The following is a 57,671-nucleotide window of genomic DNA, read 5'->3' as shown; positions in this document are numbered from 1 at the left end:
GTGTTCACGGTCCAGATCTCTCTGTTTTTCAAATGAAAAATCAGCACAGGAAACTTCGGAAACAGCCACTTCCGAATGGATGGGCCGCTATAGCTGATACCTGCAATCTCCGTCCAGGCTACAGTCCGCGTATTGTCAGAAACGGAACGTTGATCGTATGTTAGCAGCTGCGTGTCTGATCTAAGCGCCTTTGGCAAGCTGACTACAAAATATCCTCCAAAGAACGGAATCCCTATTATGGCTGATGTGATACAAAAAAACTTGCGAATAAAGGAAGTATCCATAAAAAAAGCGGCATACAGCAGGAATAGACAGGTCAGTACAAACAGTAAACTGCCTAGTGCTTTGCCCCATGCCACGGATTTCCGATAAGATATCGAGTTCATGATCTAGCGCCTTTCTGAGTTTATTTGAACAGTTCACTAATCCAGCGAACTCCCTTTTTGGTCACTTTAGCTCCGCCATCACCGATAAAGGCTCCAACCGTACAACGACGCGATGAATGTACAAAGAAACCGTCTCGTTTTGGTTTATGATTGGGTGATACCTCCATTTTATCAAAAAGCGGTTTCTTTATGTTTGACTAAATGAAAAAAGGGGCCGTGTCTCAGTCATCTACGATGACTTTTGGGACAGCCCCTTTTAGTATGTATGAAGGCGAAGCGTGGCTGCTCGAAACTACAATTCGCCGGTTCGCGTTGGTCAGGATGTTTTCTATAAACTTACGGAGAGAGTATTCATTTTTGACCTGTGAGTTCCTGAATCGGCTTAATGTTTTGAGTGAATTCCAGCGTGCCTAAATAGTTCCCTTCTTCATCCCTTACGGCAAAATAACGAATGTAGACGAATTTATCTTTAACCGGGATCCAGAAATCTTCTGCATCTTTGACACCTGCTTTGAAATCAGCAAGCAGCTGATTGACGACGTGAACGCTTTGCGGAGGATGGCAGTTCTGAACACTTCGGCCGATCACCGCTTTGGTACGAACGAAGATTCGTTCTTTTCCCTGGGAAAAATATCGAACGATATCATTTTCATCGATAAAGGTTAGGTCGACCGGTAAATGATTCAAAATGGATTCCATCTGTTTGACCGATAAAATGCCTGTACTCATTCGGATATATCCCTCTTGCAGCGGAGAAGACGCCATTCCCTGATCTGCGCCAGGCTCAGCTGCTCTTTCAGGATTCCATTGTTGATCGGGCGCAATTAAGCAATAACCGACCTCTTCGCTTTGGGCAGCAATTTGAAGCCATTCATCCTCCGTCAACTTTTCCAGAGCCATAGGTAATAAGATATGTTCCTCTTTATAGATCATTTCTGTAACTTCGTTTAAGACGCGTCTGGCCAGATCCACTACGATCTCGGCTTGGCCCTCAAAATGAGTAAGTTTGGATTTCACTTCTTTTATGCCCATTCGGATACCGTCATCTACTGCCCACATCACCTTGGTCGGTCCAAAAATTCCGTATTTTTCGAGAAAAGGAAACAGCAAATTTTCTTTCCAGCTGTAGTGTTTATCTACATCATAGAGGAGACTGAAATCCTCCAGCAATTTGAGGCGATTTGCCTCTCCTTGATCCTTAAGAAACTGATCCAGATGCAGTGCGATTTTGAAGTTTGCCAGTCGATCGATTTCCTGGTTCTCCATCTTAAAGGTAAACAGAGGATGTCCAGGCTGCTCTTCAGGTTTATGTGCTCTGTGAATGTCTTGGATGGAACCTTTGAATACCGCAGCATGCACGCTGCACAGTCGCTGTACTTCGGTTACCGGTATTCCTTCCTCCTGCATCAGCACTTGCTCCAGCTCCGAAATTTCATCAACCGATATTTCGCCTACGGCTTAGTTGAATTTTGACTTTACTTCCACCACGCTTTTTCCATGGTGCAGCTCTTTAATGATTTCCTTGAGCAAATGTAGACGGGCAGTTCGATGAGCAGAAATTCCTTCCTCACGGTTATAATTAATTCACTCATGTTCATCACCTCTGTTTTGTTTGAATATATAAAGATTAAGCTCTATCTTGTTTACATCTCTAAACTAGCATCCTCATGCTCCACGGATTGTGATTAAAAGCACAGGGTAATGAAGATTCATTGAACAAAGAAAGGTGATCTATCTTCTTCGAAAAATCTTTGCCCGCTTGACGAAATAGCCGCACGACTGAACGAAGCCCGCTCAGCCATATATACGTAACAACCCTTGTTTCCGAATTGCATCGGGCTGGTACACAAAAAGCGACCGATCACGGTCGCTTCTTTATTGAATGTATGGAGGGTAGTCAAACCCCTATAGTGAAAAATCCGTAACACCTTTTTACCAAGGCTCCACCAACCCGAACACAGGCTGATGACGATTACATAGATTTTCGACAATTCGTACTTCTGAATCAGCAAATACTCTTTGAATTTCTTCGTCTGAATCAACAAGGAAACCTACAAACGAGCTTTAAGGAGATGCAAAAAAGCAGTCCGCCTCAAACACACTACAAAAATACGGAGCCGCCCAGGTTTATACCGGAGCGGCTAGCCCGCGTCTCTTCACACAATCGCCCCTTGGGCGTACAGCATCTCCCTGAGCTGCGATGCATCGACTTCCGCCGCGGTGATTCCCGCCTTGCAGGCCAGGGCCGCCGCCGTGCCCGCCGCTTCTCCCGTAGCCATGCAGCTTGGCGTCAAGCGCTGGTCGCCAGTGCTTCATGCGTGGTGGAAATGCAGCGCCCCGCCGCGAGCAGATTTACTGGCCCTCGGGCCACCAGGCAGCGGTAAGGAATGCTGTAGGAACCGTCATTCTCGATGGTAGCCTCCAGGATCCCTTTGCCTGACGGATCATGCAAGTCAACCGGATAACCGCTCCTCGCAATGCCGTCTTCAAAATGTCGTCCCGTCACCACGTCCTTCATCGTTAACCGATACAGACCGTCGATTCGGCGCGACTCCCTAATTCCGATCTGGGGGGCAACCGAGGAAATGGAGGCCTCGGCAAATCCGGGCACCCTCGATTTCAAAAATTCCGCCATCATCAGCACCTGCTTGCGCCCTTCCTCCTCCGCCAAAGTGAGTTCCTCGACATCGGTCGCGCTAAAGCCTTGTACCCGCGTACAGTTAATAAGCACCTCATCCTTCTCCGGTCCGATAAACAACAGAACCTGATCGCGGTTGATCGGGACCTCGGCAGCCTTCCACTCCTTATAAAAGCCGGAAACCCCCGTGAGCGGAATACGCTCCATCTCTAGTTCGGCAAACGGCGTCTTGTGATAAAAATTGTCGGGATCAGCAAGCATCGCCTTCCGAATCGCCTCCACGTCAACACCCCGCATCCGGAATTTCATCGTCATCGGCTGCGACAGCCCGTCGCTTTCGCGCCCCTGAAGCGTCGGCGCTCCCGCCAGATAAGCGACGTCCGCATCCCCGGACGCGTCGACGAACATCTTCCCGTCCACCTTAATTCGCCCCGATTTTCCAGTAAGGGTCACGGACTGGATGTATTCGCCTTCACGTCCGACTTCGTCAACGAAGCTGTGTGAGATGAGCTTCACCCCCGCTTCGCGCAGCATATCGACGGCAAGTACCTTATATATCTCTGGATGGTACGGCGTCAGCGTATGCACGAAACCGACGGTATCGCGAAGATGGCCAGGCGAGCCACCGCGCTCCATCAGGCGCTCCACAATTTCCTGTGCAATGCCACCGATGACCCGTTCCCCTCGCTGTGTATGAAACGTCATCCAAGGATAAACCCCGGCAGCCGTAGACATCCCGCCGACAAATCCGTACCGTTCAATCAAGATGACGCTTGCCCCCTGCCTGCCGGCGGCAATGGCGGCGGCAATGCCCGCCGGCCCCGCACCTATAACTACCACGTCCGCCTCCATGATCCGTGTCCTGCTGTCCATCTCTTTTTACTCCTCCTTTTAAGCGTTATTTCCCCTATTCCTTGAGACCCGTCATGGATACCCCTTCGACAAACTGCTTCTGCACAAAGAAAAACACAATGAGCAGTGGTAACGTCGCCATAACCGAAGCGCTCATCAGAAGATGCCACGATGTCCCCGACTCGTCGGTAAACAGCGATAATCCCAGCGGCAAAGTCATCAGCTTACGGTCATTAATAAAGATCAGCGGATCAAAAAAATCGTTCCAGCTCGTCAAAAACGTGAAAATGATCAGCGTGGCGATCGCGGGTTTTGCTAACGGCAACATGATTGTGGAATAAATCCGCAGCCGCGAGCAGCCGTCGATCATCGCTGCCTCCTCCAGCTCCTTCGGAATCCCCAGGAAAAATTGCCTCATCACAAACACCCCGAACACACCGCCCGCGCCGAATATAGGCAAAATAATCAGCGGTAAATGCGTATTGATCCAACCTAGCTCACGCATAAACAGAAACATCGGAATGGCAATGACCTCATTCGGAATCATCATTGTGCTCAGCAGCAGCAGAAACACCAGGCTTCTCCCCCAAAAAGGAATTCGCGCGAAAGAATACCCCGCCATGGAGGAAAAAAGCACAGTGCCCACAGTAACCAGAAGGGCGATATATACGCTATTGCCATAAAATAGATGGAACGGGATCGTCTCCAGCACTTCCGCATAATTCGCCCATCGTATCGGCGACGGAATCAGCTGCGGCGGAAAAACAAACACATCAGCCGGCTGTTTGAGCGAAGTAGAGACCATCCACACGAACGGGGTCATCATGACCACCGAAACGGCAAGCAGCAGCAGATAATGGAACAGGTTCCCGCCTGCCGGGTTGCCCCTTTTAGCAAATAAACTAGCTTTCATTCAGAACCCACCTTTTTCTCATCTGCCATTGTGCCAGCGTAAGCAGCAGGGTGATGACAAACAGCACATAAGCCAGCGCAGAAGCATATCCGAACTCGAACAGCTTAAAGGCTCGTTCCCAAATGTTGTAGACGAGCACCTTGGTGCTTCCAGAAGGCCCCCCTTGTGTCATCACGTAAATTTGTCCGAACACCTTCAGCGAACCGATAATGGTCATCATCAGGGTCAAAAAAATCGTCGGCGTGATCATGGGTACGGTAATTCGGAAAAAAATCCGCATTCTCCCTGCGCCATCGATCCTGGCCGCCTCGTAGAGCTGCGCCGGAACCTGCTGCAGCGCCGCAATGAACAAAACCATATTCAAACCGACATTTTTCAGGAGACTGGTCACGATAACAACGGGCATGGCAAGCCGGGTATCGTACAGCCAGGCCGGTCCGGTAATGCCGATCATACGCAGCAGCTGGTTAATGAACCCGGAATCCGTGGCAAACATATACTTCCAGACAATCGACCAGACCACCAGCGAGGTCATAACCGGGATAAAGATCAATGTCCGGAAAAAGCCGGCTCCGCGAATATTTTTTGACAACGGGATTGCAAGCAGCAATGCCAAAATAATGTTCAGCGGGACAAGTCCGACGGCAAAATAAAGCGTATTGCCCAGCACGCTCCAAAATTCTGCGTCCCCCGCAATCGTGCGGTAATTCTCAAATCCGATGAGCTTGGCCTCACCCAGCAGCGGCCAATCAGTAAAACTCATATAAAGCGCCATAATGAGCGGGACAAGCAGCAGCAGAACAAACCCCAGCACCATCGGCAGCACAAACAGCCAACCCGCCAAATGGTCTCCGCGGTTTAAAGACCTGGTCTTCCTTGCCTTCCTTCGGAATGGACGGCCGGGCCCTTCAGATTTTATCGTTTCAAGTGTGGTCATGTCGCTTTCCTCCTTGTGGGGCACCTCTACAGACGATCGATTGCATTCCGTAAAGCGGCAACCTCCTTGAGGATGCCTTCCGCTTCATTGCCCGTGACCACCGCTCCGACCAACAGCACCTTGACGCCGCTATCGGCCAAGGCCGGGATATCCTCCGGGCCGATTTTACGCTGCGTTGGCACAATGACCGGCAAACCGCCGTGTGCCGCCAGCCAGCGGTAATGAAGCAGATCGGCAAGGGTAAGCCTGGTACCATATTCATTGCCGGGAACGATGGAAGCCTCAAGCGCGCTGATGCCAAAGGTCCGGCCTCCTTCCACGACGCCCCGGTCGAACTCGCTATCGATCGCAAACGTTCTTGCCAATCCCGGGGCCTGCAGCAGAAAAGCAGGATGATGAAAGGCATAAATCGAGTAGAAATCGACGCCAAGCTCAGGGAGCCGGGTTATTTCCTCCGCGTTTACCTCTTCCACCGAACCTCCGGGCACAATTCCAAGGGGGCCGCTAAAGCGGGAGCGAATGTCCTTGAAAATGTCGGCATAGCTGTCCAGCGAGCCGAAGCGATTGCCGCTGGCCCGGTGCCCTACGTTAATATGGACTTTCAAACCGTCGGCGCCCGAAGCCAAGGCTGCCTCTGCAAGCTTGATGTCATTGGCCGGGAGGCTGACGAACAGCTGCAGCCCCGGCGCTTCGTTTAATGCTTTATCCAAACGATTCATGCCCGTTCCTCCTAACGTAACTGCCTCTATTTGCTCAGCAGAGCATCCACCTTGCTTTTTACCTCATCCTGAATTTGCTGCGGTTCGCCCCGCCCGGCAAATAACTCGTCAAAGCCTGTCAAAATCTCCGTGTCGATGTTTTGCCAGCGGATATGTCCCGGCTGCACGACCGCTTTAGGCATTTCGTCGATGACCGCCTGCTTGATGTGCCCGGCATCCGGATTGCCCTCCACGCTCAGGAACTCATCCGAGTTCAACACCGATTGGCGCGGCGGCACAAAGAAGGCCGAAGTTTTCTGTACACCCTCTTTGCCGGCAAGGAATTTCAACAGTTCCTTGGCTTCCTCCGGATGTTTTCCCTCTTTAAATAGCACGTAACCCGCCTGACCCATCATCGGAACGCTGCCTTTCGAGCCCGATGGCATTGGCGCAATGCTCCATTTGAAATTTTGGATCTCCCTGGCTTTGGATACAAAACTATAGTTGTCGAAAATCATGCCGATTTGCCCGGATTCAAAATTAACCTGCTCTCCCGCCTTCGGGTGCGAGCCTTCCGTAAACATCATGCGCTTCAGCATGTCCAAGGTTTCAACCCCGTATTGATCATTCCAAGTGTATTCCGTCATCTCTGGATTAAATGGTCCGCTTCCGTTTGACCAAGAATACGAAGCGAGAATAATCCATGTCTTCCAGTCGCGGAAAAAGTTAGCCCCGTAAACGTTCGATGAAGCAGCGCTCGTCTTGATCGTTTTTGCGGCTTCTTCGAACGTTTCCCACGTCCATTCGCCTTTTTCCGCAAGCTCGTTCGGCGTACTTAAGCCCGCTTGCTTGAATAAATCTTCGTTGTAGAACACCACGCTGGGCGGAGTGGAAAACGGCAGTCCGTATAGCTTTTCGTCCTGGCGAAACAGTTCAAGCGTCGAAGGTATAATGTCAGCGATGTCAAAAGCGTCATCCTGAACGATATCCGTGACATCGGCCAGAATGTCGTTGGCCATAAATTGCGGTACCATCCGCTCGGATACCCAGGCAATGTCGGGCAGCTCCTGGCCTGCCGCCAGTACGGACATTTTTTGCTGATAGTCCGCAAACGGGATCGTGTCAATTTGCACCTCAATATTCGGATGCTCCTGCGTGAAAGCGTCGGTTAGCCCTTTGTACAGCTCAAGCTGCGCCGGATTTCCCCATGTCGCGAATTTGAGCAGTACCTTCTCGCCACTGGCTTCGCCTGGCGTATGATTCGGCTGTTCTTTTCCGGCGCAGCCAATGAGCCCCACACCAAGTGTTAATGCCAACAAACCGGTCAACCATTTTTTCATATACCGCTTCCCCCTCTACATTGTTCAAGTTAAGGTTGTAATGAGGTTAATTATATTTACATGTGGTCATATAAAAAATCACTAAACGTTCAGAAAAGGTACGATTTTTTTAGAACATTTCCGTTTTCGCCCATAAAAAAAACTACATAACATAATTTGTTATGTAGTATTACACACTGTATTGCTCCCGATAGGTTCCCGGCGTCATTCCGGTATGCTGTTTAAATACCAGCATAAAATGCTTCGGACTTTGATATCCTGATAAACGGGCGATGTCGTAAACCTTCAGGTTCGTCGTCTCCAGCAGCTTGCAGGCTCGCCGGATGCGCGTTTCGGCGATATAATCGGACAAATTGCCGCCCCCTTCCTGCTTAAAGAGCTGGCTTAGATAGGAAGGATTTAAATGCACCATCTCCGCTAACGTCTGCAGACGCAAATCACCGTCGGGGTTTTCAGCGATATACGCCTTCAGCTTCCGGATTATCCTGTGCCCCTCGCTGGAGGGCGGCTCCCCGTCCGCCTCGCTTTGCGGCTCAGCCCCACCCACATATCGATTTGAAGAATTCAAGGTCAGCCGAATCTTGTCCAAAGCAACCGTAAAATCCTTACGGTCTATGGGCTTCAGCAGGTAATCGGCGATCCCGAATTGCAGCGCTTTTTTAGCATATACAAAATCTCCATAGCCGCTGATAATGACAATCGGCATCCCATGGCCCGCGGTCCGCAGCTTTTCCACCATCCGAAGCCCGTCCATCTCTCGCATTCGAATATCCGTAATGAGCACATCCACCACATTGCGTTCCAGATAAGTCAGCGCTTCCTTGCCGTGAGCGGCTTCGTATACGACCTCAAAATCAGGAGCCACACGGCCGATCAAATCGCGGATGCCTTTACGGATAATGTCCTCGTCCTCCACCAACATGAGCTTGATCATGGATGACCTCCTACTTTTCTTGTTTCGCGAACGGCAGCGTCACGGTAAAAGCCGCACCTTGTCCCAAGCTTCCATCGATTTCGAAGTCGCAGTCCCGGCCGTAAATCAACCACAACCGCTGTTTAATATTTTTCAGCGCCACTCCATGACCGCGTAATGGCATCGCCGGAGTTTTTGCTGCCACATCATCCCCGGCGTCTTCCAATGAAGCTTGCAAAGCCGCCAATTCATCCTCCGACAAACCCCGCCCGTCATCCCGAATCGTCAACAGCACCTCATCCTCAAATCGCGCCACAGTAACATATACCGTTCCCCCTTGCTCACGGTCTCCAATCCCGTGCATGATCGCATTCTCAATGAGCGGCTGGAGCAGCAGCTTCGGGACCAAACAATCTTCCAACCCTTCTTCAATATCGAACATAGCCTGCAGCCTGGAACCATGGCGCATTTTTTGGATGCGAATATAGGACTCCGCCGTCTCAAGCTCCTCGCCAAGCCGGATGAGGCTTCGGTCCTGCTCCACTGCGCTGCGAATCAGTCGTCCCAAAGCCGTGGCCATTTCCGAGACGTCCTCATTATTGCGCTGCCGGGCAAGCATGCTGATCGACTCCAGTGTATTATATATAAAATGGGGTTGGATCTGGCTTTGTAATGCGGCTAGCTCCGCCTCTCTTTCCCTCATGCCGAGCACGTATACTTCATGGACGAGCCGGTCGATTTCCTCTACCATCCGGTTGAAGCCGGAACCGAGCCGACCGATTTCATCCTCAGTTACCGGTACGCTCTGTTTGAAATCGCCGAGCTCCACAAGTCGCATTTTTCGTACCAGCGTCCCGAGAGGTTGGGTCAGCCGATAAGAGAAGTAGATGGCTAAGGCCCCGGCCATAACGAGACATACCAGGCCGGCTAGAAGCGTAAAGTTGCGAAGTTCCTTGGTCTCCACAAGCAGGGACGCCACCGGAATATAGCTGACGATATTGATATCGGAATATCGGGAATAGTTGGAGACAACCAAATACTCGCTGCCCTCCATATGCAGAATCTGGCTGGCCGTTTCCGAACGCCCTGAAAGCTCGAGGATCCGGTCCGGAAGAAGCTTGGACGCCTCCGTATTCCCATCTGCCGTCGCCGTGTAGAAAAGTTCTTCCCGGCTATTTTGCACGACGATGCCGCCGTTCTCTTCCAGCCTGACATTATCGACAAGCTGCTTGAACAAGGTCTGCTTCAAATCGATCTTGACTAACCCGAGCGTCCGGTTGGTATTGGGCTCACGGATCAGCCGGGCTACGGAAAAATAGCTTTGATTGCCGTCCAGATAGTAAGAAGGCCGATGCGGCGGAAGCAGCACCCAAGCCCCTCTCGCTTCCACCACACCAGGGTACCAGGGCTGTCGCTCCACGTCCGTATATGCAGCGATCGCGCTAGGAGCCAGGCTCGAGAACGTGTAACCGCTTCCAGCAAAAATCTGGATACTGTCGATTTCCGGCCTGTCGAAAGTCATACTGGCGATATAAAGCTGCATTTTGGAGCGTTCTTCCACCGTAGGCTGCTGATGCAGACTGTCCTCCTCCCTGTACTTACGCAAGATGGACAATACCCCCGAATCGTATAAAGGCATCAACGTCAATCTCTGCATCTCCATCAGGGTCCTGTCCAAATTCCGGTTGATCTGGTCCACCAATTGAGCGGTATAATCGGAGGTTCTTCGTTCAACGGAGTTGGAAAAATCCACGTAGGTAGCCACGCCCTGCATGCTGAGCGGAATCGAAATGAGCAGCAGGAAGATCAGCAAAATTTTAGCACGAAGACTCCAGGATTTAAGCGGTTTAAACCTGAAAGACACGTTGGCCACACCCCTTCCGCCAGTCCCGTTTATTTTCACTTCATTGTACAGGAACATGGTGGGGATGACTATGGGATACGAATACAATCAGCATAGAGATTAGACCGGAAACAGGAGAAATTATAATTAAGAAGTCTATAAGAGGAAATATAAAAGCGACCGAATCACGGTCGCTCCACTTTTTAACCGAAGTCTGCTCTACTCCAACTCCATATAAAAGGAGATTCGTCGTATTCTCTTTTGTAATCGTATGCGTTCCTGGAGCAAGTGACACACTGACGATACCATTCGTCATTGGATAACTCGTTCCATCAAACTTGATCTTGGTTCCGTCTGCCGAATTCAACACTAATGTTAATGTAGCGGTTTCCGTAGAGGTAAAGGTAATGCGGGTTGAACTCTCGATTTTCAAACATCGGGTTAGCGTTAAGCCGTTATACACCGCAGTTCCCTTGGTTGTGGAGAGATTCCCTACAATATTAAAGAAATCGCTTGCCAATCCGGACGTTGTAAAGTTGTGAACTTGTTCTCCGGTGGACGGCTCTGGTTCTGGTTCTGGTTCCGGCTCCGCCCCGGTTGAATTCCCGCCTACGGATACAAGTTGAGTGGTGTAGCTGCTTATTTTAGCCATAAGAGCTGTATTGAGGGCATAGGATGTGTCGTCAACGGCATCATTGAATTCCCAGGTGAAGTCCCCGTTATTCAGGCGTCCGGCTTGTGCGGTAACGATCTGTTCCACATCGCTGACGTTATCAATGTCGGCGCTATTTACTCCCGTATCGACGGTTGTATCGAAGTTATTATAAGCCGTTCCTCCCACGATTGCTTTGTATGAGCTTGGTACGGTTTCATTTCTTGACGAAGCCAAGTATGCATCGAATGAGGTTGCATTTGCCGGAGCTGTTCCGGTATTGGAATTTGCATAAATCAGACTGTCCGCATCTACGATCCTATTGTTATAGGCCTTAATCACGCCTCCGTCTTCGCCCGAAAATGTCCCTTCCCCTAAAGCATCCGTACCCTGCAAGGAGCTTAACATCGGGTATTTGGCATGTCTAAAGTAATTGGATTCCACAAAGGCCGAAGCTCCCGTTGTAACGCCGACCCCATATTTTGAGACTCCGTCATAGAAGTTATTATAGATATGAACCGATGCCAATCGGATTCGTGGGTGGCGGGAGTCCGAGTGATCAAACCAGTTATGGTGGAAGGTGACAAAGAATTCCTCCGATTCACTCAAACCGACCAAAGCCGCTTTGCCCGAATCCCAGTAGTGATTGTAAGAGATGGTAATATAGGTCGATCCTTTTTTTCAGGTCCGTTGAACCATCGCCCTTGGCCTGGTCGGCATCTCCTCCTGCAGTTCCATAAAACAGATCGTTATTATGCACCCACACGTTGACGTTTCCTGTATCCATGGAAATCCCGTCGTCAGGGAACAACATGAGCCCCAGGTTTCTCACTTCCACATTCCCGACATATCTAAGGAGCAATCCCCACCCATAAGCATAAGCGTCGTCTCCGATCCCTTCGATCGTCATATTCATTTCCGAATAATCGTTTTTGCCTTTTACTTGAAGGTAGCCGCTGCTATTCAGTTGTCCGCTCATGTCGTCATCTGTAACTTTTCCAATAAATCGAATGGCAAGAGGGGTTGTATCATATCCTTTTTGTCTTAGCGTCAAAATCTCGCCGATCCTCACGCCCGTTTGAATTCTGCCTGAGCTATTGATTTTCACATCAAGGGTCACGGTTCGTGCCGTCTCGGAGGTCACATAAATAACTTGTGCACCATCCTTAAGTGTTCCGTCATCATTGTAGGCACCCGAGCCTGTCCCGTATGGCGAGTCTGAGGAAAAAGCAAATCCGGATCGATCATGCGGGGCTACGGATAGGTTATTCGAAACGACACTTACCGTTGAACCGTCCGTCAGCCTGGCTTCAACCTTCATTACATAATTTCCGGAAGCAAGTCCAACGGCATCCGCTCTCCAATAGGAAGGGTATGTCAGATCAGCTCATTATCCATTTGTTGATAGCTGGAATCCGGCGCATTTGCGTGTTTAACGTATACATTGTATCCCTCCGCATTACTCACGGGTGACCATTCTATATACGCCGTTTCATTCCAGCCCCCACCGCCGATGATCGATAGACCGGCAGCATGGACCGTTGTCTTATTCGCCCACCCTCCCGCTATGAAAGATAGTGCCAGAGAAATCAACAACACCATTCCGGTTACCTTTGCTGCTCTGTTCTTCATTCCATCTCCTCCTTTTTTATTCGCTTGTAATTTTGTAATCGTTTGCAATTAATTGGAGCTTTCTTATCAGCCTCCTCGCTTTATGGACCATGTCTGTCAAAACCAATGTCCTTGTTTAAAATAAACAAAATTTGGAATTCCACCCACAGCATATCAGCTGCGAAAACAGTTCCGAAACAATCATTTTCTCATAACTTGCGCATTCCGCGATATTCTGAGTTAATGATTATAGGTCAGGGAAATGACACTTACACTTGGACAACGTCCTTGCCGGCATCGTCGTGAACTGCTGAAAGCTGCAGATACAAGGCGCAGATTGGGCTATATTTGAGGCTTGTCCGGACGCAAACGAAAAAGCGACCGGTTAAGGTCGCTTTGGAGAGAGCTTCTAAAGCTCTCTATGGGCTGGCTGCATCATCCCTTGAGTAGGGTGATCCTCTTGGTACTCATAATATTGCGACTGAAAGGGTGTATCTAGTTCTGCTTCCATTGGCCGATCTGACGGCTGTTGATATGGCTCATCCACATACATGATTCTGCGCTGAATTTGCATGAGCCCATTCACGACGCGCAGCGCGATCCAGAACAGGACAAGGCCAACGCCTACGTACAGCAGGTATTGCTGATTATAAGTCCAATCTATATGAAAATAACTAAACAAGCTATTCTCTAAAATATCAAGCTGCAATTCATTCATCAATATGATATGCACGACTGGAAGAGCAATGAATCCAAGTCCTAGGGAAATCACCGTTACCATAATAACAAAGAACACAATGCCTGTTACAAATCTTTGTAATACGAGCAGCAGATTTCGAATGAATAGGCCGCCGTCAAAACCTCTCACCATTCGCTTCAACCAGTTCTCCCCGGCTTCAGATTGTTGATTGTAGGTATACGATTCAGACGGAGCAGGTAAACCTAAAATTTGTCTAATCATGCTTTGCTCAAAATTCACAATCCCATTTAACAGCTTGGCTACTCCAAAAAACAGCGGTATTCCGATAAATATGGGAGTCAAACCGATCGATAGTGTAATTCCCGTTATCGCTACTGTAAAATAAATAATCCCTAACGGGAGAGATATCAATAAGTAGAGGATCGTTGCATAGGTTTTTGGATTAAACAGCACCCAATTCACCTTGCCTGTCCGCGCCTTTGCAGTTGCTTCTGTTGCCTTCATATTCAAACACCCCTTATAGCTTCATAAATCACGCTCAAAAGTTATAAATCCATTATATCCGCCTTATTCGGCTGACATAACCGTCTTAGGGGGTATCTGAACCTAGACTTTAGACTAGGGGCTGGGCTGGCCCTGCTGGCTTTATAGATGTAGTTAAGATTTAGTCACTGTGCGGTGTTCTTTAAAATTGAAATTAAGCCTTTAGAGTGTATAATTGTTATAACAGTTGAATATATTGATAAGGAGGACTCCCAATGAATAGGATGATGGACATGGAACGGAAAGTGACCAAGTTTGGAAACAGTTTGGGTATAACCATGACCGATGCTCTCAAGCAAATTGGCTTGAGTCAGGGAGATAGCGTTCTAATTGATGTTAACCAGTCCACTGGTGAAATCATTATTAAAAAATCGACCAAAGTAGCATTGCCAAATGGGATAAGTGAAGACTTCATGGATACGCTGTCTAACGTAATCGATGAATACGACCAGACATTGCAAGGACTTAAAGATCGATGAACCAAATACGCTATTTGTCCGTAGAGGAAGTCATAGCCATTAACATTGCCATGATTCAACGATATAGTCCGGGTGAACAAACTGGTGTCAAAGAGCCAGGGATGTTGGAATCAGCAGTCCACCGCCCCAGGTCTTCTGCTTTTGGTGAAGATGCCTACCTGACCGTTTATGAAAAATCAGCCGCTTTGTTTGAGTCATTAGGACAAAATCATCCCTTTCATAACGCTAACAAACGCACCGCTTTTACAGCCCTGGTTATATTTTTACGTTACAACGGGTTGCAGTTTAAAATGGATACCAAGTTTGCTGAGGACTTCACGGTAAACATGGTAAACCACGAATATTCATTTGAGCATTTGACAGAAATCATTAAAATGCATTGCATAGTTATTTAATGACTGAGCCGAAAAAAAGCGACCAATCCAGGTCGCTTTTTAAATAGTATGTATAGAGTCAGAGGGACAACCCGTCCGAAGATAAAGACAACATAGACTTTTATGCTTGCCTCCAAATACTAAACACAATTTCATACTATAGCGAAAAATCAGTAACACCCTTCTTGTATGCGTATTTCAGCGTATATGTTTCTTCTTTTCCATAGGGCATGGTAGCGATTTTTATGCGAGTATGATCAAGCCGGCTCTCTCTTAAAACTCTTTTTGCCAAAGAAATACCCCGTTCTTCTTCCTTAACTACACAAAATACATTAAGGGCATACTTCTTTGGGTCGGAAGTAGATTTCCCCATATCAAATCCATCAACATAGCCTAGATCAGCATCTGCTAGAGATATTTCTAAATATTCCATTACTTTTTCTCTTAACCAGTGGTCACGCTGGCTGCCTTTTTCACTTTTCAGAGGATACTGTACCACTAACCAGAATTGTTCACTCATTCCGTTTCACCAGCCAATCTATAAAAAATGATTACTAGAAAATTTCTCCGTTCGGCTCATAATCCCTTTTTGTTCAGTACAATATCAGCCCTATCCCCCTTTTAATATTCCAGAATTTGTGTTTTATTTAATAGGGATTTAAGCTATCATATTCACGTTTACTACCTTACTGAAGGAGATTTCTACATGAAGCAGCCATTAAGTATCATCCCTGAGAAATGGAAAAGAACCGGGATTGTCACCATCGGCGGTCTACTTATAGGAGCAGGTTTTGCCGATTGCCTGATTGCCATGAATTCAGTCGATTTAAATCAAATCGCCAGAGGTTTAACGATCTTTAGTGCAGGCCTGACCATCTTAGTCATCATGGATAACTCCAAAACACAAAAAGAGACCGAGAAACTCCAGAAAGAAACACAACTTCAAATGGAAAGAATAGAAGATAAGCTGAACGCCCTTCAACAATCCCAACAAATAACGAATTCCCAATTTCTTGAGATCAAAGAGCTGATACAGCAAAATCATTCGGAGACTTAATACCTTGTTCAATATAAAAGTAAGAACCCGCTCACTGAGCGGGTTTGGTATATGGGGCGAACTGTGAATCTGTACGCTGCTAGCCCCGAGTTCTAGAGTTCATCAGTTCACTCAAAGTGGTAAATTTATAGTTTAAGCTTTTTAATATGGGGAGAACCTTAGCAACGGTTTCCACCGTTTGATCACGATTCCCACCAGCATCATGCATTAAGATTACGGAGCCATTTTTCACATTACTTATAATCTCATCCACCATTTTATCTGTGCCCGGTAATTCCCAATCATTTACCTGCATATCCCTTGACCATAGCATGAACTTATAGTTCAATTCTTCTACTTTCTCTACGATTTCGTCACTAAAAATCCCATATGGCGGTCTAAATAAACTACATCGATACTCCACAGCACTCTGAATGGCTTTCTCACCCTCGAATATTTCACGTTGTATTTCTGATAAATCAAGAGACGTTAAGGTAGGATGAGAATATGTATGATTACCTATTTCATGATGCTCACTTACAATTCTGCGCACGATTTCCGGATAAACTTCTGCAAATTTTCCGAAAATAAAAAAAGTAGCTTTAGCATCATACGCTTTTAATAAATCAAGGATCTGAGGAGTATATTCCGGGTTAGGTCCATCGTCAAAAGTAAGACAAACATGATATTCCCCATCATCAGGAAGTACAATGTCTTGGATGATTCGCCCATCACCAAAGCCTGTAAAACGTTCATCTTTACAAAGCTCAATATAGTCATACACTTTAGAATACATGAATACACCCACTTTTTGTTAATATATTCACTTCATTATTCGAACACAGATATATTCCAAATGGAGTAACCGTATATTGTAGCTTTTTCTTCACATAAAATTTTAATGTATCTGCCCCGGCCATTTAGGTCTGTAATTTTTTCTACTCCACCATGTCCATCATGATTTACATAGATATCGTTCCAATCATTGGCATTGTTTGAACATTGGATTTTATATTTTATTGCATAAGCTTCTTCCCAACTAATCATTATAGTTGAGAACTCCACTTCATTACCTAAATCAATATAAACCCATGAAATGTCCTCAGAATGCGAACTCCCCCATCTGGTGTGCCGTCTCCCATCGACTACATTATCTCCCCCACGGAAGCTAATTTCATCTGAAGAAGTAACAACGGGCTTAAACAATGCTATATCTTTGTTTTGAATCGAAGTATCGATTTTAATATGGTTGATTACACTCATCTCACTTGAATTCCCAAAGGCATCTCTTGCCCTTACTGAAATCGCATAGGATGTATCCGGTAAAATATCTTTTATATTAAATTGCAATTGGTTACTTTCTCCCACTAGCTCTCCATCTTTGAAAATTCCGTAGGAGGTAACCCATATATTATCAACTGAATCATTCCACTTTATCTTCATATTTGTATTGTTAGCTTTGATCAATTCAGGTCTTCCAGGGCACTCCACCCTGATACTCGAAACCATTTCTGATAGCTTTTCGGTGTTATTGTCCAAGTTATTTTGCAACAATAACACGGCTTCACGTTCCATCTTTTTAATTTTATCAATTAAATTTAAGATTTCCTTACAGTTGTATCTCTTTCTAACCAAGCTTATAGACATCATGATCTTCAGCTTCTCTACATCTTTGGAAATGAGCATAAATAAATCGTAATAAAGTTTATTCCAATCAAGTTTCAATAATCCATTCGAAAATAAGTACCTTGATCCAGCTATAATACTTAATGCATCATCTATCCATGAGGACTCTTTAAACAATTCATCGCTTACTGTGCCGCTCGGTGAAAAAAGACTACTTAGATAATCATAAAACTCCAACTTATCTTCATAATACTTAATGTAAGCAATTTGTTTACTCTTTAGTGATTCCACATTCAAGTTATCCTCTAGGAAATCATAATACACCAAATTTTTACTTACATGATTAGGAATATCATTACACATTCTCTCCAAATCTTTAAAATCATAAATGATGTCAGAATAAAAAGGAATGTCCTGAATCTTATACATTTCTTCTTGATCCAGAAAGTCCGTTACCATGATCGAATGTATGGATTCAGGGTCAAGGGTTGTATTATGCAATACCTCAGAACTTCTCACCCATAAAAATACAACCTTGTTTTGATGTAGAAGATCATGCATTAAATCTTTGACATCACGAAGTTGCTCGAATGGTATAAAGATTGGAATAATACCGAATTTTTTCATAGCGAAGTCCGATAATATATTAGAGTTGAAGTACCACTTTCTCTTTTTCATGTTTATTATTTCATCAAAGACTTTATCCGTGCTTTCTAAGGCATGATAGTAATAATAACCAAGAGGCAAATCACGATTATAAAAATGATTAACGACTTGAATTTTCCTGCAATTCAGGTAGTTTAAGGACGAGTTCTTAAACACATTTTCCAATTATGTCCGCTCCCTGCTACATATATGGATTTAAATAAAAAAAGACATTCTTGACTCGCTGTGTAAAATAGAAGTACGATCGGCACGAGGAAATCAAAAATGTCTATATTGGACTACACAGTTCATGTTTATATTCCTATTTTCTGCTCTTCTAATAACATTTTAATGAGTTCCACATCATCGTCCGTTTCATTCCATAACCAAACAGCTCTTGTTGGATACTTCCTATATAAGTACATTTTTTTATCATCAACATGACGATCTGCAACATCGGTTTCATTAGCAAAATCAAATTCCTTTTTATGCGGAAAATGAATGCTCATTGCACTTCTGGCTAATATAAATTTCGCGCCATATTTTTGCATGGCCAACCCTATATCTGAATCTTCCCCTCCCCATGTTGTGAAGTTTTCGTCAAACATCCCTACATCTATTAATGATTTCCTGCTCATCGATACATGACATGTCCAGAACAACACAAACGGTGCAGGCAACTTATCTATATCATCAGAGAATTCTTTATAAAATTTTTCTCTTACATCTAGTATTCTTTTTTGACTTAACAGTTGAATCGCATCGTCAATTGAATTTTCCTCAACAATATGAATGATTTCTTCTTGGTTACTTTCAAACACATCAAACCCATACACATAACCTACAACAGCGCAGGGCTGATCATGCTCGCCATGAATTCTTATATGTTCACTTAAAGCATCCTTGTGCAGAATGATGCCATTGTCAATAAATAAACAAACATCACCACTGGCTTTTCTGATCCCCATATTTCTAGCTGCTGCTGCTCTAAAACCCTTATCTTCTTGATATTGATAAATAATACTCAGGCGATCTTCATATTGCTTAACTAATGAATATGTATCTTCACTGGAACCATCGTCACAAACAAGAACCTCATAACTATTTTTATCAAGCCTCTGCTCTACTAATGCCTCCAATGTTACCCTTAAACCACCCAATCGATTGTAGGTTGGAATAATAACGGATATAGCAGGTTTACTCACTTCGAGCCCCCCTAGATGAATATGATATGGTTTATCGGACTTCGTTCGTCATTTGTTTTTGATTGATAAATTGAAGGATATTATTAAACGTGGTTAAATCTCCTGAAAGCAAGTCAGCATCGTTAATCTTTATGCCAAAATCACTCGCAATTTGATTTAAAATCTGAACATATGTAATCGAATCCATCCCAAAAAAATCATCAATCGACATATCTCGGTCATCCTCAGAAATAGATACCCCATTTTTCGAGAAAACTTCCTTGAGTTTTTGTACTAATTCTTCGTTCACGATGTTACACCTCGCTTAGACTCTTTATTTTCTAGTTTCATATCTCTTTCTTCCACGATGGTTAACCACATTTTTTTCTCCATGTCTAACATTTCATTAGCTTTATTCCTAATTAAATCTACATTTATATCTTTATTTTCAGAAACCAAATTATTAATAAATACTTGTTTAATTAATTTCCAACCCTTCTGGAGACTTTTTGCGTAATGTTTCATGCTTTCATAAGTTGCTGCTTGAATTAGTTTCAGATCAGCGAGTTTATTTATCAAAAGCTCATTACCGATATGTCTATTTTCAATAATATTAACTCCAATGAGAGAAATTCTTATGTATTCATCCATATTATCTTTATGCTCGTCCTTAAAATTCCACAAATCATCAAAAGAAAATACAGACAGCTCTTCAATCAGTCTATCTGCATGCTTTATAATCTCAGATTTATCCATTCTAAAAGGTTCTATGTCCTTACGGATACTATAGATATAGGCATGGGGGATTTCACCTGCAAGTTCAGTCATAGCATATGAATTCATAAAAGCTTGTACTACCCTATCTTCAGGTATAGTATGAACGCCATACCCATCAACATCATCATCCAGAACAGAATACATTTTCGTCTCTGCATCAAAACCATTAATTATGGAATAATGACTCATATGAAATCGATTCCAGGCAATGTTTTTGGGCAGCCAATAAAATAAATCTACATTAAGCTTTACAATTTCCCCCTCTGAGATTATTTTTTGAAGATCCGGAAGAAAATCATGCGGGTTTTTGAAGAAAACCGGCGTTTCTTTCTCAATCACCGCACTCAATACAAAGTTCTCCCAATGATCCGAATAGTCTAAAACTTCAATTGTGGGAGTCATAAACTCTATATCTATGGCGGCGCCCCAGCTGGTGTATGAATAATTATTTAAATATGCTGCAGCGGAATAACTGTCTTCAAAGCCAGTGGCAACAGAATAAGCTGAATTCAATATACAATTCATCCAGAACTCATTATACGGTGTTATGTGACGTGAGTACTTCAACCTGCAACCTCCCTTTATATTTTTACTTCTATGTACATTCAAAAATAATCAGAAAGAAACGGTTGTCTATCTGCTACGAATAAACCTGATTGTGCCAGCCAAATAAACTCAAAGAAGCTGCTTCAAAAGAGACCCATGAGTTAAATCAACAAGATGATATTTATGATGAGAACGCTGAGAGTGAGTTGAGTGTGAGGAAGGTGATAACCGCGGTGTAATACAGCTTTTTCCATATATACTAAATTAAAATATATTATACATAAACACTAATGTCAACTCAGTATTTTCTTGTAATTTAAGTGTTTCTTTGTAAGCTTTCTTTAATACACATACGTAAAAAAGCGACCGATCTCGGTCGCTTTTTTAGTAATTATTGGAAGTTAATCTAAGCTGTACAAGGCCACTATCTCCAATCGATTCAGCTGCGAATCATCGCCAAAGCGGATTTCCATACTCAATATCCTCGAGAGAATTCCGGGCTTTCTTTGAGTTGGACGATATCATGGCCGCTTGGATTTTGGAAAGCACGAAGCCCGAATGTCGGTGCAATAGCGAAAATATGGTCAAAGATATCCGCTTGAATCGATTCATATACCACCCAGGTGGTATCATTGGTGAAAGCATAGATTTCCACTGGCAGTCCATTATCTCCTGGCGCTAGCTGTCTCACAATCAGCGTCATATCCTGATGAATTTTGGGATGATGCCTTAGATACTGATGGATGTATTCTCGGAATACACCGATATTTGTCAGTTGCCTGCCGTTCACTTTACTTTCCATATTAATCTGGTGTTCGATGTTATACGCGTTAATTTCATTTACTTTTGTCCTGACATAATCGGTAAGGTAATGAATCTTTTGAAATTCCTCAATCATTTCTTCCGTACAAAAACCTATGCTGGTTGTATCAACATAGAAGCTCCGCTTAATCCTTCTGCCCCCGGCTACTTGCATGCCCCTCCAATTCTTGAATGAGTCGGAAATGAGGGCATAGCTCGGAAGCATGGTGATCGTCTTATCGAAATTCCTGACCTTTACCGTGTTTAAGGTAATGTCAATCACATCGCCGTTCGCATCATATTTCGGCATTTCAATCCAGTCGCCAACACGCACCATGTCATTCGACGATAATTGAACGCCTGCCACCAGGCCTAATATGGAGTCCTTAAAGATTAGCATAAGCACAGCCGATAAAGCTCCAAGGCCACTGAGAATGATCAAGGGATTCTGTCCGATAAGGTTCGAGACGACCACGATGCCGCCGATGACGTAAAGAAAGATCTTCACCACCTGTATGTATCCCCTAATCGGTCTGATCTTGGAGACCTCAAACGAACGATATATCGCATCAAACGCATTGAGCAGCGCAATAAGAACCATCATGGTTACGATGATCATGTATGTTCCTGCAGCTTTTTCTATCAATGCTTGATAGGGTGGAAAGATTGGCGCCGAAGAATAGATGATGATCGCCGGCACGAGATGCGACAGCTTATGGAACACTTTTTTCTCGACAATGATATTATCCCATGTATATCGATTGTTATTGACAATATGAATAATGATCTTCAACACGATTTTTTTGGTTATAAAATTGGCCAGTATAGAGACCACGGCTATAAACACAATCATAATCATATTTGATAGATATCCTATCAATTGTTCGCTCATGCCGTATCCGTCTAGTTGATTTCTTATAAAATCCATTGGTGCCTCCTGACGCACTTTTGACTAGTCTATTATTATAAATGAGTTTTTAGAACGGAGCAAAGCTAGAGACGTCGCTGGGATGAATTGGCAGATGTTTAAGAGTAAAGGGAGTAAGGCCATACAAAAGAAAATAGCACCGAATCGGTGCTATTTGATACCATATGAATCACGTTCTATTCATTTTAGACTTTAAACTTCATAACGAGTGCTTCCAAGCTTCGAGAATTTTGGCTAATCAAGTCCGTAACTGAAGCAACCTCCTGAACTAAAGAGCTCTGCTTTGCCGTCATATCGTTCACTGCTTTAACTCCTGCAAGCGAATCTCCAGCTATAGTTGCCATTTCGGAAACAGATGCTGCAATTTCTTCAGAGCCTGCCGCCATTTGTTCGCTAACCGCGGAAACCTCCTGCACTTTCCAGGCCACTTTCTGAGCGGATTTCAATATGTTCTCAAACGATTCAATAGCTTCTTCCATCTTCTTTTGCCCCGTCAATACTTCACTCGTCACTTGCTGCATCGCATGTTCTGTTTCTTGAGAGTCTTTCGTAATATCTTGCAGCACTCCGAATATTTGCCCTGCTGAAGCAGAGGAATGCTCTGCTAATTTCCGGATTTCGCTTGCTACTACAGAAAAGCCTCTTCCATGCTCGCCCGCTCTTGCCGCTTCAATTGATGCATTTAGCGAAAGCAGACTCGTTTGATTCGCAATTTCCGTAATTGCATTTACAATTTCCTCGATATGAGATGAACGTTCTTTCAAATTGGATACGATTTCTACTGTAGACTCTACAGATTCGCTAATTTGGGCCATCTGCTTGTTAACTTGCTGTATGAAGTTCACACCGCTTGCTGCCTCTTGCTCCGTCTCGGTTGCAACAGTAGCAAGTTCCTCCGCAGATACGGCGATACGCTGCACACCTATAGACATTTCATTAATTGCATCTGAAGCATCAAGTGTGCTCTGCACTGAGGTGGTTGCCCCTTGCTCAATACTGGCCCCCTGTCTCGTAATTTCCTCTGTTGCGCTTGCAGTTTCTTTCGTATTATCAACCAATTTACTTGACGAATTCAATACACCGTGGGAAACGTTACGTACATCTTTAATAATGGATTGCAGGGTCTCAAACATGGAGTTTAGGGATTTTGAGATTTCTCCTATTTCATCCTTGCCGGAGTAATCCAGTCGCCCGGTAAGATCGCCTCCGCTCTGTGCAATTTCGGCGATCTTTTCATTGACTAACTTAAGTGGCTTCAACTTAATGAATATAACAGCAAAAATCATAAGTAATGCTCCGAATGTAATAATAAGCAAAACAATAGTTACCGTGAGCATCTGGCTCGCTTTTTGCTTTGCAGCATTTGCTTCATTTTCCGTCCTCGTATTCATCTTTTCCTGAAACTGTTCCAGCGGCTCCATAATGGTCTCTTTAATTGCATCGTATTCGCTGCCAAACATGAGCTCCCGAGCTCTGGTAAAATCTTGGTCCTCCGCAGCTTTTATGGCCGTATTTTCTATCTCAACAAGAGTATCCGAAATTTGTTTTGACTTTTCTATAAGATCCAGCTCTTCTTTAGGCGCACCCAATGCAGCTAAACTCTCTACTACATGATCTCTCGTCTTGGTCTCGTTTACTTCCTTCCAGTAGTTGTCATAGTGGACTTTTTCTCCGAACTGCACATAAGCTTTTACTTCATCACTCAAATAATTCGAGGAGCTGGCTAAATCAATACCTAATTGCTTGAATTCTGCTTGCATTTTTACTGTTTCGCGTTCATTCGCTACGCTCTTTTGGAGGGAATAGACACTAATTCCGTTCAGAACGATTAGTAAAATAAACACCCCGCTCATTGCTTTAATCCATGTAGAAATCCTCACGATGACCCACCCCTTTTTTATAGAAAAGCCCGTTAAGACTTTATCGGTCGACTTTATTCGACGACAAGATAGGTCTTTATACCCGTTTCTAAATAAACACGTTTGTGTCTCATGTTGAAGAAGTCTGCGTCAACTACTTTTCAAGTTCAAGGAACATGCGGAGCTTATCGTAAAGCTAAAAGTGCCGAAAAAGCAAACTCCACAACCTAAATGGTTGTGGAGTTTATGTAATGTGGCGAAGAAGCGAATATTATCATGAATACTCCTGCATGACCTCGTAAATTTTCTCAGGTCTTAACAATGTGCTAATCGATTCTTCCGTTTGAAGGGTAAGGGCAGCACTGGCAAGTCCCCACTGGCACGCATTATGCAGCGATTCATTGTTCATGATTCCATATATGGCGCAAGAAGAGAACGCGTCACCAACCCCTGTGATATCCACAATATCCGTTGCAAAAGAAGGCAAATGCCCCGATTCCTCCGAGGAGGAATAATAAGCCCCTTGATCACCAAGCGTGATAATAACTTGTTTAACGCCACGCTCTCTAATTTTCTCACTGGCTATCTGACAATCCTCAATTGAGTCAATCTTCATATTAGTAAGGACTTCTGCCTCTACTCGGTTGGGAAGCAGCAGTTCTACTCCGTCGAGCAGGAAAGGAAGTTTGCTTGTCTTGGCTGCAGATGTAGGGTCAATATACAAGGGAATGTGTTCATCGGCGCAGCGTTTAATGATATAACTTATACATTCCTTAGGAATATTCGTATCCAAAAACACACCCTGCGAAGAAACAATATAGGACCATTTTTCCTCAAACATGGACGTTGTCATTTTTTCGTATATATGCATATCATCCATAGAAACAACGCTCTCACCTGTTTGATCCAATAAAGTGATGAAAACCCCTGTTCGTTCAGTCGGCAGCACCCAAACTTGGCTAACATCAACTCCCTGGCGCTTTATTTCATTCAGGATCCAGTTGCCTTCTTTGTCATCTCCGACACAAGTCATAATGGCAGTATTGCAGCGAAGTCGACTCAAATTCTCAGCAACGTTGCGTGCTGCACCGCCACAGGATTCATTAATCTTCACCGGATTGGATGAATGAAAATCCACCTTCTGATTTGATCGCGCAATCCGGTCAATGTTAGCCCCTCCGATACAAACAATCGAAGATTCTTCCCGTAGAATGTAGGCCCGGCCTTTAATTTCCCCGCGTCTTATCAAGCTAGCAATATAATTAGCAACCGTTGGACGGGATAAACCAACCTTACTTGATAACTCCTGCTGTGATATAAAAGGATTCATTCTTATATATTCTAAAATTTGTTGTTCTTTATCCATGAAGCAGCCTCATTTCTTCCTCTATTCTTCATAACACGAAGCCCGTGTTTGCCTCTCTTTTATTATACAACTAAAACCACGTTCGGAATGATTCCAACCTTTGTGCCATGCAAAATACACCCTCTTTTGGGGTTGTTAATTGTATCCAGAATGGGGATGCGATTTTTCATCTTGACATATCAACTTGGAAGCGTATACTAAACATATGTTTTTTATATAAACTTTTGTTTGGTTAATCAGGGGGTGTAATATGGCTGCAATTCAAGTCGTAGACGGACAAGACAAAACGGTATAAGATCAGGCGCTAACATGGGGGTAATGTACATGAATTTTATTTTCTTGATAACTGGCCTTCTTCTTGTTTTTATTATTGGTTTCTTAGTAAGTAACAACAGGCAAAAAATAAAATACAAACGTGTTCTAATCATGTTAGCCGTACAAATTCTATTAGTTTACTTCATGATGAACACGAGTATAGGCATCATTGTTATTACAAAAGTGGGCTTGCTATTTGAAAAGTTAATGGAGATTGCTAATGCGGGAATTCAATTTGTATTTGGCGGTATGGCGAATGATGGCCAATCTCCATTTTTTCTTGGCGTGTTAATGCCTCTTGTTTTCATGTCCGTTTTAATTGGAATACTAAACTATATAAAAGTACTACCTTTCATCATCAAATATTTAGGTCTATTTTTAAGTAAAATTACGGGAATGGGCAAGCTCGAAAGTTATTTTGCAATATCTACATCTGCACTTGGACAACCGGAAGTGTTCCTAACCATCATCAAACAAATTCCACTCTTGTCCAAAGAAAGACTGTACACCATTTGTACATCAGCAATGAGTGCAATAAGTATGGCGATGGTCGGGGCATATGCCAATATGTTAGAGCCTAAGTTTGTTGTAACGGCTGTAGTATTGAATATTTTTAGTGCTCTTATCGTTGCCAATATTATTAATCCTTATGATTTGGATGAGAATGAGGATTTAGTTGAGATTGAAGAAAAAGAAAGGGTTCCTTTCTTCAGCATGGTTGGAGAGAGTGTTATGGATGGTTTTAAAATCGCCATTATTGTTGCCGCCATGCTATTAGGATTCATTTCCCTCATGCAATTAGTGAATGTTATTTTCCAAAGTGCCTTTCAAGTATCGTTTGATACGATTCTTGGTTACATCTTTGCGCCAATCGCCTTCTTAATGGGTGTTCCATGGGCAGAAGCTGTACAAGCAGGCGGGATTATGGCTACAAAACTGATTACAAATGAATTTGTGGCTATGCTCCATTTTGGTGACATTACAAACCAACTTTCCTCTAAAACGACTGCCATAGTGTCTGTCTATTTAGTTAGTTTCGCAAATTTCGGAACTCTGGGTATTATTTCCGGATCCATCAAGTCGATCAGTGACAAGCAAGGTGAACATGTAGCGAAATTCGCTACTAAATTGTTGTTAGGTTCAACATTAGCGTCTGTAATTTCAGGCACCATGATAGGACTCGTTATGTAAATAAGACACCGAGGTGAAAGATAATGACTAGAAGAAAAATTATTATGGATTGCGATCCAGGACATGATGACGCCATTGCGATTATTTTAGCTGCTGTACAACCGAAACTGGAGATATTAGGGATTACAACCGTTTCCGGAAATGCAGAAATCGAGAAAACGACTCAAAACGCATTGAAAATCTGTGATTTGATCTCCTTACATGATGTTGTTGTTTCTAAAGGTGCAAGTGAGCCTATGGTTCGATTACGTGAAACTGCGCCTGGCATTCATGGTGATTCAGGCTTAGATGGTCCGGAGCTGCCTGAATCTTCCCGCACCTGGAGTGAGGAACACGGCGTTGACACCATTATAAGACTTGTAAAAGAGTCAACAGAGCCTGTTACCCTTCTTCCGACAGGACCGTTAACTAATATTGCGTTAGCTTTAACAAAAGCACCAGAAATCAAGAACAATATAGAAGAGATTGTACTAATGGGCGGCGGAACATTTGGTAACTGGACGCCAACGGCCGAATTTAATATTTGGGCTGATCCCGAAGCCGCAAAAAAAGTATTTGATAGCGGTATTCCCACAGTCGTTATGGGACTTGATATTACACATCAAGCCCTAGCGACCCAAGAAATTATCGAAGAAGTAAATAAAATCGATAATCATGTTGCTAAAATAGTCGGCGAATTATTAGTGTTTTTTGCATCGACATATAAAGAGATGTTCGATTTTGACGGGGGACCGGTACACGATGTATTGACTGTAGCATATTGTGTTGCACCAGAATTGTTTAAGATGAAAGATGTCAATATTGTTGTGGAAACTAAAGGAGAGTATACAGCAGGAACAACCTTAGTTGATCTGCACGGGGTCACGGGTAGAGAAGTTAATGCTAAGTTTGGGTTAGAGCTTGATGTAGACGGTTTTTGGAAACTAATGATTGACGCACTAAAAAAATACTAGAATTTCATATCGAAAAGATAGACAGATAGATATCAGAAGGCGATTTTACATGGAGATGCTCCATGTAAAATCACTTTTTCTTCAGGAGTGAAGTCATGAGAGTACCAAACATAGTGGTTATTGGAAGTTTAAATATGGATATCGCGGTTGAAGCAGAGCGTTCTCCTTCTATGGGAGAGACGATTATGGGCAAAGACGTCCACTTCATTCCCGGTGGCAAAGGTGCCAATCAGGCCGTGGCCGCTGCCAGGCTTGGCGCTCACACAATGATGATCGGCACACTCGGCAGTGATGCCTTTGGAGCAGAACTTCGGAATTCTCTAGTGGAAAGCGGAGTTGACGTTCTTGGGATCAAAACAGCGGAAGGAGTTCCGACTGGGATTGCCTCTATTCTCCTGGCTCAAGGAGATAATCAAATCGTGGTGGTTCCTGGCGCCAACGCCCACTGTCTGCCAGAAGATGTTTACCAGCATGAAGCCCTCATTGCCCAAGCCGATGTGGTTCTTCTGCAATTGGAGATCCCTCTGAGGACAGTGATTGCAGCCGCAGAAGTCGCCAAACGTCATGGCAGAACGGTCATTTTAAATCCCGGCCCCGCCAGGGACTTGCCGGAAGAACTGTTAAAGCATACGGACTACATTACCCCGAATCGTTCAGAGCTTAGCCTGCTTACGGGAATGGATACGTCGGGAGAGCAATGGAAGGAAGCGGCGAAACGTTTATTGGAAATGGGTCCACGCCATGTAATTACTACATTAGGCTCGCAAGGTTCAGGATACATGAAGTCGGATATGCATATAACGGACGTTCCGGCATACCGGGTTCCCGTCATCGATACGACCGGCGCAGGAGATTCCTTTAACGGCGGGTTAGCTTACGCTTTAGCCGCAGGAGAAGACCTGGATAATGCCGTTCATTTTGCCACCAAGGTTTCCGCTTTAGCTGTCACCAAATTTGGCGCTCAAGCCGGAATGCCCTCACTTGAAAAAGTTGAGACGTTCGACTGGTCCATCGTCCAGGCATCACCTTGTTGAAGATGCAGTTCATATGAGGAAATGGCTTCCTCATTGTTAATAATAGCCCAGTAGCCATTATGGCTGCTGGGCTTCTTATCATTTGCATTGTAAAAATAAACCGAAAAACACCAACCAGATCACTGGCTGATGCTTTTATACGTGGCTTTATTTCAAAAATCTAACGTTTGTTGACTACATTATCATGTTTGTTATCTGGATGAAAGCGCTTTATCTCCTATAAAATTGACTTGCAACATGAATTTATAGGATGACGGAAGAGGTGACAGACATGAGCACTAAAGCTAAAGGTAGGCGCCTACGGACGCAATGGCGCAAGCAAGATGCCGAGCTGACCCTTTTGGCGCTGCCGACTACCATATGGTACATTCTTTTCTGTTTCTTACCCATGTTCGGTATCATTATCGCCTTTAAGAACTTCAAAATAAGCGGCGGGTTTCTGAGTAATGTGGTAAACAGTCCATGGTCGGGCTTCAAAAACTTTGAATTTTTATTCAAATCCAATGATGCATGGATCATTATTAGAAACACACTGGGATACAATATCATTTTTATTATCCTCCATATTGTGATCCCTGTTGCTTTAGCACTAATGATCGGCATGCTGCACAATCGCAGAGCAGGAAAAGTCTATCAAACGATGATGTTCTTACCCTACTTTTTGTCATGGGTTGTGGTTTCGGCTGTAGGTTGGGCATTTTTAAGCTTTGACAAAGGTATTGTCAATCAGATGCTCGTTAACATGGGAAGTGAGCCTATTAATTGGTACATGGAGCCCAAATACTGGCCCTACTTTTTAATCTTCATGAATGTATGGAAGGGATTGGGCTATGGCATGGTCGTTTACTTGGCAACGATCACTGGCATTGATAGAACCTACTATGAAGCGGCCGTAATTGATGGAGCCTCCATTTGGCAGCAGACGCGGTTCATTACCCTGCCTCTGATGAAGCTGGTCATCGTCATGATGTTTATCTTGGCCGTGGGTCGAATCTTCTACACGGATTTCGGATTGTTCTTCCAGGTACCGCGGGATGCAAATTCCTTGTTTAACGTAACCACCACCATTGATGTATTGGTATACAAGCAACTCAAAACGGCAACTGTGGGGATGGCTTCCGCAGCCGCATTCGTGCAATCCGTACTGGGCTGTATCACGATTCTAACGGCAAACTGGATCGTTCGTAGATTAGATCCGGACAGCGCGATGATTTAGGGAGGGTGAGTGTATGGCAACAAGAACGGCATACGAGAGTGGATTAGATAAGTTCAATCGCCCTGGTAAAGGTGTCAACGTTATCTTCAATCTCATTTTTATCCTGCTTGCGTTAATATGCGTGGTGCCGATGCTGGTTGTACTGTCCATTTCGTTATCCAGTGAAGAATCCATACGCCAGACGGGATATCACATGTTTCCGACCGCACTTTCCGGCGAAGCCTACGGTTATATCGCTCAACAAGGGACGATGATTCTCCGTGCACTAGGTGTATCCTTATTTGTTACGATTGTCGGTACGGTGCTTGGCATCCTGCTTACCACTTCGATGGGCTATGTCATCTCAAGGCCGAATTACAAACTCAAAGGTCTTCTGACCTGGATCGTATTCATTCCTATGATCTTCAACGGAGGTCTGGTCTCCAGCTACTATATCAACGCAAATTTACTGGGGCTTAAGGATTCGGTTTGGGCGTTGATTTTGCCTCTGGCGGTCTCTTCGTTCAACGTTATTATTTGTAAAACATTCTTCAAGAGCACGATTCCGGATGGTTTGATCGAATCCGCGGAAATGGACGGAGCGGGCCAACTGCGCATCTTCTTCTCGATCATATTGCCGATTTCCTTGCCGGTCATTGCGACCATCGGATTGTTTCTGTGCTTTGCTTATTGGAATGACTGGTTCCAGTCGATGCTGTACATCAACAACCAGGATCTGTATTCTCTGCAGGCTCTTCTAAATAACCTGATGAGTAACGTGGATGCACTTGCCAAAAATGCCGCCAACATGGGGGTCAGCTACGCGATGCTTGTAGCAACGATGCCGAAAGAGTCCGCCCGCATGGCGGTAGCCATCGTCATTGTGCTCCCCGTGGCCTTTGCCTATCCATTCTTCCAGCGGTATTTCATTTCCGGTCTGACGATCGGTGCCGTCAAAGGATAAGCTGTGGCAGCGTCCGTTCCGTGAAAAGCGAACTGCCTGCTTGGAGAATCCGGCGACATCGAGGTTTTTATAAACTTTGCCGCTTTGAGGATAAACCTTTTAAATAAAGCTTTAAAGCGGAGTAAGAACACTTACAAGGGGGAAATACCTATGAAAAGGTCTTTGAAGCTCATCTCGATTATGTGTGTTTTAACGCTCATCATGACAGCGCTTGCAGCCTGCGGCTCGAAGTCGGACTCACCAGCTTCCGATTCGTCCAAATCTTCCTCATCTACCGATGATGTGCCTACTTTGGTATGGTGGACGATTGGCGGTCAGGTTCCAAACAACTTTGACAAGGCTATCGCGGCGATGAACGAATATACCGCTGAGAAGATCGGCGTCAAGGTTGATATTAAAGTCGCAAGCTGGGGAGAATGGGAAACCAAAATCAATACGATCGTAAATACCGGCGAGGCTTTCGATATGATGTTCACGAACGGTTCCAAGTACAATCAACAAGTGGCGATGGGCTCCTTTGCCGATATTACGGATCTCGTGCAAAGCGAAACGCCAGATCTGTATAAGTTTATTCCCGAGAAGGTATGGGATGGCTCAAAGGTCAGCGGAAAGATTTACTCCGTGCCTACGTATAAGGATTCGTCTCTAACCCAGTATTGGGGATTCGATCATACGTATGTGGAGAAATACGGCATCGATGTAAACAACATTAAGACCCTGAAGGACCTCGATAAACCTTTCCATGATATGAAAGCAGGAGAAGGCAAAAGCTTCTATCCGCTGCCGATGACGCAAAGCGAAGGCTTGAACGGATTCTTTAACGAGTATGACGATATGGCGCTTGGGCTTGGTCCTGTCGGTGTGAAGGCGGATGACGCTTCTCGCAAGGTTATCTCTGTTCTGGAGCAGCCGGATGTCATGGACAATTTGAAGATGCTGCATCAATGGTACAAGGATGGCATTATTAACCCGGATGCGCCAACTAAACCTGAAGCGGACAAAGGCAAACCGTTTCTAAGTGCTCAAGGGTTCCCTGGCGCTGAAATAGGCTGGCAAATTAACAACGGCGTTGAAAAGTACGATATCGTTCAGAACTACGGCCCGATCTACACGACGACGACGATTCAAGGCTCCTTAAATGCGATCTCCGCCAACTCGAAGTATAAGAAGGAGGCCTTGAAATACCTTGAGCTGGTCAATACGGATTCGAAGCTGCGCAATATGCTTGCTTATGGTGAAGAGGGTGTAGACTTCCAAAAGATTGATGGCGAGAAGGTCATTGAACGTATTTCCGATACATGGCCGCTGGCTTCTTACACGCAGGGCACTTTCTTCAACATGGCCACGAACAAAGGTGCTCCTGAAGATCAGTGGGAACAGGTCAAGAAGCTCAATGAACAAGCATTTGCTTCTTCACTGCTCGGCTTCTCCATGGATATTACCAATCTTTCTACTGAAGTAGCCAACACCAAAGCGGTGTGGGATAAATACCGCTATGAATTGCTCACAGGCGCATCTGATCCGGAGAAAATGGTACCGAAAATCGTGTCCGAACTCAAAGCGGCCGGCATGGATGCCATCATGAAAGCCGCCCAAGAGCAGATTGATGCTTTCTCTAAGTAAGTCATAAAAACTTTTTGAACACGCACTAAAAGCAACTGCACAACTTTGAACGCCCGAACGGAAAAGGCACTTGCCCGTTCGGGCCTTCTTGTATGAGGATTTTGCCAAAAATCGGACTGGATCGAATTTTGCAACATCTTGATATAGGATAGGAAAAACAAAATACGATAAAATCACTTCAAATTGAATTGAATATATGACAGACACATTTTAAGATAGAAGTCGGTGCTTCATAGCTAACAACCTATTGCAAAGGAGGCATCGCATGGGTTCGTTTCTGCAGATTAAGATATACCGCAGCAAATTCATTGCATATACGGTATTTGTGGTATCTTTAGGTCTGGCACTTGGCACTCTGACCTGTGCCGTAATGCTGTATCAATGGATCGAAAACGTCCGAAGTGACGCTGTCAGCGCCTTTGCCCGCATTGAAAATGAGCTTCAGTTGGATGCGGATCGCATCGAGGCATACATGCAGCGAATATACTCCAACAATCGCCTGATGACTGATGCCCGTTACTTTTTAGGCAATAGCGCGGAGGAATATCAAACAAGCAGGCTGCAGGATAGCCACTTTACCGAACCGCTCGTCTCCTTTCCCGACGATTTAAAAGCCTTTCTGTACGGCTCAGTGCAAGGAGTCATTTCCCAAATTAGCCTTCACACCGAGTCACAGGGCAATATGATTCGCTTTGACAGCAGCGGCAATGGCAGCTTTTCATTTCGCCTGCCGAACACGGATGAAGCCTTCCGCGAGACGATCGAAAAGGGATTCGTTTACCGAAAAAAACTATCTGACCCAAACCAGATATCCCGTCAGATCGGGGAATTCCGTTTCTTGGTCAGCAGCGAGCAACTGTTCAAGAAAATAGACAGTTACAAATTGGACACCGCCGCAGCCGTAAGCACTTCCGGCGAAGTGTACATGATCTCCGATGGAAACAGCTATGCCGAGGGGCTGGTCCTTCAAGCGGCGGAAGACGGACGAAACAGCGGCTATCTCTCGTTAAGCGGACTGAAAAACGTATATTTCTTCACCTTTTCTTCCACCAAGTTTGATTACAGCTTCATCGTTCTCGTCGACTTACCCTTGCTTATACGTCAAAATGCCAGCATTATTGCTGTCGTATTATTCATCATATTGATGTCCATGATCAGTGTACTGCTCATTATTGTTTACAATCTGCGTGACGATGCGCGATTCCTTCAGCGCATTATCTATTCCATCAAACGCGTGAAAACTGCTGACTTTACGTCGAATTTTCCTGCAAAGTACAGGCAAAATGAATACGGCATGATTGCCCGGGAGCTGGATGATATGATTCTTCAACTCGATAAGCATATTCGCACAGAATACTTGCTGAAGCTGAAACAGCAGGAAACAGAAATGAAGGCGCTTCAGCATCAAATCAATCCTCACTTTCTGTACAACACGCTAGAGGCCATTCGTTCTACCGCTTTGGTGAACCGTGACGTCGACACCGCTGATGCCATCGCGACCTTGGGTGCTCTATACCGGGATATCGTGAAAAAGGAAAATATTATTACCATCGGCAGCGAGCTGGAACTGTTGCAAAAATACTTAAAAATTATGGAGCTTAAATACCCCAGGCGGTTTTATTATCAGCTCAATGTGGACGAAACGCTTTTATCTTTATCGACGGTCAAATTCTGGATGCAGCCTTTGGCAGAAAATTTTTTCGTTCATGGTTTCAACCCGGGCAATGAATTCAATCTGCTTGTCGTTAATGGTTGGGAAGCCGATGCGCACTATGTCCTGGAATTTGTGGACAACGGAAAAGGGATCTCCCATACGCGGTTGGAGAAGATTAGACAAAATCTCTCCAGTCTCGACGATGCTCCGGCACAAAGCATTGGCCTGCATAACGTATATATCCGGCTACATTTTTTCTATGGAGAAGTCTTCTCTATGGAAATCGCGAACAATGAAGAGGCGGGGGTTAAGATTACCGTAATGATCGCAAAGGAGTGACAGGCATGTACAAACTTCTTATCGTGGATGACGAACCTCAGATTCTGGAGGGCATGAAACGAACTTTGGATTGGGCAAGCTACGGCTTTCACCGGGTTGAAACAAGCGAAACCAAAGATGACGCAGTGTCCAAAGCGGTGGAGCTGCTGCCCGATATCGCGATCTTCGATGTATGCATCGGACCGGATCGCGGCTACGACATTATAAACAAGCTAAATGAGCTACGAATTCCTGCCAAATATATTATGATGAGCGGCTATAGCGAATTCGAATACGCCCAGGAAGCCATCCGCTGCGGTGTGAAGGATTATCTGCTCAAGCCCGTCGAGCGTTCCAAACTTCAACAGGTGATCGAAAAAATCATCGTCGAAGATCTGCACGGAAATTTGAACGGCAGGAGCAGTGAAGACCTGCATACCGATCCGATACTCGGCATTCCATACGATCATCTATCCAAATTGACCAACCGTATACTGATGATGGTAAAGGCGGAATATGCCCAGAACATCACCCTGAAATCGGTGGCGGAATGTTTTCGCATGAACAGCACCTACCTTGGACAGCTGTTTTTAAAGGAAGCGCACATGAAGTTCTCGGAGTATTTGATGGCCTATCGAATGCTTCACGCGCGGGAACTCATTTTAACGACCAACGATAAGATTGTCAGTATCGCACTGTCCGTAGGGTACCAGAATATGAATTATTTCTACACCCATTTCCAAAGCTACTTCGGCAAATCACCTTCAGAGCTTAGGAAAAAGGGTTAAGTTAAACGTTGCAGAAAGGGAGGCCTTTGCATGCAGCACCCCTCTTTTGTGGGTCGTATCCTCTATATTGTAATAATCGGCATGTTAATGCTGCTCGGAACAGGCTGTTCCTCGTCTTCTGTTAAAGATAAAGAGATGCAGCCGGACGAGGCCATGGTGAATCTTATCTACTACACGCTCGGCGAGCCGGACAAGGATCTGAAGCTGGTGAATGACAAAATCAATGAAATCCTGGCCAAAAAGATCGGCGTTACCATCACCTATGTCAAGGTGGGCTGGCAAGAGTATGAAAAACGACTGAACACGATGATATCAGCGGGTACTCCCTTTGATGTCGCTTTTGCCTCGGACTTCACAGCTTATGCCAAGCGTGGCGCATGGCTGCGGTTGGATAACTATCTCTCCACCGTAGGCAAGGACATGTACGATACCATCGATCCTGTTTTTTGGCAAGGGGTGCGTATGGATGATGGAGGCATTTATGGCATACCCACCAATAAGGAACTTGCCGTACGTCAACAATGGACGTATCCAGATGAACTGGTCAAGAAATACGATATCGATATTGCAAAATACAACACGTTGGAATCGCTTGAACCTTTGCTGCAGATGATTAAATTACAAGATCCGGACTACTTGCCCATGATGCTGGACAAGGACTCCCAGAATTTCTTCGCCTTATATGGCTACGAATACGTTATCGACAAGAAGCTCCCCCTGATGGTGCAATCCCTGGACCCGAACTCTCAGGTCGTGAGTATATTCGAAACAAAGGAAGCCCGGCAGGTGCTCGATACGCTTCGACACTACTACAAAGCGGGATATATCAACGAAGATGCTGCCTTGCGGGAGAACCAGGAGCTCGAAAGAGGCTTTAAGGTGTTCTGGAAGGCTTCGGAGGGCGGCCCTCTCGCTGAAAATACCTGGAGCAAGTTCCGGGGTTACAAGGTTGTGGCGCATCCCGCTACACCTGAGTTGGTCACGACAGAGGGTTTGCGAGGAGGCATCATGGCTGTCAGTTCCGGTACAAAGCACCCCGAAGAGAGCGTAAAGTTTCTGAACCTTCTGAATACAGATCCCGAAGTGCGCAACCTGTTCAATTACGGGATCGAGGGAGTCCACTATACCTTGGACAGCCAGGGTCAGGTCGTGCCGATTCCCCCAATGGACACAAATGGTAATGTAATTCCAGATGCACCACCAAATTATGCGGGGATAATGTACACGCAGGGTAACTGGTTCATTTTGAGAACCATAGGCGGCGAGTTTCCAGATCCTTTGAACAAGTGGGACCAATTCCGGTCTTCCAACGCAAGAGTCGTTAAATCCAGCATGCTTGGCTTTACACCCGATTTATCCATGATGCCGGTTCAGATGCAGAATATCGACATGGTATGGCAGAAATACTACCCTAGCTTGATGACAGGCAGCGTGGACGTCAATACCGAACTGCCCAAGTTCAACCAGGAACTGAAGCAGGCGGGCCTGGACAAGGTTAAAGCTGAGGTGCAAAAACAGCTCAACGAGTGGCGTATTGCGCACCATCAGCGTCACTAAATTGTTCCACTCAGGCCGAAGTCTGAATGTCGGCGCGACTAACGGAGCAAAGTTCAAAGACAATATTGGAAGGCGTTTAAGAGTATAAGGAGTACGGCTATACAGAAGAAAATAGCACCGAATCGGTGCTATTTGGTATGTAATGGAGGTAAATCGTGGCTTGGCAAATCCACTATTCGCCGACGCATATTGCTGAGATCAATACCTCACTCGTCACTTGCTACATCGCATGTTCTGTTTCTTGAGAGTCTTTCATTATATCTTGCAGCAATCCGAATATTTGCCCTGTTGAAACAGCGGAATGGTCTGCCAATTCCAGATTTCACTGACCACTACAGATTAACTCGGAGCTCTCTCTAATCCAACCATCCCTTGCTACGTGCGATATCTATCGCCTCGATCCGTGTATTCGCCCCGAGCTTCCCAATCGCTTCTGACATATAGTTCCGTACCGTTCCATAGGATAGAAACAGCTGTGCTCCAATATCTTGAAGAACTAAGCCTTGGGCAGCCAACTTCATGACTTCACGCTCCCTGGGTGATAATGGACATGGATCATCCCATACCGCGAGCGACAATTCTGAATTGATGACACGTTTCCCATCATAGACCCGACGAATCGCATCAGCCAGTTCCTCGCTGCCCGTATCTTTAAGAAGATATCCATAAACTCCTGCCTGCATAGCCCGCTGGAAATATCCAGGACGCGCGAATGTCGTCAAGATGATGACACGAACAGCTAACTTATTTTTTTGAACCAATTCCGCAATATCTAACCCCGTTTTTAGTGGCATCTCAATATCCAGAACAGCTACATCTGGCTCATATTGCTGAATCATGGACATCACTTCTTCCCCATTTTCAGCTTGACCGACTACTTCAATATCATCTTCTAACGAGAGTAAAGTTGCCAGTGCTCCCCTTAATAACTTTTGATCTTCTGCCAAAACAATACGAATCATCTAAGCTCTACCTACCTTTTCATTTCGTATTACCCTAGGTATATGTAAGGTGACTTCCGTCCCCTTGCCTGAGGATGAGGACAGCGACATACGCCCGTCGATCATAACCAACCGTTGCCGTAATCCGGCGAGGCCATTACTGCTAGTATAGAATTGATCCATATCTGCCCCAATACCGTCATCACGTACAGATACACGAACTTCCCCTTCCTGAATGTCGAGAAGAACGTTGCAACTTGTTGCTCGGCTATGTCGAACCACATTTGTAATCGTCTCGCGAAAACACATCGCCAAAATCGTCTCCTGCAAGGGTGTTAAAGGAAGCGGATTGTTCACTAATGCGTCTTCCGTCCCTACATTAGAAGGTCTGGGATCTGAAACCGATTGATAGTGAAATAAAAGCGGTATGCCCGCTGCTGAACATAACGATACAGCATGCTTATATTCATCAGCGAGATATGTAACTTTCATCTCCGTAACCAATTCTCGCATTTGTTTCAAGGCTGCGCGTGCCGTTTCTCGTATTTCACGAGCCTCTGCTATCGCTCTCTCGGGATGACGATTGACCAATTTCTCAACGACTTCCCCTTTTAGCGCGATTAATGACAACGTATGCCCCAATGTATCATGTAATTCACGTGCGATCCGCTGGCGCTCCTCCTGCTGTGCCATTCGTTCAGCAGTTTCTGCCCGCAGCCGCGCAGACTTCTGTTGAAATCGAGTCGATGTTCGAATAATATACGGCAGAATACAGATGCCAAACATAGGCACCATCCCTATCCATACTAGGCTGCCCATCCTCTCCAAGTAAGGAACAGCGATAAATCCCATAGCTACAGTGAAAACGATCGTTATAGAGAGTAATATCGGCAGCTTTTGTTTACTAAGCGGAGCAGCTATCATAAAACCTATAAACGTATACATAGGGTGAAATACAGCTGCTAAAATTAGAAGTATACCCAACTGAACGATCAATATTGGTGTGGCCCACTTTGCATAAAAGTAGGATTGTCGAAACGATAGAACGAATATGCCTAACAGAACAAAGCCAAGCCACTGTATACTTGATGGCTCATAGAGTAAAAAGTACATGGGTATCATTAAATTTGTTAACAAAATATAAGGAGCGACTCCTTCCGATTTTGGAAAGAGACGCCACTTTTCTCTATTCAATTAGACCGCATCCCGTCGATTATATATATAGATTGATAGTAGCATAAAGAGGAGACCGCATCCTGTCAAAATTATGAAATCAATACTTGCTGGATTTTGTCCAGCGATCATATTCCATGCCCCATTGGCGTAACGGTGAGATGGAAGCCATTCCCCGACCGAGCCCATCCAACTTGGCAAAGTACTAAGCGGCATCCAAAGCCCCCCCACAATTGCAAGCCCCATCTGTAATACATTTCCGATGGCAACGGAGGTATTCGCGTTTTTAAGCGTTCCTAACAATGCACCAAGCGCCAGAAACGATATGCTCCCAATCCATAACCATAATCCGCATAAAATCCATTGCCCGGCTGTCAATTGTATATCATGAACAAGGCCAGCAGATAAAAATATAACTACAATGACGATCAAGTGAACAGCCATTTGCGATACAATTTTGCTGCCAATCCAGACTGCAGGAGATAGTGGAGTTAGCTTCAACAGGCGTACCCACCCATCTTGATGCTCGAACGATAGACGGATACCGAATTGAGATACGGCTGTACCAATCAAACTGAATGCAGTCATCGACATCAATGAAAAGACACCCCAAGTTGTTGATTTAATCGATTTATCTACCCCATTCATACTTGCAAATAAAAAGTAGAAAGCAAGCGGCATCGCAATGGAGAAGAGTAAGAAGAATGGACTACGGATAATTCGTATACTTTCTGCTTTGGTCTGGGCAACAAACATATGTAACATGGCTATTTTCCTCCTAAAAATGTTTATTATCGTATAATCGCTTGTTTATTTGAGCCTGTAAGACTTCGGAATGTATCTTCTAAACTGGCAGATTGTATATCAATATCGGAAATTCCCCATTCAGACTGCATCAGTGTAAATAACAATACATCGGTCTCTTGAGCATACAGACGAATTCGCTCGCCGTTGCATTCTGCCTTTTCTACACCAGGTAATGTGAGCCATTCCTGCTCAGCTGGCGCGTTCGCCGCTCGAAATGAAACGGTTCTAAGTGCTGTTTGAGCCTTTAAACGTTCTGGAGTCCCTTCCGCAACAACCTGTCCACGGGCGATTACCGCGATGTGATCTGCGACAGCATCAGCTTCCTCTAAATGATGTGTAGTTAGGAGTACCGTTCGTCCGTCACTTGCCAGTGCTTGGATGGTGTCCCAGAAGCGGCCACGAGCCTCGATATCCATTCCGACGGTTGGTTCATCAAGCAGGAGAAGCTCTGGATTTCCCGCCAAGCTTTGGGCGAAAGCTAATCTGCGGCGTTGTCCTCCGGACAGCGTGGATGCGCGCCGCTTCACATCCCCATGGAGACCCGAAATATCTAACAATCGCTCTAGCGACATCGGATTACGATAATAATTGCGGAACAATTGAAGCACTTCTTTGACCGTAAGTCCATCTGCTGCTTTAACATCCTGCAAAAGCGCTCCAACGCGCTGCCGTAATTCTTTTGTTCCAGACGGCATTCCCAAGACCCTGACTTCTCCTGATGTTGGCTTGATCATTCCAAGGATCATGGAAATGGTTGTTGTCTTGCCTGCCCCATTCGGTCCGAGCAATGCTGTTATTTGACCTTGCTCAAATGATAGATTCATATGATCAACGGCGCAGTAATCGCCGAATTTCTTTACTAGATTTATGCATTCAATGGCCTTTGTCATTTTGTACTAACCTCCACTAATTTCTTCTCTCGTTACTTGATGTCTTTATTATATTGAAAAAGCGCGAGCTTCAATTAGTGTGGGTTGTCACAAGCCGGTTATGACAAATGTCAGAAAAAAGGACCGAAAGCAAAAAAAGAAGGACCTTTAGGCCCTTCTTCAGCATAACGTACATACAGTTGAATCACGTTCGATTCCTTTTAGACTTTAAATTTCATAACGAGTGCTTCCAAGCTTCGAGAATTTGTGCTAATCAAATCCGTAACTGAAGCAACCTCTTGAACTAAAGAGCTCTGCTTCGCCGTCATATCGTTCACTGCTTTAACTCCTGTAAGCGAATCTTCAGCTATAGTGGCCATTTCAGAAACAGATGCTGCAATTTCTTCAGAGCCTGCCGCCATTTGTTCGCTAACAGCAGAAACCTCCTGAACTTTCCAGGCTACTTTCTGAGTGGATTTCAATATGTTCCCAAACGATTCAATGGCATCTGCCATCTTCTTTTGCCCCATCAACACCTCACTTGTCACTTGCTGCATCGCATGTTCTGTTTCTTGTGAGTCTTTCGAAATATCTTGCAGCAATCCGAATATCCGTCCTGCTGAAGCCGATGAATGCTCTGCCAATTTTCGGATTTCGCTTGCTACTACAGAGAATCCTCTTCCATGCTCTCCCGCTCTTGCCGCTTCAATGGATGCATTTAACGAGAGCAGATTCGTTTGATTCGAAATTTCCGTAATGGCATTAACAACTTGCTCAATATGAGAAGTGCGCTCCCGCAAATTGGATACGATTTCTACTGTAGACTCTACAGATTCGCTAATTTGGGACATCTGCTTGCTAACTTGCTGTATGAAGTTCACACCGCTTGTTGCCTCTTGCTCCGTCTCGGTTGCAACCGTGGCAAGTTCCTCCGCAGATACAGCGATACGCTGAACACCAATAGACATTTCATTGATTGCATCCGAAGCGTCAAGTGTGCTCTGTACTGAGGTGGTTGCCCCTTGCTCAATACTGACCCCCTGTCTCGTGATTTCCTCTGTCGCGCTTGCAGTTTCTTTTGTATTTTCAACCAATTTACTTGATGAGTTCAATACAATGTGGGAGGCGTTACGAACATCTTTAATAATGGATTGCAGGGTCTCGAACATGGCATTTAAAGATCTTGAGATTTCTCCTATTTCATCCTTGCCGGTGTAATCCAGTCGTCCGGTAAGATCGCCCCCGCTCTGTGCAATTTCGGCGATCTTTTCATTGACTAACTTAAGCGGCTTCAACTTAATGAAAATAACAGCAAAAATCACAAGTAATGCCCCGAATGTAATGACAAGCAGAAGAATCGTTTCTGTAAGCATCAGGCTCGCTTTTTCCTTTGCCGTGTTTGCTTCATTTTCCGTTCTGGCCTTCATCTTATCCTGAAACTGATGCAGTGGCTCCATAATAGTCTCTTTAATTGTATCGTATTCGCTGCCATACATAAGTTCCCGAGCTCTGGTAAAGTCTTTGTCCTCTGCAGCTTTTAGTGCCGCATTTTCTATCTCAACAAGGGCCTCCGAAATTTGTTTTGACTCTTCTATAAGATCCAGCTCTTCTTCAGGCGCGCCCAATGCAGCTAAACTCTTCACTACATGATCTCTCGTTTTGGTCTCGTTTACTTCCTTCCAATAGTTGTCATAGTGGACTTTTTCTCCGAACTGCACATAAGCTCTTACTTCATCACTCAAATAATCCGAGGAGTTGGCTAAATCAAAACCTAATTGCTTGAATTCTGCTTGCATTTTTACTGCTTCACGTTCTTGCGCTACGCTCTTATGAAGGGAATAGACACTAATTCCGTTTAGAACGATTAGTAAAATAAACACTCCGCTCATCGCTTTAATCCAGGTAGAAATCCTCATGATGAACCCCGCTCCTTTTTTATAGAAAAGCCTATATATAAGGCTTTATGGGTCACTATCATACAATAAGACAGGACTCTGTATCTGTATAAAAGGATATAGTTTTAAATCACCATTCCCACAACAAACACGTTTGTGGCTCATGCAGAAGAAGTCTGCGTCAACTGCTTTCCGAGTTCATTGTGAACATGCATGGTTTATCTTAAAGCTGCAAGTGCCGTAAAAAGGCAAAATCCACAACCTCAGGCGGTTGTGGATTTTGCTTTTGTATGGAGGCGAGGGAAGTTGAATGATCATCCCTGTCTTCTCTTTTTATGGCTGTTGATTATTCCGAGGACTTACGCTTTCTGCTGGAAGCTGTGCAGCTCCATTTGTTGATGATACCGCGTTATTCTGATCGACCTCGAAAATATCAAGCAGGAACATAAAGATCGGAATCCCGATAATAAGCCCCCAAGTCCCCATGAAGTGTTGGGAGAAAATAAGAACAATAAAGGTGTAGAACATCGGGAGCTTCGTTTTGTGAGCATACAGCTTCGGATTTAAGAAGTATGTCTCCACTGCATGGATGATCAAGATCATGACAATCGCCCAAATGACGGTTGAGATACCGCCAATTTGGTAACCGATAATACTGATCGGAATGAAGGAAATAACAACACCGACTACCGGCACAAGACTTAGTAAAAATACCATAATCGTTAGAGCGAACAAGTAAGGGTAGCCCAAAATCGACAACCCGATCGTCGTTAGAATCGTGTTCAACAAAGCGATCATCAGTTGCACCTCGATCACTTTACCGAAGGAAGAGGTGAATTTTTGGCCAAAATATTTAAACTCATTGTAAGCCCAGCTTATTTTGCTTTTGCTCAACTTTTCTGTAAAGTCATTGACTGTTTTCTTCTGGATTAAGTAGAAGTAGCTCAATACAATAACAAAAATGATAACCTCGGCCCATTTGCCTATCTTCAGAATATAATTTAGTGCCTGGCTTCCGTACTGCTCTAATTCCAGCTTACCAAGCGCGGAGGAGACAAGCTCAGCAATTTCATCCGACTGAGGTGTATTCAAGAATTTGATAATGGAAAAATATAAATCAGAAATTTGATTAATGAGCTTCGGAACGTAATTGACAATTCCGTATACAAGCCCGAATATTAAAGCCGCATACAATATCGTATTAACGACAATAGGCGATATAGGAAACAGCTTAGATATTTTTTTCGTAATAAATTGCTCTAGGCGTCCCATGACGAAGGTAACAAGAAACAGTAATAACAGCAAATTGAGCATGTTTCTTAAGCTATACAGCAATAAAACGACAAGTAAGAGGAATAGAATTCTTCTTACTATATTGTTAGCAAAAAACTCCCGCAAAAAATTCATTCGCTTCCCTCATTTAATTATAGTTTAGTTATCTAAAGATTTACGGATGAGCCTGGAGAGTCACAAACGAAGGACTTAACTTCCGACCGCTGTTGACAGCATGACATTACTTCAGTTCAACTTAGACAGTTCAATTATATATGAAGATTTTACATTATGAAATGTCGGCATGTGGGGAATTGCGGCAAAATGAATGGGCGGGTTTGCATTGAGCCATGACCTGGTACATCCACAACCCGCTTTCATGTGATATTGAAGTTATTTTTGGGAGCTCAGTTTAGTCACTACTGCGTAGTCAACGTGGCTTCACTTCACTCATTTACCGCTGTCTCAGCAACAGATATGTAAAAATTCACATGTATTTTTAGTGTAATCGTTGTAGTTCGACATTCTTTGCTATATCAATAAAAGGAAACTAATGGTAAATTAGAGAAGTATCAACCGATTAATCCCCTCTCCCTTATAGAATGAAACATAGCTATTCAAATCTTTCAAATGCCAATAGAGCTTTTTAATAAAAATTGATAACGCGATGATCATCATCTAATTCATTCTTCGTACTATTTTACTCCTTGAGCCATATAAAAGCTTCTTACTAAATCAAATCTTCAACCTACTCCTTATCCGCTTATACTCCAATTACGTAACGAATACGTCCTATCATACCACTGCACCTGCTTAAAAACGACCAGGTTCCTTTATACAGAGTTATGTCTACCTCATTTTGTTTACTCCAAGTGCGCCCCTATTTTTGAGCTATTACATAGCTTTGATAGAAGCATCATTCAACCTTCAACCTGCTCTTTCCACTCCTTACAGCCGCCGCGGCTTCTCTTATGCACAATAAAATGGTTTCAGAATGTATGTATTCATGCGAGCGAGTGTCCCACCTTAATGCCAACACATGCTTCTTTTTGCGATTATTAATCGTTTTCTCGTTCAGTCTCTTAGCCATACTGGATCAGCTTCCTTAACGTCGATTGAGCTGATTCGGATAACAGGACTGCCGTTCTATCATCCCCCTACTATCACATTACTGCTTACCAATTGAAAGGAGGTGAGGCTTTAAATTAGCGGTATCATTCATCTAAAGCGTGCCTGCTCGACATTCAAAATAACGGGCACAGAAATGGTTACCAGCTGCACAAAAAAAGGAGGAGAATTTATGGTTCACGGCAAGGTATTAAGGAAGACCGTCGGTTTGGTTTGGATCTGCTTGTTACTTATCTTCTTACCGGTCGTTTCTGGCATTGGTGTACAAAATGTAAGCGCAGCCAATCCGAACGGAGAGTACAAAATCGTAGGGTATTTCCCCTCCTGGGGAATCTACGGACGCAGCTACAACGTTTCGAATATTGACGCTTCCAAAGTCACGCACATCAACTATGCGTTTGCGGATATTTGTTGGGAGGGTAAACACGGGAATGGTTCCACAGCGATAGACAACCCGAACAAACAAACTTGGCCTTGTACAACAACAGGCATTCCACTTCAATCCGGTAATGTCCCAAATGGCAGTATCGTACTTGGCGATCCTGATGCCGATGCCTTGCGTCCGACACCCGGTGGTCCAACAACCGGCTGCTGGGCCGATGCGGCTTGCGGTAATTTTGGAGCCTTACGGAATCTGCAGGCACAAAATCCTCATTTGAAAACCATTCTATCTGTCGGAGGCTGGACATGGTCAAATCGCTTCTCTGATACGGCGGCATCTGACCAAACTCGGAAAAACTTCGCTAAGTCCGCCGTCGATGCACTTCGAGCCTATGGGTTTGATGGGGTTGATCTCGATTGGGAATATCCGAATGTCGAAGCTATCCAAGGTAATAGCTACCGTCCGGAGGACAAACAAAACTACACCTTGCTCCTTCAAGAAACTCGTAATCAGTTGGATGCAGCAGGAGCAGAGGATGGCAAGCACTACCTCCTCACCATCGCTTCCGGAGCCAGTCAGAAATTCGTCGATAACACAGAACTTAATAAAATTGCTCAAATCGTCGATTGGATTAATATTATGGCTTATGACTTCCACGGCGGTTCCTTTGAAGATACGACTAGTCATAACACGGGTCTTTATGGCGATCCTAACGATCCATATTACAACAACAACTTCTTCGTGGACGGTGCGATCAAAGCTTATAAAAATGCTGGCGTACCTTTGAACAAAATTGTTCTCGGCTTAGAGTTCATGGGTCGCAGTTGGAAAAACTGTCCTCCAGGACCCAATAACGACGGTCAATACCAGACATGTGCAGCAGATAACAGTTCTGTGTTCAAATGGGCACCAAATGGAACTTGGGATGATTCCAAAACCGGAAATACCGGGGTGTTCGATTACGGGGATATTGCCGCCAACTATGTCAATAAAAACGGATATACTCGTTATTACAACAGCATCGCCAAAGTTCCTTATCTCTACAATCCAACAACAAAAATCTTTATCTCTTATGATGATACGGAATCCATCGGTTATAAAACCGAATACATCAAGAACAATAACCTCGGTGGCGCCATGTTCTGGGAATTCAGCTCCGATTGCCGCACAAGTCCAAAATTCAACTGTACAGGGCCTAAGCTGTTGGATAAAGTTGCTGCCGACCTGAGTCAAGCCACTCCGCCTGCCGATACGGTTGCACCAACAGCGCCAACAAATTTGGTCGAAACAGGTCATGGCGATAAAAAAGTGACATTAAGCTGGAGTGCTTCTACGGATAATGTAGGTGTCATGGCTTATGATATTTATCGTAACGGTACGCTTGTTCAGTCTGTTGACGGAGCCACAACAACCGCACTCATCAAGGGGCTGACAGGCAACACAACCTATATCTTTACGGTGAAAGCCAGAGATGCAGCGGGCAAATCTTCTGCTGCCAGCAATGCCCTTTCTGTTACCACTTCACCGCCAATCATCGATAATCAACCTCCAACCACGCCGACCAATCTCGCTGCCTCAGCCAAAACAAAAACGACGGTAAAACTCAGCTGGGGCGCTTCAACCGATAACGACGATATCGCCGGCTACGATATTTATCAGAATGGTACGCTTGTCAAAACGACAGAAAACATAACGGAAACTATCACTGGACTTTCAGCGGGAACAACTTACAACTTCTATGTTAAGGCCAAAGATTTGTCCGGCAACTCTTCTGCAGCTAGTAACACTATCTATGTCACAACGCCTACTGATCCTGTTTTCCCTGCATGGAAGCTCAGTACAGCGTATGCCATCGGAGATTATGTCACTTACAATGGCAACCTCTACAAATGTACGTATGCCCACACTTCCATCCAAGGCTGGGAGCCTTCAGCCGCTCCAACATTATGGCAGCTTCAATCCGCCCCGCCTGCAGATACGCAACCACCGAGCGCACCTACGAATCTCACGATTTCTTCACAAACCGCAACGTCCGCAGCTTTAACCTGGACTGCGTCTACCGATAACATCGGCGTAACAGGTTATGATATCTATCAAGGTTCGAATTTAATCGGAAGCTCCACAACAACGGCTTATACAGCAACAGGACTTTCAGGAGGCAGTGCTGTATCCTTCTATGTGAAAGCCAAAGACGCTGCCGGTAATGTATCAGCTGCCAGCAACACCGTGACTACGACACCAACAGCACCTGATACAACTCCTCCTACGGCTCCTGCAAATCTGACTTCTACCGCAAAAACCCAAACGAGCGTCACACTTGCTTGGGGAGCTTCCACAGATAATGTTGGCGTAACAGGCTACGATGTTTATAACGGCTCCACGCTTGCCGCTTCTGTAAACGGCACAACGCTTACTGCTGTTATTAATAACCTAACGCCTGGCACGGCTTATACCTTTACAGTCAAAGCCAAAGACGCCGCTGGCAACGTTTCGACTGCCAGTAATGCTGTAACAGTCACAACCGATGCAGCACCTTCAGTGGATACCACTCCACCTACCGCTCCTTCAAATCTGACTTCTACCGCAAAAACTCAAACGAGCGTCACCCTTGCTTGGGGAGCTTCCACCGATAACATTGGTGTAACAGGCTACGATGTTTATAACGGCTCCACGCTTGCTGCTTCCGTAAACGGCACGACGCTTACTGCGGTCATTAATAACCTAACACCTGGCACCGCTTATACCTTTACAGTCAAAGCCAAAGACGCCGCTGGCAACGTTTCAACTGCCAGCAATGCTGTGACAGTCACGACCGATACAGCATCTTCAGTGGATAACGTTCCTCCTACAGCTCCTGCAAATCTAACTTCTACTGCAAAAACTCAAACGAGCGTCACACTTGCTTGGGGAGCTTCCACAGATAACGTTGACGTAACAGGCTACGATGTTTATAACGGCTCCACACTTGCCGCTTCCGTAAACGGCACGACGCTTACTGCCGTCATTAATAACCTAACGCCTAGCACGGCTTATACCTTTACAGTCAAAGCCAAAGACGCCGCTGGCAACGTTTCGGCTGCCAGCAATGCACTAACCGTGACAACGGATGTCTCTACTCCAACACCTGCGGCTTGGGTAGCTAATAAGGCGTATGTCAAAGACGATTTAGTTACCTATAACGGAAAAGTATATAAATGCATACAACCACATACATCGCTTGCTGGTTGGGAACCTGCGAATGTACCTGCTTTATGGAGTGTTCAGCCTTAATTTCAGCCATGGCGATACACATCCGAATAAACAAATTGGGTAGAGGGGGGCTGCCCCTCTACCCAATTAATGAGAGAGAAACCCTTTTACGAAGAACATGTTGAGTTCAGACTGAAGCTAAAAGTGATAATATGCAAAAAAGCGACCATATTGGTCGCTTCAGATTGTCGAGAAACCCTGTACTTTTTCAAAGGCACAGGGTTTCTCGCATTTGAGTTAATTCAAAAATAGAATTTAAGGGGGGAGATTACCCCCGTTTTCAGGCGATCCAGGTGGATCGCCTGGAAAAGAGGAGAACCCCCCCTCTTTTTTGGGTTTCAAGTACAATATCAGTAAATTTTGCGCTCATTGTTGTTAGGATTGTAATATGTCGCGACGGATCTAAATCCTCCAGTTGAAATTTCAATTGAAGAGGCGGAAGCTAAGATCCCGTTTGAAATCAAACAACCGTCAGTTCCTCTCCAATTTACTCAAAAATCAGTAAGGATTTTAGATACCAATGGTAAATTTGATGCAGTAGAAATTACGTATGCAAATACCGATGAAGGATTGAACCTGATCATGATGATTACAAACTCAAAGGCTGATACGCCTCCAAATGGGAAGTAAGGTCTAAAATGGGACTGGGTTTTAACAATGGAGGCGAGGGGAACGTTCAAGCTAGAACAGTACTAACTATTTTACATATCATCAACCATATTACAATAAATATTTTGAGTCTCTGTATCTTTAACAATAGTATTTACAATATCATTAGGATACTGATTCAAAAAGAAGTGTTCTCCTTTAAATTCATGAAATTTCACATTCCCTTCAACCACTTCGCTCCATTTATGCATTTCTTTGATATGAGTCGAAAAATCATTATCCGCATAAAAAACGCTTACTCCACAACTTATTTTTTCTGCTTTGGGCTGAAACTTATAATTGTCCAAAATTATAAAATCTGCTCGCAAAATCGGAAGAAACATATCCATAATCTCTTTTATATAAAACTCCTCTGGCATTCCCCCATATTGCTCTACCTTTTGCAAGAAAACTTCATTAGTCATACTTTCAATGTCTTCTCTCTCTTCAAAAACATGTGGAGCATTTCGCCCAGAAAAAAACAGATGCCTTGGTTCCTTAGTGCCCATTTGCTTAAGTTTATAATATATCTCATAAGTCAATAAGGCTCCCATACTGTGCCCAAATATAACATATTCATCGTCATATTCTAATTGTTCACTTATTCTTTTTGCGATATCTTCACTTGCTTCACCAACAGACTGGTAGCAAGGCTCTCTGAATCGAGTCCCTCTCCCGGCCAATTCACTCATAAACAATTCATATCTATCCGGCAGTAGTTTTTTCCATTCATAAAATACATTTACCGATGCTCCAGCATATGGAATAGGAAATACTTTTATTTTATTTATTTCACTCACTCCTAATACTACCTATACTTTATTTAATTATACTTCTCTGTCCCTCGCTGCTCTGCCAGCAATAAATTTACCATATCACTATAGCTATTCAAACCGTCTGTCTGATTATTCGCCTTCAGATATACGTCATTTACATTTCTTGAAACACTTGAAATAACACCCTCATACTTATCCCGGTGCTGCTCATTTCGTTCTATATCATGCTGCACCGCCTTGGACAGGCTGGACATTATATCAGACGCCTTATTCGGATCAACCTTCCTCAGCTCAGACATAGAATAATCAAATGCCAGAAATAAACCACTATAAAGTATCATTGGATCATCCTGCTGCTTACATGCCAGATAAGCTATAAAATTTGCCTCATCCTCATGCATGAAACCACTCTGATGTGCCAGTTCATGCGCCATAGTAGCAGGCGCCAAGAAAACTGGCACATTCACATTGATATTGGATTCATAAGTAAAAGGGACAAAAATACCATGTATCCCTGCATGCGACATTAGTTTTGACATTACCACTGGTTTTGGTCTTGAATATGAATGCTCCAAAACAGGATATTTCTTCGATAACATTTGCATCGAGAACACTGCGTGTTGTGCATAATAATCAAAAACATCCGGCACATGAGCCAAAAGATCAGTATCCGCTAACTTTTCCCTTGCCAATTCCATTTCAACGGCAAGGGACTTACTCAATTGGATCAGTTCCTCCTTGCTGTAGTTCTCCTCTTTATATTCGGTATGAGACAAAAAAGAATATCTGTGATAGTTTATTCCACCCAAAATAGTATAACAAAAATATATCACGCTACAGATCGCAGCTATTCCTAGAGTGCCGCGATAAACGACCATCCTACGTGCACCTTTACTCATGATGACCTTGCGCACATAATAAACGATATAAAATAGCAAAAGCAACATAACCAACACTACGAGCCATTCACTAACAGAAAATTTGACCCAAGAAGGTACAAATCCTACTGTTTTTGACAATAACGGATATACAGACCTACTGTATTTTTCCGCCCAATCCTGATGGTTCTGCGCGTAATTTGTCAGTATATAAGCTATAACTCCAAGTGAGATCAACGGTAATCTCTTAAGTAAAAGCTTATTCATAATGTACTCCTCCTATCCAATAAATATAGGATGTACGGAATGTAACATAGTAATATTATTTCTTTATTTCAACATACTTTTCTTCATACAAATCATGTTTATTAGAAAAAACATATTGATTCATAAAATCTATAGGAAGCACTTCATAAGCCCAGTAGGTACCATTAGGTCTATTACTTGAAACAGCTTGTCGGGCGATTTCAGCAGCCACTGTACCCGTTAACTCTGAACTCGTTTCCATTTGTAAATTCAATCTGCACCTAACATTCTTTCCATCTTTCACTCCTGTAGCATCAATGACTAAAGCTATCCATTCCTCTTTAGGTTGCTCCTCTAAACTAATGTCTAGTTTTTTCATTGCTTCTTCAACCGAAGACTCAAGTTGCATTTGATAAAATTGCATTGCCAAACGAAAAATATAATCATCGGCTGCTATATTGTACCAGTGAAGTTCTTGTACCGAACTAACTTCTAGAATATCAATTATCTCTTGACTTAAATACGGTTTCTTATAGACAGGAACATCCACTTCAGGTACAAATTCTTTCTGCATCATATTTATATTTTCTGTTTTAACACAATGATCGCTCCAATAAGAGTCTGTTTTTCCAATTACACTATGCCCACTCATTAATATATCTGAGATAGAAGTTTTCGTGTAATGTTCCGCACCACCAATATAACAATTCACATACTTCGTTTCGTCTAGTAAATGATTTATCACTCGTTTTAATAGCAGCCCTGTAATGCCAGGACAAAAACCAGCTCCTATGTAATTTACACCATTAGCTTTAAGCTCCAGCTTTTGCTCCTGATTCAATAATAAAGCATTGGAAGCATCAACATATTTTGCTCCTACTTTCATAGCTGCCTGAGCAACTCTATCTTTAATTACAAATTCAGGTCCTGCACAATTAATGACAACCGTACAATCAGTACAGAAAGCAATCAAGTTCTCCCAGTCAAAAATATCCAAAAAGTGGTAGTTGAAATTATTAAGGCTCAATAATGCTGTAGGTTCGCGCCGCTGTCCGCCCTTAACTATAAAGTCTTCACATAAGTTCTTACAGATGACTTCACCGATCATTCCGCCACACCCAACAACTGCTATTTGCTCCATCCGTACGACACCCCTTTCATCTTATACAAGATTTAAAATACAAGACTAGTTATACCTCTATTAAAAGATCATTATTATGTCTACTCAACATACTCAATGCATAAAATCTTTGTCTGGCTTCCATTAATTCATGATACGTCCCGTGTTCTTCAATTTTTCCATTATTCAATAAGACAATTTCATCATATTCACTAAGAATTGATTCATCCAGCCTATGTGTAATGGAAATTCTCGTAATGCCCTGCATTTCACTTAACATACACTCAAGGTCACTAGCTGTTTGATTGTCCAACGCTGAAGTCGCCTCGTCCATAAGTAATATAGGTGATTTTCTCAGGAGTGCTCTTGCTATAGAAATTCTCTGTTTTTCCCCACCTGAAAAATGGATTCCATTTTCTCCACATAATACATCAAAGCCGCCTCTGTCATGAATCAATTTCTGTAACATACTCTTCTTTATTACTTGCTCAAACTCATCTGTATCACATTCACGAAACAATTTAATATTTTGTTCAATCGTATCATCAAAGATAAAACAGTCCTGATGAATAAAACTAACGTTTTGGTAAATGGACTGATCACTTATTTTCTCAAGCTCAACCCCGTCATACCTGATATTTCCTTCATACCCATCATAAAACCCAGTCAACATCTTTAATAAGGTTGTCTTTCCACTCCCGCTTGTTCCTACAATTGCGTAAGACTTTCCATATTCAAATTCAAAATTAATATCACCCAAAATTTTTTTCCCATCTACGCTTAACGAAAGCCCATCCAAAGAAACTTTATTACTGAATTTAGGAATATCAACTCTTTGAGTTTGATCCGTTTTTGCCTCTCCTATTTTATTGAAATTCATTAATAACGCCCGACTGGCCTGCCTTTTAGTAAAACCAGTTATGAGTCTATTGATGGGAACTGTTACGCAATTTAACAATTGAATAAAAGCCATAATCTCCCCTACTGTAATTTGTCCTTTCATGAGCTGCTGAGTTCCCACAATAAATATGACTACAGCAACAAGAAATGTTGAAATATCAGTAAGTGACATAATGAGTGACAGCAGATTTTCGTATACCATTTTTACTTTTTCCTGCTTGTTCGCCTTAGCCTTTGCCCTTTCAAAAATCTCTTTTTCGATGTTAAAGCTCTTAACAACCTGATTTCCAGACAATATATCTTTAATAAAGGATACATAACTTTTATTTTGCTCAGCCACTTCGCCTTGTGCTTTTTGCATACGATTATTAAATATACTCGAAACGGCAAGTGGAATGATGCAAGTGAGTAATATACTCAATGCAAGGAATGAATTAATGATAAACATCGCAAGCACTCCGCCTACAAGCATAGCTAGCTGAACAAATATTTCCACGGTTCCTTTTATATAATCGTTTTGAATTATCGTTATATCATTTGACAATCGTGATATGTAAGTTCCATTACTCTCCTTATTGAAACTTCTCATATCTAACCGTAAAATGTTTTCAACTAGGGTATTTTTCAGGTTTAACGATGCCTTTTTTGTATATAAATTTTTAACAGCGTACCCCACATACATTCCCACTGCACCTAAAGGCAATAAAATAACTGAAAAAGTAGTTAACTTAACGATATTGTCAATATCTTTGTTAATAGAATAATCAATAAATCTTTGTAGTATAATCGCCAGTGCAATAAACAGAATAGAGGTCAAGATACCAAGTAAGCAGGACAAAATTAGTAAGCCTATATTCTTTTGGTATATACTTTTTGAAATATTTTCGTTCATACTATAAGCCCTCTTCTTGTTTCTGATTTCATTTAGAGCATATCTAATTTACACTCAATTGTTTATTGCTGGATCATGTGTCCTTTTATGACCCCTCCACCTGCATAGCAGGTGGTTTTAGGGGTAAGATACAACATTAAATATTCTTCATGACATCATGAATGAGCTCTTCTTCAATTGTAATGCCTGTAATGCGAGCAATTAGAGTACTATTGTGAATGTAGAAGTGCATGCTAACTCCAAAATCTTCAGACTCTATAATCTGTGCTTGTAAAAACATCTTCTCTGAAGATATATCATCTCTACTTGCAAACTTATCAAGGACTCCCTGATAATTAAGGATTGGGATGCGATTGGACATTTCATTAAAACCGTACTTTTGTGCGATAAGAAACAACTTTTCTGTAATGGCAGATTGATTAATACTCGATTTTTCTGATGCTGATAAAAGCGGTGTTTGCATTTTACTTTTCCTATCATAAATTGAATAATCTAAATTTAAAGTTAGCCCCAACATTCCCTTATTAAATTCATCTCTGTTATGTGTCAACACAGAAACAGGTATGTTATTTAATTCTTCAGGTACGTCACTATACATAAGCTTTGATATAAATTCTGCTGCTGTATGAATGGGTTGTTCGCTAAATTTTTGATATTGTAACTCATTTAGTTTTACATGAATTTCTGTAGACCTCTTCGTGTCTCGTCGAGAGACTAAATCAGCTGTTTTTTTAGCAACTTCAATATACTCTTCCATGTTAGACTCTTGATCATTAGAAATTTCCAGTTCATCAACTTTCATTTTAATCATTTTGCAATATTCTATGAAAGAATAGTTATTGGGAGTGTTAAGTCTGTTGTTCAAAGTTTCAAGAAGCATAACCTTAAACAAATCTTGTGAGACTCCATCCCATATTAAATGATGAATTGCACTAAGGACTAAGCAATGATCTGCATCTATTTCTACGATTAAAAATCTAGATAACAGCTTATCATCAGTTAGAAAACTCATTTCATTCACAATTTTCTTAAATTGTTCTGCAGATAATGCCAAGTTCCCTTTCACTACTGGAATTTCCCATTCATCTGAATAATCGTATTCTTCTAAACAGGTCATTTTTTGATTTAATTTTGTTCTTAATGCGCCATGCCTGGAAATGATTTCTCTGACTGACGAAGAAGCATTCTCTGCTGTTCCTTCTATTCTTATGATGTCAGTAATAATTTCTGTATCTGGTCGCAAGAAATCCTCATGTCCTGTCAATACAGGACATTCTAAAGTAGGACGTGTTTTAATATAGTTATCTCCATAATAATTCAACTGTTCTTGTATCAAACACTTTAGATCGCCGTCACGGTTATCACCAATAAATGTTATATCTACTGGCATTTTCACTGTTCCTTTTCTGGTTAAACACGTTTCGACAACGTCCTTAATTGCTCTGTCATATGCCAACACCAATGTTTGAGCATCTTCGTCCGTATACAATCCAGTATCATATATGATGTCAAATTCAAGTTGCCCATTTAAAACAGCCCCATTTAGAGACAATCCCATTCCTGATGAATTCTCTTCTGACATACTTCTTCCTAATGGCATTTCCGACATGGATATTCCTTTAATTCTGTCTAGCTCGTTATCCAATTCTCCAAGATAATTGAATGTTATTGCTGCGCTCATCTCAAGTCCACTATGCTCACCAAGATATCTCAAAACTCCATATCCCATTCCATGATTAGGGACCTGTCTCAATGTTTGTTTTGTCTCCAAAATGCTTTCTTCAACCGTATCCTTTGTCTCCAAAATAATAGGATATACACTTGTAAACCAACCAACTGTACGATCAATGACAATCTCTCTATCTATTGTCTCTCTACCGTGACCCTCCATTTCTATGGTTAGGTACTTAGAGTTTCTCCATTCTTTTACCGCAAGGGTCAGCGATGCCAGTAACAAGTCGTTTATTTCTGTTTTATATGTCTTTCCAGCTTCAAGTAACAACTTCTTCGTCGTTTCAGAGTCCACTTTCACTACTTTATTTTTATATTGACCACTTGCTGTTTGTGTACTCTTGAATGTCTCCGTACTATTTGATTTATCTGATATATTTTTCCAGTATGCTATTTCGTTTGAAAGCACCTCACTCTTAGCATATTGTGTTAAAGCGTCTGCCCATTCCTTGTACGAAGCCGTTTTCATTGGCAGCGTGATTTTACCTGTCTCTTGGATTTGTCGATATCCACTAAATAAATCCTCCAGCAGAATTCTCCAGGATACACCGTCTATGACCAGATGATGTACACAAATGAGTAAATGATCTCCACTGTCTGAATGGAACAGCCCTATTTTTACCAGAGGTCCTTTGGCCAGGTCTATGCTTGCCTGTAATTTATCGCTGGCATACTCTATCTCTTTCGATACATCTTGCACGTTTGTATAATCTTTTTCATACCAATCATATAGCTTGCTTTCCTCTGTAGACAGCGTGATTTGACGTTGTCCATCATATACATTTCTTAAAACGTCATGATGTTTAATGATTTCAGTAATTGCTGTCTTTAAACTAGGTATATCAAACGGCTCATCACTTCTTAACATTAAGGCCTGATTAAAATGATTGGGTACTACGTGATACTTATTGAAAAATTCTAGTTGTATAGGAGTTAATGGACTTTCCCCATTGATTTCTCCCTGTTCGTATGCTTGACTTACTTCTCCTTTTTGAATATTTTCCCCAATTTTTCTTGGTGTCTGCTGATACATTAATGCTGCAAAAGAAAGCTTATAGCCCTTGTCCCGTAACCTCGAAACTGCCTTAATCGCTTTAATAGAATCTCCACCAAGTTCAAAGAAACTGTCCTCTATTCCGATTGGAGATATTCCTAAGATTTCTTCAAATACGTCCGTAATGACTTTCTCTGCTGTAGTTCTTGGTGGCCTATATTCCTGTCCCGCTAGTGCATGGGGTTCTGGCAGTGCCTTTGCATCCAGCTTCCCATTTGGAGTCAGTGGCAATGCATCGATCTGCATCATAAAGCTAGGTAACATATACTCGGGCAATTTGTCTCTCAAATCATGTTTANGCTGCTCTTGATTTGTCGGGATCAGGTAGGCACATATACTTTTGTCACCGCCTACTTCCAATGCAACAACGGCTACATCAGATATCCCCGGCTGATTCCTTAGAACGCTCTCGATCTCATGCAACTCGATCCGATATCCTCGGATTTTAACCTGTTCATCTATTCTTCCCAG

At 43.5% G+C, this 57,671-nt stretch carries 41 protein-coding genes and 4 pseudogenes (1 of these 45 running past the window's edge); 13 read left to right on the top strand and 32 right to left on the bottom strand.

Going from position 1 to position 57,671, the window contains the following annotated elements; genetic code table 11:
• From AM231_RS21635 to AM231_RS21580, 11 genes and pseudogenes are all read right to left on the bottom strand, one after another.
• A protein-coding gene (locus AM231_RS21635; RefSeq protein WP_054404472.1) for a DUF5381 family protein crosses the window boundary here: on the bottom strand, positions 1–386 show its 5' portion. 85 nt of this gene lie to the left of the window's left edge; only the first 386 of its 471 coding nucleotides appear in the window; its start codon is at positions 384–386; the stop codon falls past the left edge of the window.
• Between the two features lie 351 nt (positions 387–737).
• Positions 738–1,978: pseudogene (locus AM231_RS21630) on the bottom strand (DUF438 domain-containing protein).
• A gap of 564 nt (positions 1,979–2,542) precedes the next feature.
• Positions 2,543–3,897, bottom strand: a pseudogene (locus AM231_RS21620) (FAD-dependent oxidoreductase).
• Positions 3,898–3,931: 34 nt separating this feature from the next.
• Positions 3,932–4,789, bottom strand: coding sequence for a carbohydrate ABC transporter permease (locus tag AM231_RS21615; protein ID WP_054404470.1), 858 nt, complete (start codon positions 4,787–4,789; stop codon positions 3,932–3,934).
• Positions 4,779–5,726: a carbohydrate ABC transporter permease gene (locus tag AM231_RS21610; protein WP_053490428.1), complete on the bottom strand. Its 948-nt coding sequence runs from the start codon at positions 5,724–5,726 to the stop codon at positions 4,779–4,781. Before AM231_RS21610 ends, AM231_RS21615 begins: the two co-directional genes overlap by 11 nt.
• Before the next feature lie 26 nt (positions 5,727–5,752).
• The gene (locus tag AM231_RS21605) at positions 5,753–6,331 is read right to left on the bottom strand and encodes a hypothetical protein (RefSeq protein ID WP_242615266.1); all 579 of its coding nucleotides are present in this window, start codon (positions 6,329–6,331) and stop codon (positions 5,753–5,755) included.
• 140 nt (positions 6,332–6,471) lie between these two features.
• Positions 6,472–7,764, bottom strand: coding sequence for an ABC transporter substrate-binding protein (locus AM231_RS21600; RefSeq protein WP_054404468.1), 1,293 nt, complete (start codon positions 7,762–7,764; stop codon positions 6,472–6,474).
• 169 nt (positions 7,765–7,933) lie between these two features.
• Positions 7,934–8,698: a response regulator transcription factor gene (locus AM231_RS21595; RefSeq protein ID WP_054404467.1), complete on the bottom strand. Its 765-nt coding sequence runs from the start codon at positions 8,696–8,698 to the stop codon at positions 7,934–7,936.
• Positions 8,699–8,708: 10 nt separating this feature from the next.
• Positions 8,709–10,541 (bottom strand): cache domain-containing sensor histidine kinase, encoded by a 1,833-nt coding sequence (locus tag AM231_RS21590; RefSeq protein ID WP_054404466.1) that lies wholly within the window; start codon positions 10,539–10,541, stop codon positions 8,709–8,711.
• 198 nt (positions 10,542–10,739) lie between these two features.
• A pseudogene (locus AM231_RS21585) lies at positions 10,740–12,804 on the bottom strand (pectate lyase family protein).
• A 388-nt stretch (positions 12,805–13,192) separates the two neighbouring features.
• A complete protein-coding gene (locus AM231_RS21580; RefSeq protein ID WP_054404465.1) occupies positions 13,193–13,987 on the bottom strand; it encodes a sensor domain-containing protein in 795 nt (264 codons plus the stop codon).
• 254 nt (positions 13,988–14,241) lie between these two features.
• Between AM231_RS21580 and AM231_RS21575 the strand changes: the two genes are divergently transcribed.
• Both AM231_RS21575 and AM231_RS21570 read left to right on the top strand, forming a co-directional pair.
• Positions 14,242–14,505 carry an AbrB/MazE/SpoVT family DNA-binding domain-containing protein gene (locus AM231_RS21575; RefSeq protein ID WP_054404464.1) on the top strand — a complete coding sequence of 88 codons (264 nt, stop codon included), beginning with the start codon at positions 14,242–14,244 and terminating at the stop codon, positions 14,503–14,505.
• Complete coding sequence (locus tag AM231_RS21570; protein ID WP_054404463.1) at positions 14,502–14,900, top strand: type II toxin-antitoxin system death-on-curing family toxin; 399 nt, start codon at positions 14,502–14,504, stop codon at positions 14,898–14,900. The genes AM231_RS21575 and AM231_RS21570 overlap by 4 nt, the downstream gene beginning before the upstream one ends.
• 136 nt (positions 14,901–15,036) lie before the next feature.
• Here AM231_RS21570 and AM231_RS21565 read toward each other — a convergent pair whose 3' ends face one another.
• Complete coding sequence (locus tag AM231_RS21565; RefSeq protein WP_054404462.1) at positions 15,037–15,399, bottom strand: hypothetical protein; 363 nt, start codon at positions 15,397–15,399, stop codon at positions 15,037–15,039.
• Positions 15,400–15,585: 186 nt separating this feature from the next.
• Here AM231_RS21565 and AM231_RS21560 point away from each other — a divergent pair, with 186 nt between their 5' ends.
• Positions 15,586–15,936, top strand: a complete 351-nt coding sequence (locus AM231_RS21560) for a hypothetical protein (RefSeq protein WP_054404461.1) — start codon at positions 15,586–15,588, stop codon at positions 15,934–15,936.
• A gap of 79 nt (positions 15,937–16,015) precedes the next feature.
• Here AM231_RS21560 and AM231_RS21555 read toward each other — a convergent pair whose 3' ends face one another.
• The 8 genes from AM231_RS21555 to AM231_RS21520 form a co-directional block, all read right to left on the bottom strand.
• Positions 16,016–16,711: a polysaccharide deacetylase family protein gene (locus tag AM231_RS21555; RefSeq protein WP_054404460.1), complete on the bottom strand. Its 696-nt coding sequence runs from the start codon at positions 16,709–16,711 to the stop codon at positions 16,016–16,018.
• A gap of 35 nt (positions 16,712–16,746) precedes the next feature.
• The gene (locus tag AM231_RS21550; RefSeq protein ID WP_242615296.1) at positions 16,747–18,363 is read right to left on the bottom strand and encodes a discoidin domain-containing protein; all 1,617 of its coding nucleotides are present in this window, start codon (positions 18,361–18,363) and stop codon (positions 16,747–16,749) included.
• A 137-nt stretch (positions 18,364–18,500) separates the two neighbouring features.
• Positions 18,501–19,391 (bottom strand): glycosyltransferase, encoded by an 891-nt coding sequence (locus tag AM231_RS21545; protein WP_054404458.1) that lies wholly within the window; start codon positions 19,389–19,391, stop codon positions 18,501–18,503.
• Between the two features lie 31 nt (positions 19,392–19,422).
• On the bottom strand, positions 19,423–19,680 hold the full coding sequence (locus AM231_RS21540) for an acyl carrier protein (RefSeq protein ID WP_054404457.1): 258 nt from the start codon (positions 19,678–19,680) through the stop codon (positions 19,423–19,425).
• Entirely contained in the window at positions 19,677–20,660 is a 984-nt protein-coding gene (locus AM231_RS21535) for a hypothetical protein (protein ID WP_165593454.1), read from the bottom strand. The genes AM231_RS21540 and AM231_RS21535 overlap by 4 nt, the downstream gene beginning before the upstream one ends.
• 508 nt (positions 20,661–21,168) lie before the next feature.
• Entirely contained in the window at positions 21,169–22,422 is a 1,254-nt protein-coding gene (locus AM231_RS21530; RefSeq protein WP_053490442.1) for a mechanosensitive ion channel family protein, read from the bottom strand.
• Positions 22,423–22,607: 185 nt separating this feature from the next.
• Positions 22,608–24,302 (bottom strand): methyl-accepting chemotaxis protein, encoded by a 1,695-nt coding sequence (locus AM231_RS21525; protein ID WP_054404455.1) that lies wholly within the window; start codon positions 24,300–24,302, stop codon positions 22,608–22,610.
• Positions 24,303–24,555: 253 nt separating this feature from the next.
• Entirely contained in the window at positions 24,556–25,647 is a 1,092-nt protein-coding gene (locus AM231_RS21520; protein WP_054404454.1) for a carbohydrate kinase, read from the bottom strand.
• 324 nt (positions 25,648–25,971) lie between these two features.
• Here AM231_RS21520 and AM231_RS21515 point away from each other — a divergent pair, with 324 nt between their 5' ends.
• The 9 genes from AM231_RS21515 to AM231_RS21475 all read left to right on the top strand — a co-directional run bounded on the left by AM231_RS21515 (position 25,972) and on the right by AM231_RS21475 (position 37,239).
• Entirely contained in the window at positions 25,972–27,153 is a 1,182-nt protein-coding gene (locus tag AM231_RS21515) for a NupC/NupG family nucleoside CNT transporter (RefSeq protein WP_054404453.1), read from the top strand.
• Between the two features lie 23 nt (positions 27,154–27,176).
• Complete coding sequence (locus AM231_RS21510; RefSeq protein WP_054404452.1) at positions 27,177–28,106, top strand: nucleoside hydrolase; 930 nt, start codon at positions 27,177–27,179, stop codon at positions 28,104–28,106.
• A gap of 95 nt (positions 28,107–28,201) precedes the next feature.
• Positions 28,202–29,140, top strand: a complete 939-nt coding sequence (rbsK, locus tag AM231_RS21505) for a ribokinase (RefSeq protein ID WP_054404451.1) — start codon at positions 28,202–28,204, stop codon at positions 29,138–29,140.
• 271 nt (positions 29,141–29,411) lie between these two features.
• Positions 29,412–30,356, top strand: a complete 945-nt coding sequence (locus AM231_RS21500; RefSeq protein ID WP_054404450.1) for an ABC transporter permease — start codon at positions 29,412–29,414, stop codon at positions 30,354–30,356.
• Positions 30,357–30,369: 13 nt separating this feature from the next.
• Complete coding sequence (locus AM231_RS21495) at positions 30,370–31,299, top strand: carbohydrate ABC transporter permease (protein WP_054404449.1); 930 nt, start codon at positions 30,370–30,372, stop codon at positions 31,297–31,299.
• A gap of 150 nt (positions 31,300–31,449) precedes the next feature.
• Positions 31,450–32,922 (top strand): ABC transporter substrate-binding protein, encoded by a 1,473-nt coding sequence (locus AM231_RS21490; protein WP_054404448.1) that lies wholly within the window; start codon positions 31,450–31,452, stop codon positions 32,920–32,922.
• Between the two features lie 265 nt (positions 32,923–33,187).
• Complete coding sequence (locus AM231_RS21485; protein ID WP_054404447.1) at positions 33,188–34,915, top strand: sensor histidine kinase; 1,728 nt, start codon at positions 33,188–33,190, stop codon at positions 34,913–34,915.
• Between the two features lie 5 nt (positions 34,916–34,920).
• Positions 34,921–35,682 carry a response regulator transcription factor gene (locus tag AM231_RS21480; protein WP_054404446.1) on the top strand — a complete coding sequence of 254 codons (762 nt, stop codon included), beginning with the start codon at positions 34,921–34,923 and terminating at the stop codon, positions 35,680–35,682.
• 30 nt (positions 35,683–35,712) lie between these two features.
• Positions 35,713–37,239, top strand: coding sequence for an ABC transporter substrate-binding protein (locus tag AM231_RS21475; RefSeq protein ID WP_054404445.1), 1,527 nt, complete (start codon positions 35,713–35,715; stop codon positions 37,237–37,239).
• Positions 37,240–37,595: 356 nt separating this feature from the next.
• Here AM231_RS21475 and AM231_RS21470 read toward each other — a convergent pair whose 3' ends face one another.
• The 6 genes from AM231_RS21470 to AM231_RS21445 form a co-directional block, all read right to left on the bottom strand.
• Positions 37,596–38,201 carry a response regulator transcription factor gene (locus AM231_RS21470; RefSeq protein ID WP_054404444.1) on the bottom strand — a complete coding sequence of 202 codons (606 nt, stop codon included), beginning with the start codon at positions 38,199–38,201 and terminating at the stop codon, positions 37,596–37,598.
• On the bottom strand, positions 38,202–39,374 hold the full coding sequence (locus AM231_RS21465) for a sensor histidine kinase (RefSeq protein ID WP_054404443.1): 1,173 nt from the start codon (positions 39,372–39,374) through the stop codon (positions 38,202–38,204).
• The gene (locus tag AM231_RS21460) at positions 39,375–40,118 is read right to left on the bottom strand and encodes an ABC transporter permease (RefSeq protein ID WP_054404442.1); all 744 of its coding nucleotides are present in this window, start codon (positions 40,116–40,118) and stop codon (positions 39,375–39,377) included.
• Positions 40,119–40,144: 26 nt separating this feature from the next.
• Positions 40,145–41,050 (bottom strand): ABC transporter ATP-binding protein, encoded by a 906-nt coding sequence (locus tag AM231_RS21455; protein ID WP_054404441.1) that lies wholly within the window; start codon positions 41,048–41,050, stop codon positions 40,145–40,147.
• Between the two features lie 200 nt (positions 41,051–41,250).
• The gene (locus AM231_RS21450) at positions 41,251–42,945 is read right to left on the bottom strand and encodes a methyl-accepting chemotaxis protein (protein ID WP_054404440.1); all 1,695 of its coding nucleotides are present in this window, start codon (positions 42,943–42,945) and stop codon (positions 41,251–41,253) included.
• Between the two features lie 312 nt (positions 42,946–43,257).
• Positions 43,258–44,331: an AI-2E family transporter gene (locus AM231_RS21445; RefSeq protein WP_054404439.1), complete on the bottom strand. Its 1,074-nt coding sequence runs from the start codon at positions 44,329–44,331 to the stop codon at positions 43,258–43,260.
• Between the two features lie 1,165 nt (positions 44,332–45,496).
• Between AM231_RS21445 and AM231_RS30270 the strand changes: the two genes are divergently transcribed.
• Positions 45,497–48,976 (top strand): glycosyl hydrolase family 18 protein, encoded by a 3,480-nt coding sequence (locus AM231_RS30270; RefSeq protein ID WP_082341768.1) that lies wholly within the window; start codon positions 45,497–45,499, stop codon positions 48,974–48,976.
• Between the two features lie 680 nt (positions 48,977–49,656).
• Here AM231_RS30270 and AM231_RS21435 read toward each other — a convergent pair.
• From AM231_RS21435 to AM231_RS30565, 6 genes and pseudogenes are all read right to left on the bottom strand, one after another.
• The gene (locus AM231_RS21435; protein WP_054404438.1) at positions 49,657–50,403 is read right to left on the bottom strand and encodes a thioesterase II family protein; all 747 of its coding nucleotides are present in this window, start codon (positions 50,401–50,403) and stop codon (positions 49,657–49,659) included.
• A 23-nt stretch (positions 50,404–50,426) separates the two neighbouring features.
• The gene (locus AM231_RS21430) at positions 50,427–51,494 is read right to left on the bottom strand and encodes a DUF3810 domain-containing protein (RefSeq protein ID WP_054404880.1); all 1,068 of its coding nucleotides are present in this window, start codon (positions 51,492–51,494) and stop codon (positions 50,427–50,429) included.
• Between the two features lie 85 nt (positions 51,495–51,579).
• Positions 51,580–52,644, bottom strand: a complete 1,065-nt coding sequence (locus AM231_RS21425) for a saccharopine dehydrogenase NADP-binding domain-containing protein (RefSeq protein ID WP_054404437.1) — start codon at positions 52,642–52,644, stop codon at positions 51,580–51,582.
• Between the two features lie 49 nt (positions 52,645–52,693).
• A complete protein-coding gene (locus AM231_RS21420; RefSeq protein ID WP_242615263.1) occupies positions 52,694–54,415 on the bottom strand; it encodes an ABC transporter ATP-binding protein in 1,722 nt (573 codons plus the stop codon).
• A gap of 136 nt (positions 54,416–54,551) precedes the next feature.
• A pseudogene (locus AM231_RS21415) lies at positions 54,552–57,498 on the bottom strand (condensation domain-containing protein); the annotation flags it as partial.
• 1 nt (position 57,499) lies between these two features.
• Positions 57,500–57,623 (bottom strand): hypothetical protein (locus AM231_RS30565; RefSeq protein ID WP_423212940.1); only part of this gene is annotated, 124 nt, incomplete at its 3' end.
• Between the last annotated feature and the right edge of the window lie 48 nt (positions 57,624–57,671).

It is taken from the genome of Paenibacillus solani (assembly GCF_001277345.1).
GTDB classification, from domain to species: Bacteria; Bacillota; Bacilli; order Paenibacillales; family Paenibacillaceae; genus Paenibacillus_AQ; species Paenibacillus_AQ solani.
Note: the sequence above shows the minus strand (reverse complement) of the source record. Positions and strands in the feature narration are given on the sequence as shown.

Bases quoted from the DNA above. Each gene is read 5' to 3' on its own strand.
- AM231_RS21475 (WP_054404445.1), top strand. From the start codon at position 35,713: ATGCAGCACCCCTCTTTTGTGGGTCGTATCCTCTATATTGTAATAATC.
- AM231_RS21600 (WP_054404468.1), bottom strand. From the start codon at position 7,764: ATGAAAAAATGGTTGACCGGTTTGTTGGCATTAACACTTGGTGTGGGG.
- AM231_RS21480 (WP_054404446.1), top strand. From the start codon at position 34,921: ATGTACAAACTTCTTATCGTGGATGACGAACCTCAGATTCTGGAGGGC.
- AM231_RS21495 (WP_054404449.1), top strand. From the start codon at position 30,370: ATGGCAACAAGAACGGCATACGAGAGTGGATTAGATAAGTTCAATCGC.
- AM231_RS21450 (WP_054404440.1), bottom strand. From the start codon at position 42,945: ATGAGGATTTCTACCTGGATTAAAGCGATGAGCGGAGTGTTTATTTTA.
- AM231_RS30270 (WP_082341768.1), top strand. From the start codon at position 45,497: ATGGTTCACGGCAAGGTATTAAGGAAGACCGTCGGTTTGGTTTGGATC.
- AM231_RS21610 (WP_053490428.1), bottom strand. From the start codon at position 5,726: ATGACCACACTTGAAACGATAAAATCTGAAGGGCCCGGCCGTCCATTC.
- AM231_RS21595 (WP_054404467.1), bottom strand. From the start codon at position 8,698: ATGATCAAGCTCATGTTGGTGGAGGACGAGGACATTATCCGTAAAGGC.
- AM231_RS21530 (WP_053490442.1), bottom strand. From the start codon at position 22,422: ATGGATTTTATAAGAAATCAACTAGACGGATACGGCATGAGCGAACAA.
- AM231_RS21615 (WP_054404470.1), bottom strand. From the start codon at position 4,789: ATGAAAGCTAGTTTATTTGCTAAAAGGGGCAACCCGGCAGGCGGGAAC.
- AM231_RS21455 (WP_054404441.1), bottom strand. From the start codon at position 41,050: ATGACAAAGGCCATTGAATGCATAAATCTAGTAAAGAAATTCGGCGAT.
- AM231_RS21500 (WP_054404450.1), top strand. From the start codon at position 29,412: ATGAGCACTAAAGCTAAAGGTAGGCGCCTACGGACGCAATGGCGCAAG.
- AM231_RS21515 (WP_054404453.1), top strand. From the start codon at position 25,972: ATGAATTTTATTTTCTTGATAACTGGCCTTCTTCTTGTTTTTATTATT.
- AM231_RS21555 (WP_054404460.1), bottom strand. From the start codon at position 16,711: ATGTATTCTAAAGTGTATGACTATATTGAGCTTTGTAAAGATGAACGT.
- AM231_RS21570 (WP_054404463.1), top strand. From the start codon at position 14,502: ATGAACCAAATACGCTATTTGTCCGTAGAGGAAGTCATAGCCATTAAC.
- AM231_RS21445 (WP_054404439.1), bottom strand. From the start codon at position 44,331: ATGAATTTTTTGCGGGAGTTTTTTGCTAACAATATAGTAAGAAGAATT.
- AM231_RS21560 (WP_054404461.1), top strand. From the start codon at position 15,586: ATGAAGCAGCCATTAAGTATCATCCCTGAGAAATGGAAAAGAACCGGG.
- rbsK (WP_054404451.1), top strand. From the start codon at position 28,202: ATGAGAGTACCAAACATAGTGGTTATTGGAAGTTTAAATATGGATATC.
- AM231_RS21490 (WP_054404448.1), top strand. From the start codon at position 31,450: ATGAAAAGGTCTTTGAAGCTCATCTCGATTATGTGTGTTTTAACGCTC.
- AM231_RS21425 (WP_054404437.1), bottom strand. From the start codon at position 52,644: ATGGAGCAAATAGCAGTTGTTGGGTGTGGCGGAATGATCGGTGAAGTC.
- AM231_RS21485 (WP_054404447.1), top strand. From the start codon at position 33,188: ATGGGTTCGTTTCTGCAGATTAAGATATACCGCAGCAAATTCATTGCA.
- AM231_RS21460 (WP_054404442.1), bottom strand. From the start codon at position 40,118: ATGTTACATATGTTTGTTGCCCAGACCAAAGCAGAAAGTATACGAATT.
- AM231_RS21520 (WP_054404454.1), bottom strand. From the start codon at position 25,647: ATGGATAAAGAACAACAAATTTTAGAATATATAAGAATGAATCCTTTT.
- AM231_RS21420 (WP_242615263.1), bottom strand. From the start codon at position 54,415: ATGAACGAAAATATTTCAAAAAGTATATACCAAAAGAATATAGGCTTA.
- AM231_RS21470 (WP_054404444.1), bottom strand. From the start codon at position 38,201: ATGATTCGTATTGTTTTGGCAGAAGATCAAAAGTTATTAAGGGGAGCA.
- AM231_RS21580 (WP_054404465.1), bottom strand. From the start codon at position 13,987: ATGAAGGCAACAGAAGCAACTGCAAAGGCGCGGACAGGCAAGGTGAAT.
- AM231_RS21575 (WP_054404464.1), top strand. From the start codon at position 14,242: ATGAATAGGATGATGGACATGGAACGGAAAGTGACCAAGTTTGGAAAC.
- AM231_RS21565 (WP_054404462.1), bottom strand. From the start codon at position 15,399: ATGAGTGAACAATTCTGGTTAGTGGTACAGTATCCTCTGAAAAGTGAA.
- AM231_RS21510 (WP_054404452.1), top strand. From the start codon at position 27,177: ATGACTAGAAGAAAAATTATTATGGATTGCGATCCAGGACATGATGAC.